Annotated in this window: 41 protein-coding genes and 1 tRNA gene (1 of these 42 running past the window's edge); 30 read left to right on the forward strand and 12 right to left on the reverse strand. The window is 65.0% G+C overall.

The annotated features are described in order from the left end of the window. Positions 1 to 317, reverse strand: partial view of a YqaA family protein gene (locus V9L21_RS14665; protein WP_157615964.1) — the 5' portion only. The gene continues 154 nt to the left of window position 1, outside the view; only the first 317 of its 471 coding nucleotides appear in the window; its start codon is at positions 315 to 317; its stop codon lies off the left edge, out of view. A gap of 180 nt (positions 318 to 497) precedes the next feature. Between V9L21_RS14665 and dusB the strand changes: the two genes are divergently transcribed. The 3 genes from dusB to purH are packed head-to-tail and all read left to right on the forward strand — an operon-like array spanning position 498 to position 3439. Further along, on the forward strand, positions 498 to 1556 hold the full coding sequence (gene dusB, locus V9L21_RS14670; protein ID WP_337313000.1) for a tRNA dihydrouridine synthase DusB: 1059 nt from the start codon (positions 498 to 500) through the stop codon (positions 1554 to 1556). 22 nt (positions 1557 to 1578) lie between these two features. Beyond that, a complete protein-coding gene (locus V9L21_RS14675) occupies positions 1579 to 1815 on the forward strand; it encodes a Fis family transcriptional regulator (protein WP_007838304.1) in 237 nt (78 codons plus the stop codon). A gap of 16 nt (positions 1816 to 1831) precedes the next feature. Further along, a complete protein-coding gene (gene purH / locus V9L21_RS14680; protein WP_337313002.1) occupies positions 1832 to 3439 on the forward strand; it encodes a bifunctional phosphoribosylaminoimidazolecarboxamide formyltransferase/IMP cyclohydrolase in 1608 nt (535 codons plus the stop codon). A gap of 92 nt (positions 3440 to 3531) precedes the next feature. On the opposite strand, the gene hemL is transcribed toward purH, so the two are convergent. Both hemL and thiD read right to left on the reverse strand, forming a co-directional pair. Continuing rightward, positions 3532 to 4827 carry a glutamate-1-semialdehyde 2,1-aminomutase gene (gene hemL / locus V9L21_RS14685; protein WP_337313004.1) on the reverse strand — a complete coding sequence of 432 codons (1296 nt, stop codon included), beginning with the start codon at positions 4825 to 4827 and terminating at the stop codon, positions 3532 to 3534. Further along, positions 4827 to 5792 carry a bifunctional hydroxymethylpyrimidine kinase/phosphomethylpyrimidine kinase gene (thiD, locus tag V9L21_RS14690; RefSeq protein ID WP_157615956.1) on the reverse strand — a complete coding sequence of 322 codons (966 nt, stop codon included), beginning with the start codon at positions 5790 to 5792 and terminating at the stop codon, positions 4827 to 4829. Before thiD ends, hemL begins: the two co-directional genes overlap by 1 nt. Before the next feature lie 111 nt (positions 5793 to 5903). On the opposite strand from thiD, the gene V9L21_RS14695 reads away from it, so the two are divergent. From V9L21_RS14695 to V9L21_RS14720, 6 genes are all read left to right on the forward strand, one after another. After that, a complete protein-coding gene (locus tag V9L21_RS14695; protein WP_007838397.1) occupies positions 5904 to 6074 on the forward strand; it encodes a rubredoxin in 171 nt (56 codons plus the stop codon). Positions 6075 to 6157: 83 nt separating this feature from the next. Further along, positions 6158 to 6556, forward strand: coding sequence for a response regulator (locus V9L21_RS14700; protein ID WP_126749384.1), 399 nt, complete (start codon positions 6158 to 6160; stop codon positions 6554 to 6556). Further along, a complete protein-coding gene (locus V9L21_RS14705) occupies positions 6556 to 6921 on the forward strand; it encodes a response regulator (RefSeq protein WP_126749383.1) in 366 nt (121 codons plus the stop codon). Before V9L21_RS14700 ends, V9L21_RS14705 begins: the two co-directional genes overlap by 1 nt. Positions 6922 to 6940: 19 nt before the next feature. Then, a complete protein-coding gene (locus tag V9L21_RS14710; protein WP_258502392.1) occupies positions 6941 to 7474 on the forward strand; it encodes a chemotaxis protein CheW in 534 nt (177 codons plus the stop codon). 43 nt (positions 7475 to 7517) lie between these two features. After that, positions 7518 to 9839: a methyl-accepting chemotaxis protein gene (locus V9L21_RS14715; RefSeq protein ID WP_337313006.1), complete on the forward strand. Its 2322-nt coding sequence runs from the start codon at positions 7518 to 7520 to the stop codon at positions 9837 to 9839. Positions 9840 to 9867: 28 nt separating this feature from the next. Then, positions 9868 to 15933 (forward strand): hybrid sensor histidine kinase/response regulator, encoded by a 6066-nt coding sequence (locus V9L21_RS14720; protein WP_337313008.1) that lies wholly within the window; start codon positions 9868 to 9870, stop codon positions 15931 to 15933. Positions 15934 to 15976: 43 nt separating this feature from the next. Here V9L21_RS14720 and V9L21_RS14725 read toward each other — a convergent pair whose 3' ends face one another. Further along, on the reverse strand, positions 15977 to 17476 hold the full coding sequence (locus V9L21_RS14725) for a cryptochrome/photolyase family protein (RefSeq protein ID WP_337313009.1): 1500 nt from the start codon (positions 17474 to 17476) through the stop codon (positions 15977 to 15979). On the opposite strand from V9L21_RS14725, the gene V9L21_RS14730 reads away from it, so the two are divergent. The 6 genes from V9L21_RS14730 to V9L21_RS14755 all read left to right on the forward strand — a co-directional run bounded on the left by V9L21_RS14730 (position 17477) and on the right by V9L21_RS14755 (position 22262). Next, entirely contained in the window at positions 17477 to 18076 is a 600-nt protein-coding gene (locus V9L21_RS14730; RefSeq protein WP_126749378.1) for a YqgE/AlgH family protein, read from the forward strand. It abuts the gene before it with no gap. Next, the gene (ruvX, locus tag V9L21_RS14735) at positions 18076 to 18525 is read left to right on the forward strand and encodes a Holliday junction resolvase RuvX (protein WP_157615946.1); all 450 of its coding nucleotides are present in this window, start codon (positions 18076 to 18078) and stop codon (positions 18523 to 18525) included. The genes V9L21_RS14730 and ruvX overlap by 1 nt, the downstream gene beginning before the upstream one ends. Then, positions 18522 to 19019: a bifunctional pyr operon transcriptional regulator/uracil phosphoribosyltransferase PyrR gene (gene pyrR, locus V9L21_RS14740; RefSeq protein WP_337313011.1), complete on the forward strand. Its 498-nt coding sequence runs from the start codon at positions 18522 to 18524 to the stop codon at positions 19017 to 19019. The genes ruvX and pyrR overlap by 4 nt, the downstream gene beginning before the upstream one ends. A gap of 85 nt (positions 19020 to 19104) precedes the next feature. Further along, positions 19105 to 20067: an aspartate carbamoyltransferase catalytic subunit gene (locus tag V9L21_RS14745; RefSeq protein ID WP_013543579.1), complete on the forward strand. Its 963-nt coding sequence runs from the start codon at positions 19105 to 19107 to the stop codon at positions 20065 to 20067. 139 nt (positions 20068 to 20206) lie between these two features. Then, positions 20207 to 21490 carry a dihydroorotase gene (locus V9L21_RS14750; RefSeq protein ID WP_337313013.1) on the forward strand — a complete coding sequence of 428 codons (1284 nt, stop codon included), beginning with the start codon at positions 20207 to 20209 and terminating at the stop codon, positions 21488 to 21490. 25 nt (positions 21491 to 21515) lie between these two features. Continuing rightward, positions 21516 to 22262, forward strand: a complete 747-nt coding sequence (locus V9L21_RS14755) for a lysophospholipid acyltransferase family protein (RefSeq protein WP_337313015.1) — start codon at positions 21516 to 21518, stop codon at positions 22260 to 22262. A 239-nt stretch (positions 22263 to 22501) separates the two neighbouring features. Here V9L21_RS14755 and V9L21_RS14760 read toward each other — a convergent pair whose 3' ends face one another. Continuing rightward, on the reverse strand, positions 22502 to 24769 hold the full coding sequence (locus tag V9L21_RS14760) for an EAL domain-containing protein (protein ID WP_337313017.1): 2268 nt from the start codon (positions 24767 to 24769) through the stop codon (positions 22502 to 22504). A 372-nt stretch (positions 24770 to 25141) separates the two neighbouring features. Here V9L21_RS14760 and V9L21_RS14765 point away from each other — a divergent pair, with 372 nt between their 5' ends. Then, positions 25142 to 25471: a hypothetical protein gene (locus tag V9L21_RS14765; protein ID WP_337313019.1), complete on the forward strand. Its 330-nt coding sequence runs from the start codon at positions 25142 to 25144 to the stop codon at positions 25469 to 25471. 404 nt (positions 25472 to 25875) lie between these two features. Here the strand turns inward: V9L21_RS14765 and V9L21_RS14770 are convergent, their stop codons facing one another. Together V9L21_RS14770 and V9L21_RS14775 are read right to left on the reverse strand one after the other, a co-directional pair. Beyond that, entirely contained in the window at positions 25876 to 27222 is a 1347-nt protein-coding gene (locus V9L21_RS14770) for a pectate lyase family protein (RefSeq protein WP_337313021.1), read from the reverse strand. 158 nt (positions 27223 to 27380) lie between these two features. Then, positions 27381 to 28307, reverse strand: a complete 927-nt coding sequence (locus V9L21_RS14775; protein WP_337313023.1) for a LysR family transcriptional regulator — start codon at positions 28305 to 28307, stop codon at positions 27381 to 27383. Between the two features lie 71 nt (positions 28308 to 28378). On the opposite strand from V9L21_RS14775, the gene V9L21_RS14780 reads away from it, so the two are divergent. Then, positions 28379 to 29308, forward strand: coding sequence for an NmrA family NAD(P)-binding protein (locus V9L21_RS14780; RefSeq protein ID WP_337313025.1), 930 nt, complete (start codon positions 28379 to 28381; stop codon positions 29306 to 29308). Position 29309: 1 nt separating this feature from the next. On the opposite strand, the gene V9L21_RS14785 is transcribed toward V9L21_RS14780, so the two are convergent. Continuing rightward, on the reverse strand, positions 29310 to 30275 hold the full coding sequence (locus V9L21_RS14785; protein WP_337313027.1) for a poly(ethylene terephthalate) hydrolase family protein: 966 nt from the start codon (positions 30273 to 30275) through the stop codon (positions 29310 to 29312). Between the two features lie 62 nt (positions 30276 to 30337). Next, entirely contained in the window at positions 30338 to 30655 is a 318-nt protein-coding gene (locus V9L21_RS14790; protein WP_337313029.1) for a hypothetical protein, read from the reverse strand. A 241-nt stretch (positions 30656 to 30896) separates the two neighbouring features. Between V9L21_RS14790 and V9L21_RS14795 the strand changes: the two genes are divergently transcribed. Genes V9L21_RS14795 through V9L21_RS14805 form a run of 3 tightly spaced genes read left to right on the forward strand, consistent with a single transcriptional unit; the run spans position 30897 to position 33657 of the window. After that, positions 30897 to 31610 (forward strand): phosphatase PAP2 family protein, encoded by a 714-nt coding sequence (locus V9L21_RS14795; protein WP_337313031.1) that lies wholly within the window; start codon positions 30897 to 30899, stop codon positions 31608 to 31610. Beyond that, the gene (locus tag V9L21_RS14800) at positions 31607 to 32281 is read left to right on the forward strand and encodes a response regulator transcription factor (protein WP_337313033.1); all 675 of its coding nucleotides are present in this window, start codon (positions 31607 to 31609) and stop codon (positions 32279 to 32281) included. Before V9L21_RS14795 ends, V9L21_RS14800 begins: the two co-directional genes overlap by 4 nt. Further along, positions 32278 to 33657 carry a sensor histidine kinase gene (locus V9L21_RS14805; RefSeq protein WP_337313035.1) on the forward strand — a complete coding sequence of 460 codons (1380 nt, stop codon included), beginning with the start codon at positions 32278 to 32280 and terminating at the stop codon, positions 33655 to 33657. The genes V9L21_RS14800 and V9L21_RS14805 overlap by 4 nt, the downstream gene beginning before the upstream one ends. On the opposite strand, the gene V9L21_RS14810 is transcribed toward V9L21_RS14805, so the two are convergent. Together V9L21_RS14810 and V9L21_RS14815 are read right to left on the reverse strand one after the other, a co-directional pair. Continuing rightward, a tRNA-Arg gene (locus tag V9L21_RS14810) sits at positions 33624 to 33698 on the reverse strand. The genes V9L21_RS14805 and V9L21_RS14810 overlap by 34 nt on opposite strands. Before the next feature lie 70 nt (positions 33699 to 33768). Continuing rightward, a complete protein-coding gene (locus V9L21_RS14815) occupies positions 33769 to 34008 on the reverse strand; it encodes a hypothetical protein (protein ID WP_126749368.1) in 240 nt (79 codons plus the stop codon). A gap of 294 nt (positions 34009 to 34302) precedes the next feature. On the opposite strand from V9L21_RS14815, the gene V9L21_RS14820 reads away from it, so the two are divergent. The 4 genes from V9L21_RS14820 (at position 34303) to V9L21_RS14835 (ending at position 38373) form a co-directional block, all read left to right on the forward strand. Continuing rightward, complete coding sequence (locus tag V9L21_RS14820; RefSeq protein ID WP_431769317.1) at positions 34303 to 35325, forward strand: Bug family tripartite tricarboxylate transporter substrate binding protein; 1023 nt, start codon at positions 34303 to 34305, stop codon at positions 35323 to 35325. A gap of 122 nt (positions 35326 to 35447) precedes the next feature. Then, a complete protein-coding gene (locus V9L21_RS14825; protein ID WP_258502376.1) occupies positions 35448 to 35969 on the forward strand; it encodes a tripartite tricarboxylate transporter TctB family protein in 522 nt (173 codons plus the stop codon). A 21-nt stretch (positions 35970 to 35990) separates the two neighbouring features. Further along, positions 35991 to 37520, forward strand: a complete 1530-nt coding sequence (locus V9L21_RS14830) for a tripartite tricarboxylate transporter permease (protein WP_337313038.1) — start codon at positions 35991 to 35993, stop codon at positions 37518 to 37520. Between the two features lie 16 nt (positions 37521 to 37536). Continuing rightward, positions 37537 to 38373 carry a cytidylate kinase family protein gene (locus V9L21_RS14835; RefSeq protein ID WP_258502373.1) on the forward strand — a complete coding sequence of 279 codons (837 nt, stop codon included), beginning with the start codon at positions 37537 to 37539 and terminating at the stop codon, positions 38371 to 38373. A gap of 33 nt (positions 38374 to 38406) precedes the next feature. Here V9L21_RS14835 and V9L21_RS14840 read toward each other — a convergent pair whose 3' ends face one another. Continuing rightward, positions 38407 to 39015: a Crp/Fnr family transcriptional regulator gene (locus V9L21_RS14840; RefSeq protein WP_157615924.1), complete on the reverse strand. Its 609-nt coding sequence runs from the start codon at positions 39013 to 39015 to the stop codon at positions 38407 to 38409. Between the two features lie 156 nt (positions 39016 to 39171). Between V9L21_RS14840 and oxc the strand changes: the two genes are divergently transcribed. From oxc to sucC, 6 genes are all read left to right on the forward strand, one after another. After that, entirely contained in the window at positions 39172 to 40992 is a 1821-nt protein-coding gene (gene oxc, locus V9L21_RS14845) for an oxalyl-CoA decarboxylase (protein WP_337313042.1), read from the forward strand. Between the two features lie 29 nt (positions 40993 to 41021). Beyond that, on the forward strand, positions 41022 to 42299 hold the full coding sequence (gene frc / locus V9L21_RS14850; RefSeq protein ID WP_337313044.1) for a formyl-CoA transferase: 1278 nt from the start codon (positions 41022 to 41024) through the stop codon (positions 42297 to 42299). A gap of 71 nt (positions 42300 to 42370) precedes the next feature. Continuing rightward, entirely contained in the window at positions 42371 to 42808 is a 438-nt protein-coding gene (locus V9L21_RS14855; RefSeq protein WP_337313045.1) for a PAS domain-containing protein, read from the forward strand. After that, a complete protein-coding gene (frc, locus tag V9L21_RS14860) occupies positions 42808 to 44055 on the forward strand; it encodes a formyl-CoA transferase (protein WP_281148267.1) in 1248 nt (415 codons plus the stop codon). Before V9L21_RS14855 ends, frc (V9L21_RS14860) begins: the two co-directional genes overlap by 1 nt. Positions 44056 to 44215: 160 nt before the next feature. Then, positions 44216 to 44599 carry a hypothetical protein gene (locus V9L21_RS14865; protein ID WP_337313048.1) on the forward strand — a complete coding sequence of 128 codons (384 nt, stop codon included), beginning with the start codon at positions 44216 to 44218 and terminating at the stop codon, positions 44597 to 44599. Between the two features lie 7 nt (positions 44600 to 44606). Beyond that, complete coding sequence (gene sucC / locus V9L21_RS14870) at positions 44607 to 45779, forward strand: ADP-forming succinate--CoA ligase subunit beta (RefSeq protein WP_337313050.1); 1173 nt, start codon at positions 44607 to 44609, stop codon at positions 45777 to 45779. Positions 45780 to 45900: the final 121 nt, after the last annotated feature.

Consider the following 45900-nt stretch of genomic DNA (forward strand, 5'->3'; position numbering starts at 1 on the left):
AGGCAGGCCTTGGGGCCGAGCCGCTCCAGCCAACTCAATACGCGCACATGATGTTTCGAGTGCGAGTATTTGTCTGCGACCTTGTGCGCGCCGTAGCCTATCCACCAGTCGACCGCACCGCCCAGCGTGTTGCCCGCCGTTGCCACCAGAACCGCCGGCCAGAACAGTTCGGGGTTGAGCTTGAGCAAGCCGAAAAGAATGGGCTCGGAACCCACCGGCAGCAGCGTGGCCGAGACGAAGGCCGCGATGAACAGCGTGGAGAGTCCGTATTGCGGAAGCGCGAGTAGCGCCAGAAGAGCGTCGAGCCAGGCTTGCATAAGGTGAAATGAGTCGACGCAGTATAGGTAGACCGCCTGCCTATACGGGTCGGAGAAAGCGCCGAAGCCGCCGGTTTTATGCCCCTACCCCAGGCGCAAATCGTTTCAGTCGCCGAAATCGCGCGTGGCTACAATCGTGCCTCATTTTTCAGCAGCCGAACTCGCGACGCTTCCTCCTCCATGACCTTGCAGATCGGCACCCACACGCTGGAAAACCGCCTGTTCGCCGCGCCGATGGCCGGCGTGACGGACCGGCCTTTCCGCATGCTGTGCCGCCAGCTTGGCGCGGGCTATGCGGTCAGCGAGATGGTGACCTCGCGCAAAGAGCTGTGGAACACGCTCAAGACATCGCGCCGCGCCAACCATGACGGCGAGCCCGGCCCCATCGCGGTGCAGATTGCCGGCACCGATGCGGCCATGATGGCCGAGGCCACGGTCTACAACATCGAGCGTGGCGCGCAGATCATCGACATCAACATGGGCTGCCCGGCCAAGAAGGTCTGCAACAAGTGGGCCGGCTCGGCGTTGATGCGCGACGAGCCGCTGGCGCGCGAGATCGTGCAGGCGGTGGTGAATGCGGCGCAACCTTTCAACGTGCCGGTCACGCTCAAGATGCGCACCGGCTGGAGCCAGGAGCACCGCAATGCGGTGAGGCTTGCGCGCGATTTCGAATCGGCCGGCGTGCAGATGCTCACCGTGCATGGCCGCACCCGCGAGCAAGGCTACAAGGGCAACGCCGAGTACGACACCATTGCCGCCGTGAAGGCCGCGGTGCGCATTCCCGTGGTGGCCAACGGCGACATCAATTCACCGGAGAAGGCGCGCGACGTGCTCGCGGCCACCGGCGCCGATGCGGTGATGATCGGCCGCGCGGCGCAAGGCCGGCCGTGGATCTTTCGTGAGATTTCTCACTTTCTCGCAACGGGTACGCATCTTGCGCCGCCGCTCGTCATAGAGGTTCGCCGCTTGCTGCTCGATCATCTGGTGGAGCACTATGCGCTGTACGGCGAGTTCAGCGGAGTGCGCACTGCGCGCAAGCACATCGGCTGGTATGTGCGTACGCTTGCGGACGGCGAAGCCTTCCGGGCGCAGATGAACACCATCGAAGATTCCGCCGCGCAGCTGCGTGCGGTCGGCGATTATTTCGACGGGTTGGCGGACCGCATGGACCGCATGCCCGTGCACCAGGCGGCCGAAGAGTTGTCCGGTGAAGAGGAGGCGGCTTGCGCCGCTGATTGAGAGAGAAGAAGAGAAGAAAAGCATGAGCAAGAAACACATCGAGGACTGCGTTCGCACCAGTCTGGACAGCTACTTTCGCGATTTGCGCGGCACCGAACCCGACGGCATGTACGAGATGCTCGTGCGCGTGGTCGAGAAACCCTTGCTCGATGTCGTGATGACGCGCGCCGAGGGCAACCAGTCGAAGGCTGCGCAATGGTTGGGCCTGAATCGCAACACGCTTCGCAAGAAGCTGGTTGAACACAAACTTTTGAAATAACTACACGGCATATTCCATGGCCCAGACCGCACTCATCTCCGTCTCCGACAAAACCGGCATCCTTGAATTCGCGCAAGCGCTGCATGGCCTTGGCATCAAGCTGCTGTCCACCGGCGGCACCGCCAAGCTGCTGGCCGATGCCGGCCTGCCGGTCACCGAAGTGGCCGACCACACCGGTTTTCCTGAAATGCTCGACGGCCGCGTGAAGACGCTGCACCCCAAGATTCATGGCGGCCTGCTGGCGCGCCGCGACCTGCCCGCGCACGTGGCGGCCATCAAGGAACACGGCATCGACACCATCGACCTGCTGGTGGTCAATCTCTATCCGTTCGAAGCTACGGTGGCCAAGGCCGGCTGCACGCTCGAAGACGCGATCGAGAACATCGACATCGGCGGCCCGGCCATGGTGCGCAGCGCGGCCAAGAACTGGAAGGACGTGGGCGTGCTGACCGACGCCTCGCAGTACCCCGTGGCGCTGGCCGAGCTGCAGGCCGGCGGCAAGCTCAGCGACAAGACCAAGTTCGCTTTCTCGGTGGCCGCGTTCAACCGCATTGCCGACTACGACGGCGCCATCAGCGACTACCTCTCGGCCATCGACTTCGAGGCCAGCATCGGCCAGCCGTCGCCCACGCGCTCGCTGTTCCCGGCGCAAAGCAACGGCCGTTTCGTGAAGGTGCAGGACCTGCGCTATGGCGAAAACCCGCACCAGCAGGCCGCGTTCTACCGCGATCTGCACCCGGCGCCAGGCTCGCTCGTGTCGGCAAAACAATTGCAGGGCAAGGAGCTCAGCTACAACAACATCGCTGATGCCGACGCCGCATGGGAGTGCGTGAAGAGCTTCGACGTGCCGGCCTGCGTGATCGTGAAGCACGCCAATCCTTGCGGCGTTGCAGTCGGCAAAGATGCGGCCGAAGCCTATGGCAAGGCCTTCAAGACCGATCCGACCTCGGCCTTTGGCGGCATCATCGCCTTCAACCGGCCGGTCGACGGCGAGACGGCGCAGGCCATTGCCAAGCAGTTCGTCGAAGTGCTGATGGCGCCGGGCTACACGCCCGAGGCGCTCGAAGTGTTCCAGGCGACCAAGGCCAAGCTCAACGTGCGTGTGCTCGAAATCACACTGCCCAAGGGCGGCGCCACCGACTGGGACAACGGCCGCAACGCGATGGACGTCAAGCGCGTCGGCTCGGGCCTCCTGATCCAGACCGCCGACAACCACGAACTCGCGGCGACCGACCTCAAGGTGGTCACCAAGAAGCAACCCACGCCAGAGCAGCTTCAAGACCTGCTGTTCGCATGGAAGGTCGCCAAGTATGTGAAGAGCAACGCCATCGTGTTCTGCGCCGGTGGCATGACCATGGGCGTGGGCGCGGGCCAGATGAGCCGCCTCGATTCGGCACGCATCGCGAGCATCAAGGCCGAGCATGCGGGCCTGTCGCTCAAAGATACGGCGGTGGCGAGCGATGCGTTCTTCCCGTTCCGCGACGGCCTCGACGTGGTGGTCGATGCCGGTGCGAGCTGCGTCATTCAGCCGGGCGGTTCGATGCGCGACCAGGAAGTGATCGATGCCGCCGACGAGCGCGGCGTGGTCATGGTGCTTTCGGGCGTGCGCCACTTCCGCCACTGAGCACCACCCGCCCCTCGGGCAAGGCCGGGCTGTGCCGCCAGCGTTTTGCTGGCGTGCGCAGCCCGGCTTTTTTCTTGGCCGGTGCTTCGGCCTTAACGGGGCCCGGAGGCCTTGAAGATCTGCCTTGCGGCCTCGATCGTGGCGGCAATGTCGTCGTCGCTGTGCGCGGCGCTCACAAAGCCCGCTTCGTAAAGCGCCGGTGCGATGTACACGCCGCGGTCGAGCAGGCCGTGGAACAGCGCGTTGAACTTTGCGTTGTCGGTGGTCATCACCGTGGCGTAGTTCTGCGGCAGCTCGTTCATCAGGAAGAAGCCGAACATGCCGCCTTCGCTGTCGGCGTTGAAGGGCTGGCCTTCGGACGTGGCGGCGGCCTTGAGGCCCGCGACGAGCGACTGCGTTTTCTTCGACAGCGCTTCGTAGAAGCCGGGCTTGGCGATTTCTTTCAGCGTTGCCAGGCCGCAGGCGGTGGCCACGGGGTTGCCCGAGAGCGTGCCGGCCTGGTAGACCGGGCCTAGCGGCGCAAGCTGCTCCATGATGGCGCGCGGGCCGCCGAAGGCCGCCAGCGGCATGCCGCCGCCGATGACCTTGCCGAGCACCGTGAGGTCGGGAGTGATGCCCAGCACGCCCTGGGCGCCGTGCAGGCCCACGCGAAAGCCGGTCATCACTTCGTCGAACACCAGCAGCGCGCCGTGCTGTGTGCACAGGTCGCGGCAGCGCTTGGCAAATTCGGCCGTGGCGCGCACGAAGTTCATGTTGCCGGCAATCGCCTCGATCATCAGGCAGGCGATGTCGTTGCCGTGCAGCGCAAAGGCTTCTTCGAGCTGCGCGATGTTGTTGTACTCGAGCACCAGCGTGTGCTGCGTGACCTCGGGCGGTACGCCGGCCGAAGTGGGGTGGCCGAAAGTGGCCAGGCCCGAGCCCGCCTTGACCAGCAGCGCATCGGCGTGGCCGTGGTAGCAGCCTTCGAACTTGATGATGTGCTTGCGGCCGGTGGCGCCGCGCGCCAGGCGCAACGCGCTCATGGCGGCTTCGGTGCCCGAGCTCACCAGCCGCACCATCTCCATCGACGGCACCAGCGCGAGGATGGCTTCGGCCAGTTCGATTTCGCGCTCGGTGGGCGCGCCGTACGAGAAGCCCTCGAGCACGGCCTTCTGCACCGCCTCGACGACGGCCGGGTGGCCGTGGCCCAGGATCATCGGGCCCCACGATCCGATGTAGTCGATGTAGCGCTTGTTGTTGGCGTCCCAGAAGTAGGCGCCTTCGGCACGGCGGATGAAGCGCGGCGTGCCGCCCACGGCCTTGAAGGCGCGCACGGGCGAATTGACGCCGCCGGGAATGACGGCGCGGGCGCGGTCGAAAAGAATGTCGTTTTGGTCAGCGTTTGGCATCAATGTCTGGTGTCGTGAGGGGGCAGGGCAAAGTCTGGGGATGCGTCGGGGTCTTCACCGTCGTCTTCGTCGTCTTCGGGCTCGGCCCAGAACAGGCGGTCGGGCAGCACATGGCCCATGCCGGGCCGAAAGCCCGCGTCGAGGCAGCGGTCCATGTAGGCCAGGGCTTCGCTGGTGGCGGCCACCAGGTCGGTCCCGCTTGCGAGCAGGGCGGCCAGCGCGGCCGACAGGGTGTCGCCGGCACCAGCAAAAACGGCTTCGAGCCGCTCGTATTTCTCGCTGGCGAGCACCGACTGCGGCGAGGCCAGCACGTTGTCGATGAACTGGTCGGGCAGCACCATGCCGGTTACCAGGGTGTAGGGCACGCCGAACTCCCCCGCGGCCTTGGCAATGTCGCGCGCGCCGGGCGGACGGTCGCCGCTCCAGTCGGGAAGCAGCCACCGCCACAGCGTACTGTGGTTTCCAACCAACACTGTGGCCTGCGGCAAAAGTAACTCCCGAAAAGCGTCCAGATAGGGCTCGATCAGGTTCTCGTCCCACCACGAGAGGTTGGGCATATAGGCCACCAGCGGCACTTCCGGGTAGTCGGAGGCGGTCTCGGCAATGGTGCTCAGGGTGTCGGGGCTGCCCACGAAGCCCACCTTGATGAGTTGGACTTCCACGTCCTCGAGGATGGCGCGCGCCTGCTCGGCCACCGCCTCCTCGTCGAAGGCGAAATGGTCGAATATCTCGGCGGTGTCGCGGGCGTAGGCGCCTGTGACCACGGGAAGCATGTGGGCGCCCACCGACGCCATGGCCAGGGCGTCGGCGCCCAGGCCTCCTGCACCGCTCGGATCGCTGGCGTTGAAGACCAGCACGCAGGGCGGATTCAGGTCGCGCTCGGCCACCTCTTCGGCGTCCGCCGAGGGGTCGTTAAGATCGCCCGGGTTGCGGGCGTTGTCTGCTGGATGTAAGTAAATGGTCATACGCCGGGCAAAATCCCCTGGATGGTGGCATAGGCGCGACGTTTACCGTCCGCCAGTGAGATACGCATAGATACACTCGTTGCATTTAATGAACAAGGACTTTAAGCTCCGATGAATACGAAAACTTGGATGTGCCTGATTTGTGGGTGGATCTATGACGAAGCGGTTGGTGTGCCGGAGGACGGCATCGCGGCAGGCACGGCCTGGGCTGATGTTCCGATGAACTGGACCTGTCCTGAGTGCGGTGCGCGCAAGGAAGACTTCGAAATGGTTGAAATCTGAAGAGCATGGCATAGGGCTACGCGATTTGCGTCGATGTACGGCGCGGCGGGCATCCAAGTCTCATCTCAGCAGGAGTGTGTGCAATGGGGCCGAATGGATCAGGTTACAAGGTGCTTGTCATCGATGACAGCAATACGATCCGGCGCAGTGCCGAAATATTTCTGAAGCAGGGCGGGCACGAGGTTCTTCTTGCGGAAGACGGCTTTGACGCGCTCTCGAAAATCAACGATCACAAGCCGCATCTGATTTTCTGCGACATCCTGATGCCCCGCCTGGACGGTTATCAGACCTGCGCCATCATCAAGCGCAACGCTCAATTCTCCAATGTTCCGGTCGTGATGCTCTCTTCGAAAGACGGCGTCTTCGACAAGGCTCGCGGCCGCATGGTCGGGTCGCAGGACTACCTGACCAAACCTTTCACCAAAGACCAGCTGCTGCAGGCCGTGCAGCAGTTTGGCATTGTTCAACAGGAAGTGCAGTAATGCCCATTCGAAAAATCCTCGTCGTCGACGACTCCAAGACGGAACTGGTGTTCCTGTCAGACCTGCTCCGCAAGAACGGCTTTGCCGTCAAGACGGCTGAAAACGCCGACGACGCCATGCGCCGTCTCGAGGAAGAGCAGCCCGACCTGATCCTCATGGACGTGGTCATGCCCGGCCAGAACGGCTTCCAGCTGACACGCGCGATTGCCCGCGACCCGAAGTACGGCACCATCCCGATCATCCTGTGCACCAGCAAGAACCAGGAAACCGATCGCGTCTGGGGCATGCGCCAGGGCGCTCGCGACTACATCGTGAAGCCGGTCAACGAGGCCGACCTGATGTCGAAGATCACCGCGCTCGCCTGAGCAGGAGCCGACTCAGTCCATGGCGAATCGCGACGCTCTCCGAGCCTTCCAGTCCCGGCTAGCAAGCCGCCTGCAGGCCGCACGCACGACTGGCGTCGCCGCCACGTGGCTCGCGGTCGAGGCGGGAGAGGGCAAGTACCTCTTTCCTCTCGGCCACGCGGGCGAAATTTTCCCCTGGACGCCCCCCCAGCCGGTGCCCTACACGGAGCCCTGGTTCCTTGGCGTTGCCAACCTGCGCGGCGGCCTCTTCGGCGTGGTGCAGCTGTCGGCATTCGCCTCGGGCGTTCCGAGCGGACCGGCCGCCACCGAGGCGGCCCGCATGCAATCGCGGCTCGTTGCCCTCAACGAGCTGCTCGAAGTCAACTGCGCATTGCTGGTCGACCGACTGGCGGGGTTGCGCGGCGCCGAGGCCTTCACGGCCGCGGAGCCGCCAAGCGCAGAAGCACCCGCGTGGCTGGGGCATCTGTACACCGATGCGGCGGGTGAGCGCTGGCAGGAAATCAACCTGCAGGCGCTTTCGCAGCAACCCGAGTTTTTGAGTATTGGCGCCTAGTGCTTTCGCACAGCCCAAAGACAACCACCCTGAAGGACCGACCGTGAGCTCGATCGCCGACAAGTTCAAGAAATTACTGCCCGCGAACAGCGGCAACGAAAAGGCCCGCGTCGACGGCTCAGGTTCCACCTTGTCGCTCGACGATGTCGATACGGTGCAGGCGCTGGACGAGAAGACCGTCCGCCTGGCCCGAAAACAAGGCCGCTCCGCCGCCGATCCCGCGCCCACCGGCTTTGCCGACGGCGGCGCGCTGCCTCCCAGCGAAGCAGCCAACGAGGCCGGCGCAGGCCCGCTCGACGAAGCGCAGGCCGCAGCCGCCAAAGCCGGCTCCAGGCCGGCACGCCAGCAGCGGATCCTGGCGATCATGCTGGCCGTGGTGGTGCTGCTGCTGTTGCTGGTGGCCGGTTCCGCCATTCTTCGCGCCGAGCGCCTCGCGCAGCAGGTGGCCGCCACCGGCCAGTCGCTGATGCAGTCGCAGCGTCTCGCCAAATCGATTTCGCAGGCTCTCGTGGGCAGCGCGCCCGCGTTCGTCGAAGTGAAGGACAGCGCCGACGACCTCACGCGCCGCGTGCAGGGCCTGACCAACGGCGACGATGCCCTGCGCCTCGAGCGCGTGGGCAACCAGTACGACGAGGACATGGCCAAGATCAACCCGCTGGTCGCCCGTGCCGACGCCAGCGCCAAGGTCGTGCTGTCGCAGCGCCAGATCCTGACCCAGGTGGGTGCCGCCTTGCGCGACATCAACCAGCAATCGTCCGCGCTGCTCGAAATGACGGAAACCGTCGCGTCGCTGAAGATGCAGCAGAACGCCACGCTGCCTGAAATCTCGGCCGCCGGCCAGCTCGTGATGCTGACCCAGCGCATCGGCAAGTCGACCAACGAGTTCTTCACGGTCGAGGGCGTGAACCCGGACGCCGTGTTCCTGCTCGGCAAGGACCTGAACACCTTCCAGGAAACCACCCGCGGCCTGCTCGACGGCAATGCGCAGCAGCGCTTCCCCGGCTCGAAAGACCCGCAGACCCGCCAGCAGCTCGAAGCCATCCTGAAGACCTACGAGCAGATGCGCACGCAGGCCTCGGCCATTCTGGGCAACCTGCAGGGCCTGGTGGCTGCGCGCGAAGCGCAGGCTTCCATCCTGACCGACAGCGAACCGCTGCGCAAATCGCTGGGCGAGCTGCAGGACAAGCTCTCCGCACGCACCGGCCTGGGCGCCGGAACCATCGTGCTGCTGTTCGTGCTGTCGCTGGCCGCCCTGGCTCTTGCCGGCGCCATCGGTTTCGTGCAGGTGCGCGAAGGCCGCGAACGCGCCGCCGTCGCCGAACGCGAACGTCTTGCGGCCGAACAGGCCAGCGACGAGGCCGGCCGCATCAACAACGCCAACCAGGCCGCCATTCTTCGGCTGATGAACGAACTGCAGACAGTGGCCGAAGGTGACTTGACGCAGGAAGCGACCGTGACCGAGGACATCACCGGCGCCATTGCCGACTCGGTGAACTACACGGTGGAAGAACTGCGACTGCTGGTGGGCAACGTGCAGAACACGGCAACCCGCGTGGCGCAGACGACGTCGCAGGTGGAAAGCACCTCGACCGAACTGCTCGCCGCCTCGACCGAACAGCTGCGCGAAATTCGCGAAACCGGCCAGTCGGTGCTGACCATGGCCGAGCGAATCAACGGCGTGTCCTCGCAAGCGCAAGAGTCCGCCACGGTGGCGCGCCAGTCGCTGCAAGCTGCATCGTCGGGCCTGCAGGCCGTGCAGAACGCCATCGGCGGTATGAACTCCATCCGCGACCAGATCCAGGAAACCTCCAAGCGGATCAAGCGCCTGGGCGAATCGTCGCAGGAGATTGGTGAAATCACCGAGCTGATCTCGGACATTACCGAACAGACGAACGTGCTGGCACTGAACGCCGCCATTCAGGCCGCATCGGCCGGTGAAGCCGGTCGCGGCTTCTCGGTGGTGGCGGAAGAAGTGCAGCGGCTGGCTGAACGCTCCGCGGACGCCACGCGCCAGATTTCGGCGCTGGTGAAGGCCATTCAGACCGACACGCAAGACGCGGTGGGCGCCATGGAGCGTTCCACGCAGGGTGTGGTCGAAGGGGCCAAGCTGTCGGACAATGCCGGTACCGCACTGACGGAGATTGACCGCGTGTCGCGCCGCCTTGCAGAACTGATTGAGCAGATTTCGCAATCCGCCTCCCGCGAAGCCGATTCGGCCAACGTGGTGGCTGCCAACATCCAGCACATTTTTGCGGTGACCGAGCAGACCGGAGAAGGTACCCGTACCACCGCCCAGCAGGTGCGCGAGCTTTCGCAGATGGCCGAAGAACTGCGTCGTTCCGTCGCCCGTTTCAAAATTGCCTGACAAGAGATAAGAACGGCGAGCATCCAACGTGTCGATTCAAACCCCTGCCACGGCCCCCCTCGCTGGCAACGTGCCGGCCACCGAAGACCTTGGGCCGCTGGCCTGGGTTCTGGGAGAAATCCAGAAATCCCTCGACAGCGTTGCCAAGTCGCTGCGTCGCTTTGTGCGCGACGTGGGCAATACCTCGGAACTCGAGAGTGGCCCGCTGCAAATGGCTCGCCAGCAACTGCACCAGTCTGTCGGTGCCTTGCAGATGGTGGGCAACACCGCTCCGGCGCTGGTGCTCGGCTCCATCGAATTCGCGGTCCAGGGCTTCATTGCCGAACCGCAGCGCTGCACCGAGAGCGCGGTCGTAAAGATCGAGCGCGCCGGCTTTGCCGTCGTCGATTTCCTCAACGCGCTGCTGGCCGGCAAGCCCGTGTCGTCGGTGGCGCTGTTTCCGCAGTACCGCGATGTGCTTGAACTGGTCGGCAACGAGCGCGTTCACCCGGCGGACCTGTGGAGCATTGCCTGGCGTTGGGTCGAAGTCCGTCCCGCGCTGACCCAGGCCGCATTGGCCTATGACCCGGCGGTGCGTTCGCGGCTCGACCGCGAAGTGCTGCAGCTGGTCAAGACCGGCGATGCGCAGGCCGCGCGCCGGCTGCACGCCCTGTGCCTGGGGCTCGGGCGCGGCGCGCTGCTGCCCCGCGTCGCGAGTTTCTGGACCTTGGCCGCGGGCTTCTTCGAGGCTCTGGCGCTCGAGCTGATCCCCGCCGATTCATACGTCAAGCGCGCCGCTTCGCGCGTGCTGCTGCAATACGCCACGCTGGCACGCGGCGACAACACCGTGTCCGACCGGCTCGGCCAGGACCTGCTGTTCTTCTGCGCGCAGGCCGTGCCTACCGGCCGCGACGACGCCGCCACGCTGCGCACCGTGCGCAGCGCCTGGGGCGTCGCAAGCGAGCCGTACATCAATTACAGCGTCGAGCAATTCGGCCGCTTCGATCCGCTGGTGCTCACGCAGGCCCGCAAGCGCATCGAAACCGCCAAGGAAATGTGGTCGGCGCTTTCGGGCGGCGACGTCACCCGTACGCGCCAGGTGGCCGACACCTTCGCCCAACTGGGCGAATCGCTGCAGAAGCTGCATCCGCCGAGCCTGCCGATGGTGGAAGCGCTGACGCATGCGGTCGAAGCGTCAGTGCGCACCGGCCAGGCACCGGACACCGAGCTCGCGATGGAAGTCGCCACCTCGGTGCTCTACCTGGAAGCCGCGCTCGAAGACCTCGACCCGAGCGATCCGCAGCTCACCTCCCGCACGCTGCAGCTGGCCGGCCGCATCGAGCGTGTGCGCGCGGGCGGCCATTCGGAGCCGCTCGAGCCCTGGATGGAAGACCTGTATCGCCGCGTGAGCGATCGCCAGACCATGGGCACCGTGGTCGACGAGCTGCGCAGCCACCTGAGCGAGCTTGAAAAGTCGCTCGACCAGTACTTCCGCCGCCCCGCCGAAAAGGCGCTGCTGCGCACCGTGCCGAGCCAGCTGCTGCAAATGCGCGGCGTGTTCTCGGTGCTGGGCCTCGAGCAGGCCGCGCACACCGTGCAGCGCATGCGCGACGACGTCGAGCAGATGCTCGTGGGCAACGCATCGCCCGTCGAGGAAATGCACAGCTTCGATGCGCTGGGCAACAACCTGGGCGCGCTCGGCTTCCTGATCGACATGCTGGGCTACCAGCCCGCACTGGCCAAGCGCCTGTTCGTGTTCGACGCCGAAGCCGGCGAGCTCAAGCCGCTCATGGGCCGCCAGGCCGCCGACAGCGACGCCGCCGATACCGCGGTGGCGGACGGCAAGCCCGCGGGCGCCGAAGCCGTGCTCAGCATCGAGGAAGTCGACGCACAGATCGCCTCGAAGCTGGCCGCGCTGGCCACGCCCAACCGCAAAGCGAAGGTGTCGCCCATCGAGGAGTTCAGCCGCAAGGCCGACAGCTGGACCAACAAGATCACCGGTCCCGCGGCGCTGCCCGACACCGAGGTGACCGAGCTCGAAGAAGACGACCTGCAGAACATCTTCCTCGACGAGGCCCGCGAGGTGGTGCAGAACGGCCTGGCCGCCATCGACGAGCTTGGCGGCCACCCCGACGACACCGAAGAACTCACCATCCTGCGCCGTGCGTTCCACACGCTCAAGGGCAGCTCGCGCATGGTCGGGCTCACCGATTTCGGCGACGCCGCCTGGTCCTTCGAGCAGGTGCTCAACACCTGGCTGGCCGACCAGCGCGACGCCACGCCCGAGCTGCTTTCCGCCACCCGCAATGCGCTCGGCGAATTCAGCGAATGGGTGGAAGCCATTGCTTCGGGCGCCCAGCACAGCTGGCAGTCGTCGCATTTCAGCCGCGTGGCCAATGCCCTGCTGGCCGGCGAACCCGTGCCAACGGCGCCGCCGCGCATCGATGCGGACGCACTTGCGGTGGCCGCGCGCCATATTGCCGCGGAGCCGCCGGTGGCTGCTCCCCTGCCGATGCCGGAGCTGCCCGAGCTTGCGGAACTGCGCGGCCTGCCCGACTTGGAGCTGCCGCCCGTCGCGCCGCCAGCCGTCGCCCCCGCGCCCGTCGCCGATTTCGAATTGCCGCCGCAGGTGCTGGAGCAAACTGCAAAGCACGAAACCGACGACGACTTCGCTTCGACCGACTTCCTCGACTTCGAAACCAAGCCGAGCCCGGAAGAATCTTTCGAAGTGCTGAACGGCAGCGGAGATTTCGATTTCCTGGCGGCCGAAAAGGTAGAGCCCGCACCGTCTATCGCCCAGTTCGCAGCCGAACCGGCCGAGGAACCGTCGCCGGTCGCCGCGCCCGAACTGCTGCAAACTCCGGTGGCGCTGCCCGATCTGGACTGGACTCCCGAGCCCTTGGCGGCCAAGCAGAGCGAGCCCGAGCCTGCGGCCGTTGCCGCGGCCGAGCCGGTCGAAGAAGAGCCCGCGGTCACCGAACCGGCCTTCCTGCTGGCGCCGGAAGAACCCGTTGCCGCTGTGGACGAAACGCCTGCAGTGGCAGAGCCAGTCGAGCCGCCGGCGGCGGTTGCAGACACGGTTGCAGTTGCCGATGAAGCGCCGCAGCCCGAACCTGAGCCCGAACCCGAAGTGCAGGAAACCGCCGAGGCGGCGGCCCCCTCCGGCGCCGACGACCAGGTCAAGGTCATCGGACCGCTGCGCATCGGTATTGCGCTCTACAACGTCTACCTCAACGAGGCCGACGAGTGGTCCAGGCAACTGGCCACCGAAGTCGGCGAGTGGGCGCTCGAATCGCACGAGCGCCTGTCCGACTCGACCGTCGCGCTTGCGCATTCGCTGGCCGGCAGCTCGGCCACCGTCGGCTTCCATAGCCTTTCGGGCATGGCCCGCCTGCTCGAAGCCGCGCTGCAGCATCTGCAAATGCAGGGCAGCGGCACGCGCGAGCAGGGCGTGGTGCTGGTTGCCGCGGCCGACGAACTGCGCCGCCTGCTGCACCAGTTTGCCGTGGGCTTCCTGCGCGAGCCGTCCGAAGGAACGCTGCAGGCGCTGCGCGACATTGCCGCCGCGCCTATGCCGCTCGAAGCTGCTGCGCGCACCGACGTGCGGCCGCTCCAGCACATGGTGGCCACCGACAGCGTTGCCGACGTGGCGCTGGACGACTCCGAAGACGCGATCGACGTGGCCGATGCGGTCGACGTCGACCTGTTCCCGATCTTCGAGGAAGAGGCCGCGGAACTGCTGCCGCAGCTCGGCCAGGCGCTGCGCCAATGGGCGCACCACCCTGACGACAACGCGCCCCGCGCCTCGGTGCTGCGCACGCTGCACACGCTCAAGGGCAGTGCCCGGCTGGCCGGCGCCATGCGCCTTGGCGAGCGGGCGCACCGCATGGAGTCCGAGATCGAAGTCCTGGGAACCCAGGGCGGTGCCGACCGGGCCGAAATCGAAAAGCTGCTCACGCGTCTTGACGCACTGCAGTCCACCTTCGACGCGCTACGCGCGGCGGACGATGCCACCCAGGCCGAAGTGGCCCAGCTCGTGGTGGCGGCAACCGCTGCCCAGCCGGGCGTTCAACTGGTGCAGGTTGCCGCCGAATCCGGCGTGCCCGCCAACGACGAGATTGCCGCTGGCGGCGACCAGAACGCGGATGCCGTGGAAACGGCCGCCGTGCCGTCGCTCCTGCCGCGTCCGGCTCCGGCGCTGCTCGCTCCTTTGCGCACTGCGTCTACCCAGGCCGTTCGCATTCGCACCCAGTTGCTCGACCGCCTGGTGGCGCAGACCGGCGAGGTCATCATCACGCGCTCGCGCCTCGAGGCCGAACTGGGCCAGTTGCGCGGTTCGCTCTCCGACCTGACGGGCAACCTCGACCGCCTGCGCCAGCAATTGCGCGACATCGAAGTGCAGGCCGAAAGCCAGATGCAGTCCCGCCTGGCGCAAGCCAAGGATTCGCAGCAGAGCTTCGACCCGCTCGAGTTCGACCGCTTCACCCGCGTGCAGGAACTCACGCGCATGATGGCCGAGTCGGTGAACGACGTGGCCACCGTGCAGCGCACGCTGCAAAAGACGGTGCAGGCCACGGAAGACGACCTGAGCGTGCAGGCACGCCAGACGCGTGAACTGCAGCGCGGCCTGCTGCGCACGCGCATGGTGGAGTTCGAGGGCATTTCCGACCGCCTCTATCGCGTGGTGCGCCAGGCGTCGAAAGACACCGGCAAGCAGGTGCGCCTGGACATCGTCGGCGGCTCCATCGAAATGGACCGCGGCGTGCTCGACCGCATGACGCCCGCCTTCGAGCACTTGCTGCGCAATTGCGTGGCGCACGGCATCGAAGCCCCGGCCGCACGCGAAGAGGCCGGCAAGGACGCCAACGGCCTGATCGTGATCGACCTGCACCACGAAGGCAACGACGTCTCGGTGAGCTTCCGCGACGACGGCGCCGGCCTGGACCACAAGCGCATTGCCGAGCGTGCCCGCACCCTCGGCCTGCTCGAGCCCGGCCAGGAACTGTCGCCCGAAGAAGCCACCGAGCTGATCTTCAAGCCCGGGTTCTCCACGGCGGGGCAAGTGTCCGAACTGGCCGGCCGCGGCATCGGCATGGACGTGGTGCGCGCGCAGATCGCGGCGCTCGGCGGCCGTATCGAAACGCATAGCACGGCCGGGCAGGGCACCACCTTCAAGCTGGTGCTGCCGCTCACCACCGCGGTGACGCACGTGGTGATGCTGCGCGCCGGCGAGGTGTCGATCGGCGTGCCGTCCAACCTGGTGGAGCTGGTGCAGCGCGTGAGCAGCACCGAGCTCGAAGCCGCCTACCTGCACAACAGCCATCCGTTCGGCAGCGAGCAGGTGCCCTTCTACTGGGCCGGCGCTTTGCTGCAGGCCTCGGCGCGCAGCGAGCATCCCACCAGCAAGAACAACACCGTCGTGATCGTGCGAAGCGCGGCACAGCGCGTGGGCCTGCACGTGGACGAAGTGCTGGGCAACCAGGAAGTCGTGGTCAAGAACCTCGGGCCGCAACTCGCGCGCCTGCCGGGCTTGGCGGGCATCTCGGTGCTGGCTTCGGGCGCTGTGGCGCTGATCTACAACCCGGTGGCGCTGGCCGCGGTGCACGGCGAACAGGCGCGCATGCGCCAAGCCGCCGCGCTGGCCGTGTCCGCGCAGGGCGGATCGGCCGAAGCCGACCACGGCGCCCCGCAAGAGCCGTTGCCGATGCTGGCTCCGCCGGTGCCGCAGGTTCCGCTGGTGCTGGTGGTCGACGACTCGATCACCGTGCGCCGCGTGACGCAGCGCCTGCTGCAGCGCGAAGGCTACCGCGTGTCGCTCGCGGCCGACGGCCTGCAGGCGCTTGAGCGGCTGCAGCAGGAGCGGCCGGCGGTGGTGCTGTCCGACATCGAGATGCCGCGCATGGACGGCTTCGACTTGGCCCGCAACATCCGTGCGGACGAGTCGATGGCCGGCCTGCCGATCATCATGATCACCTCGCGCATTGCCGAGAAGCACCGCGACTACGCACGCACGCTGGGCGTGAACCACTACCTGGGCAAGCCGTACTCGGAAGACGAGCTGCTGCGCCTGGTGCGTGCGTACACGAGCGAACCGGCATTGGCCGCGGCGGCTTGAAGCTCTCCGGAGCTCGACCAGTAAAGGGGCCCGCCGGGCCCCTTTACTTTTGCAGCGCCTTCGCCCGCGCTACGCCGTACCGCTGCAGCGTTTTCTCGCGCGCCTCGGCATGGTCGACCACCGGCCTGGGGTAGGTCTCCCCGAGCTTGATGCCCGCCGCTTCCAGCTCTACGGGCGAGGCCGTCCAGGGCGAGTGGATCGCGGCATTCGACAGCCCCGCCAACTGCGGCAGGTAGCGGCGGATGAACTTGCCCTCGGGGTCGAAGCGCTCGCTCTGCGTGACGGGGTTGAAGATGCGGAAGTAGGGCTGCGCATCGCAGCCGCTGGAGCTTGCCCATTGCCAACCGCCGTTGTTCGAGGCCAGCTCGAAGTCGTTCAGGTGCAGCGCAAAATAGCGCTCGCCGCGGCGCCAGTCCAGCCCCAGGTCCTTGCAGAGAAAGCTTGCCGTCACCATGCGCAGGCGGTTGTGCATGTAGCCGCTCTGGTTGATCTGCAGCATGGCCGCGTCCACCAGCGGGTAGCCGGTGCGGCCCTGGCACCACGCCTCGAACAGCTGGTCGGCATGCTTGCCGTGATGCCACTGGATCTTGTCGTACTCGGGGCGAAAGCTCTTCGATTCGCCGCCCGAATGCACGTGCGGGAAGTGCGCCAGGATCTGGAAGTAGAACTCCCGCCAGATCAGCTCGCTGAGCCAGGTGGCCGCGCCCGCATCGCCCTGCAGCGAAAGCTGGTGCGCCACCCCCGCCACCTGGCGGATCGACACCGTGCCGAAGCGCAGGTGAACGCCCAGGTAGCTCGGCCCCCGCACCGCCGGAAAATTGCGCGCCGCGTCGTAGCGGTCGATGCGCTGGAAAAAGTCTTCGAACAGCGCCGCCGCCCCTTGGGTGCCCGTGGGAATCTCGAGTTCGGAAAGGTTGGTTTGCTGAAAGCCGATTTCCTCGAGCGAGGGCACCGGCGCGCGCCACGGCTCGGGCGGGGCGGCCAGCGCGTCGGCGTATGCCCGAACCGGGTACGACTTGAGAAAGAACGAATCCACCTTGGCCAGCCAGGCCCGCTTGTAGGGCGTGAACACCGTGTAGGGCTGGCCGGTCTTGGTCATCACCTCGTCGCGGTCGAAGACGGTCGAGTCCTTGTAGGTGTGAAAAGCCACGCCCGCATTGGCCAGCGCGCCGAGCACCTGGGCATCGCGCGCCAGCGCGTCGGGCTCGTCGTCCCGGTTGGCAAACACGGCCTGCACGTCCAGCGCGTGCGCCAGCGCCGGAAGCTCGTCGACCGCGGCGGCATGGCGCACGATGAGCCCGCCGCTCAGGTCGCGCAGCTCGGCATCGAGCTCCACGAGCGACTCGCGGATGAACTCCACCCGCCGGTCGGCCGGGGGCAGGGGGTCCAGAATGGCCCGGTCGAACACGAAAACGCACACCACCTGGCGGCAGGCCCGCAGGGCGTGGTAGAGCGCCGCGTTGTCGTCCACGCGCAGGTCGCGGCGAAACCACATGAGCCCTTTGGGATAGGTCTTGTCGACGGCCAGTAAAATCGGCGGCATATGGCTTCCGATTCTGCCCCGATGAACCTCACGCATCACTTTTTGATAGCGATGCCGGGGATGGAAGATAAAACTTTCAACCGCAGCGTCGTCTACCTCTGCGAGCACAGCGAGCGCGGTGCGCTCGGCCTTGTGATCAACAAACCCAGCGACATCAACCTGAAGGTGCTGTTCGAGAAGATCGAGCTCCACCTGGCGCGCCCCGAACTCGGCGACGCGCCGGTTTTCCAGGGCGGCCCGGTGCAAACCGAGCGCGGCTTCGTGCTGCACGAGCCCGTGTTCTCCCACGCCGAAAAGCCCGAGGAGTCGGTCTACGCCTCGACCATGACCATTCCCGGCGGCCTGGAAATGACCACATCCAAGGACGTGCTGGAGGCCCTGGCCACCGGCGCCGGGCCGCGCAAGGTGCTGGTTTCGCTGGGCTATTCGGCCTGGGGCGAGGGCCAGCTCGAATCGGAACTGGCCGAAAACAGCTGGCTCACGGTGAGCGCCGATCCGGCCGTGATCTTCGACACCCCCATCGAGCAGCGCTACGACAAGGCGCTGATGCTGCTGGGCCTGGAAGCCTGGAAACTGTCGCCGGAAGCGGGACACGCGTGATGGCCGCTGCCATGCCAGACGCTCCCGTTCCCTCCGCTTCTCCTGTTTCCGTTGCCGTTCCTTCTCATTTCCAGAGCTTCCTGGCCTTCGACTTCGGCCTGAAGCGAACCGGCGTCGCGAGCGGAAACCGCCTGCTGGGCGCTGCCACGCCGCAGGCCACCATCAAGGCCGAGGGCGATGCCCGCTTTGCGCAGGTCGAGGCACGCATCAAGGAATGGCAGCCCGACGCATTGGTTGTGGGTGTGCCGTATCACCCCGACGGTGCCCCCCACGAGAACACCCGCCGCGCGCAGAAGTTTGCGCGCCAGCTGCGCGGCCGTTTCAATCTCCAGGTGTTCGAGGTCGACGAGCGCTACAGCACCACTGAGGCGCTGGCCTCGGGCGCCCGCGATGCCGATGCCGCATCGGCCTGCATCATCCTGGAGCAATTTTTGAGGAGTCTCCCGTGAGTTCAATACCCGATGCCGAAGCGCTCTACAAGGAGCTGCTGAACGGCGTGAAAGCGCTGATGCGCACAGAGACAAAGCTGGTGGGCATTACCTCCGGCGGCGCCTGGCTTGTCGAGCGGCTGCAAAAAGACCTGGGCCTTGCCGGCGCGCCCGGCGTCATTTCTTCGGCCATGCACCGCGACGACTTCGCACGCCGCGGCCTTTCGGCCAGCGCGCAGACCGCGCTGCCCTTCGATGTGAACGGCGCCGACGTGCTGCTGCTGGACGACGTGCTCTACACCGGCCGCACCATTCGCGCGGTGCTCAACGAGCTGTTCGACTTCGGCCGCCCGGCCTGCGTGCGGCTTGCGGTGCTGGTTGATCGCGGCGGACGCGAGCTGCCGGTGGCAACCGATTTCGCGGCCGCGAAGCTCACGCTGCCGGATACGCAGCTGCTCGCGCTCGCACGTGCGGACGACGGCGCCTTCAGCCTCAAGGTGGAGGAAAACTCGTGAGCCCCCACACTCATCACTTCGTGTATTCGTTGCCCCCCGAGGGGGCGCAGGCCTCCCTTGGGGCGGCCCGGCGGGAGGCCTGGTAATGCTCTACAAGCGAAATCCCCAACTCAACAAGAACGGCGAACTGATCCACCTGCTGTCGATCGAGGGCCTGCCCAAGGACATCGTCACGCACATTCTCGACACGGCCGCCAACTTCACCAGCGTGAGCGACCGCGAGGTGAAGAAGGTGCCGCTCCTGCGCGGCAAGAGCGTGTTCAACCTGTTCTTCGAGAACAGCACCCGCACCCGCACCACCTTCGAGATCGCTGCCAAGCGCCTGTCGGCCGACGTCATCAACCTCGACATCGCGCGCTCTTCGGCCACCAAGGGCGAGTCGCTGCTCGACACCATTGCCAACCTGAGCGCCATGGCGGCGGACCTGTTCGTGGTGCGCCACAGCGAGTCGGGCGCGCCGTACCTCATTGCGCAGCATGTGGCGCCGCACGTGCACGTGGTGAACGCCGGCGACGGGCGCCATGCGCACCCCACGCAGGGGCTGCTCGACATGTACACGATCCGCCACTACAAGAAGGACTTTGCGAACCTCACGGTCGCCATCGTCGGCGACGTGCTGCATTCGCGCGTCGCGCGCTCCGACATCCATGCGCTCACCACGCTCGGCTGCGCCGAAGTGCGCGTGGTCGGCCCGAAGACCCTTGTGCCCGGCGACATGGCCGGCATGGGCGTGCGCGTGTGCCACACGCTCGAAGAGGGCATCAAGGACTGCGACGTCATCATCATGCTGCGCCTGCAAAACGAGCGCATGAGCGGCGCGCTGCTGCCCTCGTCGCAGGAGTTCTTCAAGACCTATGGCCTTACGCCGGAGAAGCTGCAGCTGGCCAAGCCGGATGCAATCGTGATGCACCCGGGTCCCATCAACCGCGGTGTCGAAATCGACTCCGCCGTGGTGGACGGCAAACAAAGCGTGATCCTTCCGCAGGTCACCTTCGGCATCGCGGTTCGAATGGCCGTCATGAGCATCGTGGCAGGTAACGAAGCATAGACATGTTGCTCGCCCCCAGTCTTCGCGCACTTCGTGTCGCTTCGCCAACCCCCTACCGGGGGCAACACCAGTGGCCCGGCAAAGCCGGTTCCACGGTGTTTCCCGAAAAGGCCCTGACTGCCACCGGAAGTACAGACGCATGAACATCCTCATCACCAACGGTCGCGTGGTCGACCCCGCTTCGGGCACCGACAAGAAGGCCGACATCGCCATCGCCGACGGCAAGATCGCCAGCATCGGCAGCGTGCCGGCCGGCTTCAAGGCCGCGCGCACCATCGATGCCGCGGGCTGCATCGTCGCCCCCGGCCTCGTCGACCTGGCCGCACGCCTGCGCGAGCCCGGCTACGAGCACGAGGGCATGCTCGAAAGCGAAATGGCCGCCGCCATTGCGGGTGGCGTCACCAGCCTCGTGTGCCCGCCCGACACCGACCCCGTGCTCGACGAGCCCGGCTTGGTCGAAATGCTCAAGTTCCGCGCCGAGAAGCTGCAGGGCGCGCGCCTGTTCCCGCTGGGTGCGCTCACGCGCAGCCTGGCCGGCGGTGTGCTCACCGAGATGGCCGAACTCACCGAAGCCGGCTGCATCGGCTTCAGCCAGGCCGACGTGCCGCTGGCCGACACCCAGGTGCTGCAGCGCGCACTGCTCTACGCAAGCACCTTCGGCTACACCGTGTGGCTGCGGCCGCAAGACCGCGACCTGGGCAAGGGCGTGGCCGCGAGCGGCCCGCTGGCCACGCGGCTCGGCCTCTCGGGCGTGCCCGTGTCGGCGGAAACCATCGCCATCTTCACCATCATCGAGCTCATGAAGAGCACCGGTGCGCGCGTGCACCTGTGCCGCATCTCCAGCGCCCGAGGCGTGGCGCTGGTGCGCGAAGCCAAGGCGCAAGGCCTGCCGCTCACCTGCGACGTGAGCATCAATTCGCTGCACCTGGCCGACACGGACATCGGCTTTTTCGACAGCCGCGCGCGCCTGAACCCGCCGCTGCGCCAGCAGGGCGACCGCGATGCGCTCTCGGCCGCGCTGGCCGACGGCACCATCGACGCGCTGGTGTCCGACCACACGCCGGTCGAGGCCGATGCCAAGACGCTGCCTTTCGCCGAAGCCGAACCCGGCGCGACCGGCCTCGAACTGCTGCTGCCGCTGGCGCTGCAATGGGGCGAGCGCAGCGGCGCCGGCATTGCGCGCGCGCTGGAGGTGGTTAGCTCCGCGCCTGCGCGGCTGCTGGCCGCCGCCGATGCGGGCACCGGCATCGGCCGCCTGTCCGAGGGCGGCGTGGCCGACCTGTGCGTATTCGATCCTGCCCTTGAATGGCAGGTGCAGCCCGATGCGCTCAAGAGCCAGGGCAAGCACACGCCTTTCGCCGGCTACCCGTTGCAGGGCCGCGCGCGCCATACCCTGGTTGCGGGCCGCGTGGTCCACGGCTGAAGAGAAGAAGAGGGCGCACGTCTCGATGGTTCATTCGCTGAAGGCCTGCTGGCGCCTGCTGCATGCGGTAGGGCACGCGCTGGGCGGGTGGTGGACGATCCGCTTCACCTTTCCGGGGATGTCGCAAGAGGAGCGCAACCTGCGGGTGCAGCAGTGGTCGCGGCGCCTGCTCGAGATCATGGGCGTCACGCTCAAGGTGCAGGGCACGCCGCCCGCCAAGGGGCCGGTGCTGCTCATCTGCAACCATCTCTCGTGGCTCGACATCACCGCCATTCATGCCGCCTGCCACGTGCGCTTTGTTTCCAAGGCGGGCGTGAAGCACTGGCCGCTGATCGGCACGCTGTCCACGGGTGCCGGTTCGCTCTACATCGAGCGCGAACGCCGGCGCGATGCACTGCGGGTGGTGCACCACATGACCGAGGCCTTGCAAGACGGCGACCGCATTGGCGTGTTCCCCGAAGGCACCACCAGCGACGGCCGCGGGCTGCTGCCCTTTCACGCCAACCTGCTGCAGGCCGCCATCTCGTCGGGCGCGCCGGTGCTGCCCGCCGCACTGCGCTTTGCAGACGCGGCCACCGGCGAAACCAGCCAGGCGCCGCGCTACATCGACGACGACAACCTGCTGACTTCGCTCTGGAACACATTGCGCGCACCGCCCCTGCTGGCCATCGTGCGCTTCGGTGAGCCGCAGTCTTCGCTGGGCCGCGAGCGCCGCGCCTGGGCGCAGTCGTTGCATGAAGACGTGCAGCAATTGCGCCGCGAAACTCACTGAAAGAAACACACCGCGCAAAAAAAGCGCTCCCGAAGGAGCGCTTAACGACGCACGAATGCGCCGTGAGGAGGAACCGCAATGAGAAGCCGCACAAAGGGCGCGGAGCCTTTGCGAGCCTGACTGCAGGTTGAACGCTGCGGCGGCGGCGGCTTGCGGGAGAAATCAGTTCATGCGCGTGGGCGAGTGCCTACACACGTAGGCCGGACGTCCGCGGCGCCGGCGCAGGGCCGTGCCCGCATTCAGCCGGCCGGCTCCTGGCCTTCGCCCTTGCTGCGCTCGCTCTGCTCCATGGTGCCCGTGCGCAGGAGGTCGCCCGCCTCGTCGGCGACCACGGCCTCGCTGAAGTAGTAACCCTGTGCAAGGGTGGTGGACCCCGTCGAGTGCAGAAAGGCGCGCTGCGCTTCCGTCTCCAGCCCCTCGACGATGATGCCGATGCGGGCCTCGCGCGCCAGGTTCATGATGGCGCGAACGGTGGCTGCGCTGTCGGGGTCGTCGATGGCTCGCTTGAGCATCGATTGCGCGATCTTCAGGTGGTTGACTCGGTAGGTCCGCAGGTATTCGAACGACGAATACTCGGTGCCGAAGTCGTCGATGGCAATCCGCACGCCGAGCGCCCGCAACTGCGGCAGCACGTCGTTGTGGCTCCATGTCATCTGGGCCAGTGTCGACTCCGTCACGTCGAACTCCAGGTCGGAAGGGTTGAGCTGCCACTTCGCAAGGCAATCGACCACGTCGCGAACCAGTTCGGCGCCTTTTCTGAGCTGGCCGAGCGACAGGTTGATGGCCAGCACGGGCGGCGCCACGCCCTGTTCGCGCCACTGGCTCATTTGCCCGCACGCCTGGTTCAGCACCCAGCGGCCCAGCATGACGATGCTCCCGGTGCGCTCGGCAATGGGTACGAATGCGCTTGCGTCGAGCAGGCCCCGTTCGGGGTGGTTCCAGCGCAGCAGCGCTTCCACGCCCACGATCTTTCCGGAAGACAGCTCGACCTGCGGCTGGTAATAAAGCTCCAACTCCTCGCGCTCGATTGCCTTCTTCAGGTCTTCGCCCAGCGCCACGCGGTCGCGCACTTCGTTGTCGATCTCCTCTGAGTGGAAGTGGAACTGGTTGCGCCCCTCTTCCTTCGACCGGTAGAGCGCCAGGTCGGCCTGCACGAGCATTTCGTCCGGCCCTGCACTGCCCGCGATGTAGGGGCAGATGCCGATGCTGACGGACACATGCACCTCGTTGCCGCCCAGCATGTAGGGGCGCGCCAGTTCCGCCTGGATCTTCGCGGCCAGGGCGCCCGCGGCCGCGGGTTCGCCCATTTCGCTTTGCAGCACCGCAAACTCGTCGCCGCCCAGGCGGGCCACCACGTCGGTTTCGCGCGTGCAGTTCTTCAGGCGCTGCGCCACTTCGCGCAGCAGCAGGTCACCGGTCGGGTGGCCGTACATGTCGTTGACCGGCTTGAAGTGGTCCAGGTCGAGGTAGTGCAGCGCAAAGGGCATGGAGCCCCGCCGTGCAGCCGCATGGGCCTGGTGCAGGCGTTCGGTGAGAGTGGCGCGGTTGGCGAGCCCGGTCAGCCCGTCGGTGCGCGCCAGCCGCGCGAGTTGCTCTTCCGCCGCCTTGCGCTCCGTGACGTCGATGACGATTCCCTCGACCTCGATGAGCCGGCCTTCCTTGTCGCGGACCGGCACGTAGCGGTTCTCCACCCAGCGCCGCCCGCCGTCGCCGGTGCACAGGCGGTATTCGATCGAGGCGCCTTCCGCGTCCTTCTCCAGCACGCGGGCCATCGCGTCGGCAACCCCGGCCTGGTCGGCGGGATCGATCAGCACGTCCGCCCAATTCGGGTTCGCCATCAGGCTGGCCGGGTCGTGGCCGAACTTGGTGATGTTGTGCGAGATGTAGATCAGCGGGAACGCAGGCTCGCCGCGCAGGCGGTAGAGGATGGTCGGGCTGTTCTGCACGATGATGTTGGCGTCCGACAGCTCCCGGGTGCGCTCTTCGACGGCCTGTTCGAGCAGGTTCATCTTGAAGGCCGCGTCTTCCGTCATTTGCCACTTCATCGTGAGCGCGCTGGCCAGTTGGCGCACCTCGATCGGATCGAACGGCTTCTTGAGCACCAGCAGGCGGTCGCGCGCGTCCAGCCGCTCGAACACCTCGACCCACGACTGGTCCGCATAGGCCGTGCAGATCACGATCTGCAGGCGCGCGTCGACCCGCCACAGCTGCTCGATCGTCTCCACGCCGTCCCAGCCCGGGGGCATGCGCATGTCGATGAAAGCCATGGCGTAGGGCTTGCCCGCCTCCAGTGCCTCACGCACCTTGGCAAGCGCTTCCTGGCCCTGGTAGGCGCTGTCCAGCACGAAGTCGACCGTGGCCTGCCTGGCCGAGGTGCCGAACAGCGCGGCCTCCATGTCGTCCAGGTCCGAGGCCGCGGTTTCGGTCAGGAGGATTTTCCGGAAGTCTTCGTGAATGGCGGGCGTGTCGTCCGCCAGCAGGATGCGCCGGTTTTGCTGTTTGCTCATAGGGCTTCTTCTGCCTTCCTGATCGCAAGTCCCAGCGTGAATGCTGCGCATATGCGAACCAAATGCCTCATGTTGCGGCTCCTTACATGATCAATGCATTAGACACTTCGACGCGCCGTTGCGCTCGGGTTCAATGCCTATTAGGGCCCACACAGTGGCTGCGAAGAAACATGCGTGTGCATGTGTCTCAGGGGAGCGAATCCCGCCGTCCGAAGCCTCGGTAGGCCAATAGCAGTAGCATGCGCAACTTCAAGCCGGCGGATCGCCCGCCGATGCTGCTCACCGACCAGCGCAATGAACTCCCTTTCGGAATCGAATGCCGTGGACAAGAAAATGCATGAGCGAAGCACGGAGAGGCGCCCGAGACCGCCTGTGCGCATCACCCTCAAGGACGCAATGATGAAGCGCGACAGCGATGTCGATACAGCGACATCCGCGCTGAGAGCCGCTGCCGACGACGTGACCGCCTGCGTCGCCGAGCTGATGCACCTCGTCGCCCCGAAAGGCGCTTCGTCGCCCGTGGACTGGCGCGGCGCCGCTGCCGATCGCATCGATGCATGCAAGCAGTTCGGCCTCGTCGGCGAAATTCACGATGTGACCTTTCAGCTGCGTGCGCTGCAACGGGCCACCGAGCTGGCCACGCGGCGTGCGCGCCGCCGCGCCGCTGAAGAGACCGCCCGGCGGGAAGGCTCCGGCAACTGACACGCACAGCAGCAACACTACTGCCCGCGTGGCTGTAGTGGCGCGCCGGCACAAGGCGCCCATAATCCGCCTCCTGCGGCCACGCCAGAGGCCGCTGAAACCTGAAGCTGCGCTCCGATCACTGCGAGCCAGCCCATTCTTTTCTGGCCTCACGGGATGACATCATGAGCGTATTGCAGATGTTTCTACCGGTGTCGGAACCAGCCCGCAGCGAGGCGCTGGAGCAGTTGAGAAGAACACACCACCTACCGCGCCACCTCGTACGAGGCATCGGGCGCAGGACGCAAGGCGGGCCCGGACCGGTCGCGTTCGTCGGCCCGATGCAAAGCCAGCAACAGGCATCGTCGCCGGCCTTGCGTACGCCGGCCGCGCCGGAATAGCGCTCCGGCATCGCCCAACCCTCGTCAGTTGCAGGTGAGGCTTGCGAGAGCCTTGCCGGCGCCAGCCACTGTGGGCAGCTTCTGCTTCACGCAGGCCGGGTCCTGCGCGGTGTACGCGTAGGGAATGGCAACCGGAAAGGTACCGGTCGTGATCCAGTCGCTCGCGTCGCGCGACGGTGAAGACGAACTGGCCACCCAGGTGATCCCGAAGGTGCTGAAGTCGGCCGGCGTCTTGATGTTGTTGTTGCGCAGTTCCCAGAAGCCGATGGCCGAGCTGTCGCGCGAGGTCACGGGATTCTTCGAGTTCTCGAAGTAGTTGCCTTCGATCAGCGAGAAGCCGCCCATGCGGATGTTGGCACCCGAGGTGATCACGCCGCTGTACAGGTTGTTGTACAGGTGGGTGTAGCCGCCGCGCTGCAGCGGCAGGCGCGAGCCGACGTTCTGGTAGACGTTGTGATGGAAGGTGATGAAGCGATCGCTGGAATCGCTGTCGCTCGAGCCGATGAGGCCGACCTTGTGATGGTCGTGGATGTGGTTGTACGAATAGGTGATGTGGTGCGCGCCGGCCTTGTTGTCGAGCAGTCCGTCGAACTCCAGGTCGCCAGCGCCCGGGCACTCCTTCAGGCTGCTGAACAGCGTGTTGTGGTCGATCCAGATGTGGCCCGGAAAATTGCCCCCCTGGCCCTCGATGCCGATTGCATCGATCGAACCCGGCAGCAGGCCGATCGTCATGTTGCGGATGATGATGTTCGCGGCATCGGCCTTGATGGCCAGCCCGAAATTGGCCGACGAGTTGTCGGCACCCTCGATGGTGATGTCGCTCTTGTCCTCGATCTCGACGATGGCACCGGCCGGCAGCTGCCACTGCGTGCACGCGTCGGTGATGCTGGAGAAGTCGAACGTTCCGTTGTAGCGGATCACCAGCCCGCCCGTGCCGCTGTAGGCATCGATGGCGGCCTGCATCTGCGCCGCGGTAGAGACAGTGATGGCCGCGGCCTTGCCGCCTCCGGTGACTTCGCCGGCAAACCCGCCGCTAAGGCTGCTCGAAGTGGAAGCTGATGCAGGTTCGGAGGAACCGGGGGCAGCAGGAGCATCGGGAGTCGAAGGGCCGGAGGGAGTGGAGGGAGTGGAGGGAGTGGAGGGAGTGGAGGGAGTAGAGGGGTTGGAGGGATCGGAGGGATCGGAGGAGGTGGAAGGCGTCGAGGAGGCAGAGGGAGCGGCAGCAAGAGCGGATGCGGTCAGCGCTGCGGGCGAGCCCGATCCACCACCACTGCCGCCGCCGCCGCACGCCACCAGCACCAGCGACGTCAATAAAGCGCCCGCAGCGCGCGCCCGATGCAATTCCTGGATTGTTGGCTTCAATTTCTTCATGATATTTTTGATGAGTCGATGCCCGGCATGAAGGACGAACTGTCCATGCCGTGGCAATGTCGATATGCACGCTGCGTGCCGACATTGCATTTCTGTTTCTTCGCGCCGATGCGAGCGCGCTTTGTCAGAAGTGATCGAGATTTCCGCGAACGAGGCGGCTAGCCCGGCTCAGGAACGACATATTTGTCGCGAGATCGCACCGCTTCCTTCGCAAGGTCGATGAACGCGCGCGTCTTTGCGGGAGGGGCGATGTTGCCCGGATAGGCCGCGTAGAGAAACATGCGGCCCGACACCCAGCCAGGAAAAAGACGAACAAGGCGCCCGGCTTCCACCTCGGCGCGGACATTTGCCGTACTCGGAAAAAAAGAGATGCCCGCGCCCTGGCGCACCAGTTGCAGCACCGCGTCCGTGCTCGCCGCCGATATCGAGCCGCGCAGCTTCACACGCATCTTTCGGCCGCCGCGCTCGAGATCGATCGACCACGGAGCCGGCAGCAGCGACAGCGCAATCCACTCGTGCCCCGCGAGCTCCGCTGGCTTGCGCGGCGTGCCATGGCGGGCGAGGTAGCTGGGCGCCGCGACAGTCCAAAGCCCGAGTTCCTCGAGCACCACCGCGCGAAGGCCCGAATCGGCCATCGGCCCGACGCGGATCGTGAGGTCGAAGTGCTCGGCAATCACATCGAGCTTGCGGTCCGTGGGCACATAGTCCACGCGCATTGCAGGATAACGCTCGCTATAAGCCGCAATCCAGCTCGCGACCATGCCGGCCGATGCTTGCGGGCTGGTGAGCCGCAACGTACCCGAAGGTTGCGCATGCCCGCTGCGCGCCCGCTCCATCGCAGCCTCCGCGCCGGCCAGCAGCTCACGGCAATCGGCGAGAAACGCCGCCCCTGCTTCGGTGATCGCGAGCTTGCGCGTGGATCGCTGCAACAGCTGCGTGCCCAACTCCCGCTCGAGCAAGGCCACCGCCTGGCTGACCGCGGACTTGGTCGTGTTCAGACGCTCGGCAGCGGCTGTGAAGGTGCCGGCCTCGGCCACCGCGACGAAGGCCGCCAGGCGGCCAAAGGAGATGGCGGGAGCCTTCATGCGATTGTTCTCCATAACTGGACAATGAATTCTCTCGCAGGCGCTTTCCGGAAACAACCGCAACGCGCACCATGGCACCCATCGCAACCTCACCCATGAAGGGAATCGCCATGTATGTACTTCTCGGCTCCAACGGCAACATCAGCTCCAAAGTCGCGGCCCTGCTGCTCGCGCAAGGGGCGGCGGTACGCGTCGTCGGCCGCAATGCGGAATCGCTCGCTTCCCTGAAGGCCGCGGGTGCGGATATTGCGGCTGGGGACATCGGTGATTCGGACTTCCTGGCCCGTGCATTCGCCGGCGCCACGGACGTCTACACGATGATTCCTACCGACTATGCGGCGCACGACATGGCCGCCGAGCAAGATCGCCTGGGCGATGCCATCGCGCGGGCAGTTGCCGCCGCCGAGGTGAAACGCGTCGTGAATCTGAGCAGCGTCGGCGCGCATGTGAGCTCGGGAACCGGGCCGATTGCGGGCCTGCATCGGCAGGAGCGGCGCCTGGATGAACTCGCCGGAGTGGACGTGCTGCACGTGCGGCCCGGTTACTTCTTCGAGAACCACCTGGCTGCGATAGAGATGATCCGCAGCATCGGCGCGTATGCGGACATGACTGCGCCCGATTCACCGCTGCCGATGGTGGCGACCGCCGACATCGCGCAAGTCATCGCGCGCGAGTTGCGCACCCCTTCGGGCAAGGGCAAGCGTGTTCTCCATTTGCGCGCGCCAAGCCTTTACACAATGAAGGAAGCGACGGCGCTGCTCGGCAAGGCCGTCGGCAGGCCCGGCCTCGCGTATGTTCAATCCGATCCGGAGCAAGCCAAGGCGGTGCTGATGCAGCAGGGTTTCTCGGCGAACGCCGCCGCGCAGTTGGCGGAAATGAGCGAGGCATTCTCTTTGGGGCGCCTCGACGGCGAGTACGACAAGGGCCCTACCGAGATCACCCCGACGACGCTTGCGGATTTCGCGGCCAGGGTTTTCAGGCCTGCTTTCGAGCAAACCTGATCTATCGGTTCTTTTCAACGTCCTGCCACTTCCGATTGACAAGGAGCTCTGCCTTGTCACCGATGAAGACGGATGCTGCCTCCGGATCGGCTTGAAGCTGGTAGCGCATCCAGGCGGTCATATAGCCATCGGTGAGCATCTGGATTTGCCAGTGTTCGGCGCCGGCTACCCTTGCCCGTACCTTCAAGGCGCCGCCGGGCATCCGGTTGTAGTTGTCCGCCAGCGAAGACAGTGGTGCGACACCTCCGAACTCGCTCGAAGTGTCCTTCACGCCTGCATCTTCGGAAGTGCCGGTGCCTGCGGTCATGAAGTAGGGGATGGTGACTTTGGCGATGTTGTACCCCCAGCCCATGTTCTTCGCCAGTGCGGCATAGGCTGCGCTGCCCGTGAATATTGTTTTGAAAGCGCCGCTGTTGTCATGCTCGGTGACGGCGCGAATTGCCCCCGCGCCGCCTTGCGAGTAACCGACGACACCGATGTTGTCTGCATCGATCCGGCCGTGAAGCACGCAGTCCCTTGGTGCATTCAGCATGAAATCGAGCGCGACAGAGGTTGTTTCGCCTGTTCCGGCTTGCCCGTCTTCGGTGCCGACGACAACAAAGCCCCACGAGGCGAGACGCTCGAAGAACGGCTTGTACATACTTGCCTTTGTGTTGCTGCCGTTGACCACCACAACCATCGGATACCGTGCGCCATCGTTCTCGAGCTGTTGTGGATACCACGCGCCGATCTTGCCGATGACCGATTTTTCAACGGAGAACTCGATATACGCCACGTTCTGGCCGCCGCGCCGCGCGTACTTCTTCTCGAGAGGAGCGGGGCTGGCAAAGCTCTCGTAGTAGTCATCGTCGAGCAGGGGCTTGGATGCGTCGATCTGCTGCTTGACAACAAGAAGCACCAAGACGGCAATCAAGGCAACGGCTACCACTCCGACGGCGATGCCGGCAGTCTTCAAGATTTTCTTCATGCGCCAAGCCCCGGGAGTGTTCGAGCCGGGCTGGCGGTTCAGTTCAGGCCGGCTCAACGCGATCAACGGTAGCCGTCCGGGATATAGCGCCGCTGGCCGTAGTCGTCCTGCCAGTACCGGCGGCCTCTGTCGTTGTAGACGCGGCGTTCGCGCCCGTCGTGGGTGATGACACCCACGGCAGCGCCACCAGCCGCTCCGATCGCGGCTCCCGCGGCCACATCGCCGCCGGTCATTGCGCTGATCGCAGCGCCTCCAGCGGCGCCGATCAGAGCGCCTTTGATTGCAGCGCGTCGCTCATGGCGATCAACTGCGCAACCTGTCAGCGTGAACGTCAACGCCGCTGCAACTGCAAGCACCAGAAGATTGCCCTTCAACCTCATCTTTCAGCTCCTCATTAGGTCGCCGTGCGATTCGCGACCTGCGAATCGTTCATGGACGGATGAGAAGACTATTCATGAGGGTTGCGCGAACATTGCGTTCTTCGCGCTGCGCTCGGCTTGGGCGCAGCAGACGAGATCGCGTCGGTGATCACGCAACTCCGCCTGCTTCTGCCTGCCGATCTCCGTAATGTTCGCGCAATCCCGGTTCATAGGATGGCCCACCAACCCCTGTGGACCTCAGATGAAATACATCCAGCAGCCTGCGCCCGCCCCCTTTTCCTGGACCAGGGCCCTCTGGCTTCGCATCCGGACACTCTGGTTCCTGAAGATGATCGGGACGGTCACCGGAATCGCGGTTTTCTTCGCTGTGTACTTCTGGACCATGGAGGAGACGGGGGGCCGGGCGATCACGATGCCGGTGACGTGGATCGATCAGCGGATCGGCGTCAACGAGTTTGCATTCATACCCTACGTATCGCTTTGGGTTTACGTCTCACTCGCCCCCGCTTTCGCTTTGAACGCAGGCGCGCTGCGCGCCTACGCCACGGGAGCCTTGGCCATTGCGCTCCTGGGCATCGCATTCTTCTGGCTCTTTCCCACCGTCACACCTCCGTTCGGTGTTGATTGGTCCCAGGTTCCGATGCTCCGACTCCTCAAGGAGTCAGACGCCAGCGGAAACGCATTCCCCTCGCTGCACGTGGCGTTCGCCATGTACAGCGCGTACGTCATTTCGAGCCAGCTCAGAAGCATCCGCTCGCCGCGCTGGGCCCGAGCTTTCAACTGGCTTTGGTGCCTGGCCATCGTCTACTCGACCCTGGCGACCCGCCAGCACGTCTTCATCGACGTGGCCGGAGGCATACTCGTTGCCTGCCTGGGGCGGAGCGTGGCATGGAGCCCATTGGGGCGCGCGTTCCATCGTCGGCCCCATTTGCCCCAAAGTATGGTTCGCTCTTGAAAATCCTTGTAGTTGAAGATGACACCGATCTTGCGCAGGCGTTGGCATCCGCCCTGCATGATCATTCGATGGTGGTGGACATCGCTTCGTCGCTACGCGAAGCCATGAATCTCGCAATCGATGCGGACCACGACATCTTGATCGTGGACCGGGGTCTGCCCGACGGCGACGGTCTGGCCCTCATTGAATTTCTTCGTCGTTCGGGCCGCTCGACGCCAGCGCTTGTCCTCACGGCGATGGGCGAGGTGACCGAGCGGGTTCGCAGCCTGGACCGCGGCGCCGACGACTACCTGGCCAAGCCGTTCTCCATTGACGAGCTGATGGCCCGCATCCGCGCTCTCGCGCGCCGGCCTGTCGTTCGTGCCCAGCAGATCAGCGTTGCCGGGCGATTGCGCTTCGACCATGAAACACGCCAGTTCCAGGTCGGAAACGAACCGCTTGCCTTGACGCGGCGTGAGCTGCTGGTGCTCGAAACCCTTCTCCTGTCGACGGGGCGTACGGTGTTTCGGCAGCGGCTGCTGGAGCGCATGTATGGAGATGCGGATGACATACGCTCCAACTCGCTCGACGCCCATGTGTCCAGGGTTCGATCCAAGCTGGAGCAATCGGGCGCGGGCGTGGAAATACATGCCATCCGCGGGGTCGGCTATCTGCTGAAAATCTCCGCATGAAATCCAGGTCCCTGCGATGGCGACTGGTTGGGAGCCTTGTCCTCCTGCAAGTGGTCGCCAGCCTGCTGGCGCTTCTCGGCTTGATGGCCATCCTGGGCGCGGCGGGAAGGTTCGTGGACGAAGGCGGCGAACGCACGGTGCAGATCATTGGCAGGTCGATTCGGCACACGCCGGACGGCAAGCTTGTGCTGGAAGCGAACTCCGAAGCGAAGCGCCTGCTAAGCGCCGTACCGGACCTCTGGTTTGCGGTGCGCAATGCGCAGGGATACGAACTGCGGCAGGGCGATGTTCCGGCGCGATATGTCGAGTTGCTCCGGGTCCTGGATGGCAAGGAGCGCTCCGCCTTGGATCTCGCCGACTCGGGCGGTCGGCCTGCGGCGCGTTTCGAGCGCATCGAAATGGACGGCGGCGCTGTCAACGTCATGGTCCAGACCGGCGCGCCCCTGTCCTTGATAGACAAGTTCAAATGGCTCGGTGCGGCTTTCCTCGTGCTGGTGGCGCCCACCATGCTCATAACGGCACTGGTGGTGCTGGTGGCCACGCCTTTCGTCATCCGGCGCGGATTGGCGGGAACTGTGGCTACTGCGGCCAAGGCGGAGCACATCGATATCGATCGCCTGGAGACGCGCTTGCCCACCACGGACGTGGCCGCCGAGATCCAGCCGCTGGTGACGGCCGTCAACCGGGCCTTCGACCGCCTCGACGAAGGCTACAAGCGCCATGAGAGATTCCTAGCGGACGCCGCGCATGAGCTGCGGACGCCTATCGCAACGCTGCGCATACAGATCGAGTCATTGCCTCAAAACACCAGGGACAAGCCGCGGCTGCTTCGGGCCACGACGCGATTGGCGACACTGGCTGAGCAACTGCTCGACCTTCAAAGGCTCACGCGTGCACCCGTCTCCATGAATGCCGTAGACCTTCGATCGCTCTGCGAGCGGGTGGTCGGCGACCTGGCGCCCCTGGCAATCATGAATGGCTGTTCGGTTGCGGTCGATGCCCCCGATGCCGTGCACGTGCGCGCCGATGTGACGTCCATCGAACGCGCGGTTGCGAACCTGATTCAGAACGCCGTTGAACATGGCGGCGAAGGATGCGAGATTCGTGTCCGCGTCCACTCTCCCGCGACGATCGAGGTGTCCGACTCCGGGCCCGGCATTCCGGAGGACCAACGCGGGCGAATCATCGAGCCCTTCTATCGGCTTCGCGCCCGTGGGGAGGGGGCGGGCCTAGGCTTGCACCTCGTTTCCGAAGTGGCGCGCATCCATCAAGGGCGGCTCGAAGTGGGTTCATCCGACCTTGGAGGGGCGAGCATGCGCCTGGAGTTGGGCGCAGTGTGCGGTGGTGCCTTCGACAGGAATCGAACCTGTATCTGAGTCTTAGGAGGACCCCGTTCTATCCATTGAACTACGAAGACGCGGTGGACGGCCCGAACTTTACCAGTTCGCTTGCGTTTCGAACCGCCCCGTGCGTGAGGGCGGCAGCGCTCAGCGCAGGCCGACGCGCGAGGCGTGCCAGCGCAGAACGGCTGCGCGCGCCGGGTCGGACGCTTCGATGCGGTCGGCGCGCGTTTGCAGGGCGCGCATTTCTTCGACCTCGCTGATGATCTTGCCTGGGCTCAGCAACGCCTGAACGAGCACGCTTGCTTCTTCTGCAAGCGCCTTGAGCGCGCCAGCCAAGCCGCTGCCGAACGTGCTTGCGCTGGACGACCGGTCAAGGGTAGACATAAAGGGAACTCCTGGATCTGGTGAGTGGGATGACCCCTCTATTCTAGGGTTTACCCGAATATGCCCCGGAACAGGGAAAAAACGGCCCTGCAGGCACCCAGGAGTGGGCCCGGCGCGTCACGCTCGCGCAGCCCGTCCAACCACACGGCGCGGGCTAACCCCAAGACAAAATCTTTGAAAAGTTGACCATGGTCAAGCAAGCGACGTTCGTGCTGCGCGCACCATCTGCCCTGTTCGCATCTCGGCTCAGATTCTTTAAAAAATAGAGCGCACCCTTACACAGGAGACAACATGATGAAGAACTTCTTTTCGCGTGCCCACGCTTGCCGGGCCAAAGTCTTTACCGCTGCCATGCTGGCACTCGCGGCCACCGCACCAGCCGCAGCATGGGAACCCGCCAAGCCGGTGGAGTTCGTTATTCCCGCGGGCACCGGCGGAGGCGCCGACCAGATGGGCCGATTGCTGCAGGGCATCGTCATCAAGTACAAGCTCATGAAGGAGCCGCTGATCGTCGTCAACAAGTCGGGCGGCGCGGGCGCCGAAGGCTTTCTGGCGGTGAAGGAAGCCAAGGGCGATCCGCACAAGATCATCATCTCGCTCTCCAACCTGTTCACCACGCCCATGGCCACCGGCGTGCCGTTCAACTGGAAGGACATGACGCCTGTAGCGATGCTGGCGCTCGACCAGTTCGTGCTGTGGACCAATGCCGAGCAGCCGTACAAGAGCGCCGCGGAGTACATCGCGGCAGCCAAGGCGGCGGGCCCGAGCAAGTTCAAGATGGCCGGCACCGGCTCCAAGCAGGAAGACCAGATCATCACCGTGGCGCTCGAGAAGGCCACCGGCACCAAGTTCATCTACGTGCCGTTCAAGGGCGGCGGCGAGGTGGCGGTGCAGCTGGTGGGCGGCCATGTGCAGTCGACCGTGAACAACCCGATCGAGGCCGTGGCCCAGTGGCGCGCGGGCAAGCTGCGCGCGCTGTGCGTGTTCGACGACGAGCGCATGCCGTTCAAGGCCAAGGTCACCGAAACGCAGTCGTGGAACGATGTGCCCACCTGCAAGGAAGCCGGCGTTCCCACCAAGTACACGATGCTGCGCGGCATCTTCATGCCCCCGGGCGTCACGCCCGAGCAGCGCGCCTTCTACGTCGACCTGCTGACCAAGATCGCGGCCACGCCGGACTGGAAGGAATACATGGAGAAGGGCGCGTTCAACCCGACGTTCATGACGGGCGAGCCCTTCACCAAGTGGCTGACCGAAGCGGAAGCCACGCACCGCACGCTGATGAGCGAAGCCGGTTTCCTGGCCAGCAGCAAGTAGCAGCAATCGAGCGCCCTGCAGCGCTCCTTGCCTGAGGACGCGGCCGCCGGCTGAAGGGCGGCGGGCGGGGCGCTGCACTCTCGTTTTTTTCCCGGTACATACACACGAACGATGAGGTCTCCATGGAGCACGACGAGAATTCCGAAGGCGCGGCACGCACTGGCGTAGCGACCAACGTGGTCGAGGCGGTGGTGGCAGCGGTCCTGCTGGCAATTGGCCTTGTGGTTATCGTCGAGAGCCAGAGGCTGGGCTCCGGCTGGACCAGCGACGGCCCCGGCGCAGGCTACTTTCCGTTCTACATCGGCGCGATCATCGCGATCTCCGGCGCCGGCATCCTGTACCAGGCGCTGCTGGGCAAAGAGAAGAAGACCGAGATCTTCGTCGACTCCGTGCAGCTGAAGCGCGTGCTCTCGGTGCTGCTGCCGGCCATCGTGTACGTGCTTGCCATCTCGTTGCTCGGGCTGTACCTGGCGTCGGCGATCTACATCGCGCTCTTCATGGTGTTCCTCGGCAAGTACTCGTGGGTGAAGAGCGTCATCGCGGCACTGGTCGTCAACACGGTTTTCTTCTTCATGTTCGAGGTGTGGTTCAAGGTGCCGCTGTTCAAGGGCGCTCTCGATCCCCTCCGATTCCTCGGCTACTGAATTTCACGGAGCAAACGCGAAATGGAAGAAATCAGCGCCCTGCTGCAGGGCTTCTCGGTGATCCTCACCCCCATGAACATCGGCCTGATGTTCGTCGGCATCATCCTGGGGGTGCTGATCGGCGTGCTCCCGGGGCTCGGCGGCGCCAACGGCGTGGCCATTCTGCTGCCCCTCACGTTCACGATGTCGCCCACCTCGGCGATCATCATGCTGTCGTGCATCTACTGGGGGGCGCTGTTCGGCGGGGCCATCACCTCCATTCTGTTCAACATTCCGGGTGAACCATGGTCGGTGGCCACCACCTTCGACGGCTACCCGATGGCGCAGCAAGGCAATGCGGGGGCGGCGCTCACCACGGCGTTCACGTCGTCGTTCATTGGCGCGCTGCTGGCGGTGATCATGATCACCTTCCTCGCGCCGCTGGTGGCCAAGTTTGCGCTGAAGTTTGGTTCGCCCGAATTCTTTGCGGTGTACCTGCTCACCTTCTGCAGCTTCGTGGGCATGGGCAAGGGGTCGCCATTCAAGATTCTTGCGTCCATGGCGCTCGGCTTTGCGTTGGCGAGTGTGGGCATGGACACGGTCACGGGCCAGCTGCGGCTCACCTTCGGCCAGCCTGAGCTGATGCGAGGTTTCGACTTCCTCATTGCAGTGATCGGCCTGTTCGGCATCGGCGAAATTTTGCTGTCGATGGAAGAGGGCCTCAAGTTCTCCGGCAAGACCGCGAAGATCGATCCGAAGGTGGTGCTGCAGACCTGGAAGCAGCTGCCGCAGTACTGGGTAACGTCGCTGCGCAGTTCGCTCATCGGCATCTGGATGGGCATCACGCCCGGCGGCGCCACGCCAGCCTCTTTCATGGCCTACGGCCTGGCCAAGAAAATGTCCAAGCGCGGCTCCAAGTTCGGCACCGGGCAAATGGAAGGCGTGGTTGCGCCCGAGACCGCGGCGCACGCCGCCGGCACCAGCGCATTGCTGCCAATGCTGGCGCTGGGCATTCCGGGTTCGCCCACCGCCGCGGTGCTGCTGGGCGGCCTGCTGATCTGGGGCCTGCAACCCGGGCCGCTGCTGTTCGTCGAGCAGAAGGACTTCGTCTGGGGCCTTATCGCCAGCATGTACCTGGGCAACATCGTCGGCCTCATCGTGGTGCTGAGCACCGTGCCGCTGTTCGCCTCGATCCTGCGCATTCCGTTCTCGATCATTGCGCCGGTGATCATCGTGATCTGCGCCATTGGCGCCTACACGGTGCACAACGCGATGCTCGACATCTGGTTCATGCTCGGCTTCGGCGTGGTGGGGTATCTGTTCAAGAAGCTCGACTTTCCGCTCGCGCCGCTGGTGCTGGCGCTGGTGCTCGGCGACAAGGCCGAAGACTCGTTCCGCCAGGCCATGCTGGTCTCGCAGGGCGACGTGATGATCATGTTCTCGAACCCGCTGGTTGGTGGCATCACCACCCTGGCGCTGTTGCTGCTGTTCTGGCCGCTGATCTCCAAGGTGCTGGCCTTCATCAAGCCGAAGAAGCCGGACGAGTTTGCCGTCGAGCGCCCCGTGGACTGACCGGAGAACAACCAACATGCCAGTGATTGCACTCACCCAGGAGATGGGCTCCCTCGCCAAGGACGTGTCGCAGCGCCTTGCCGAGCAGCTCGGCCTCGAGATCATGCGCCACGAGACGATCGAGCGAGTGGCCGACCGCATGCAGGTGCCGACCAGCTTCATCGGCCGCCTGCGCGACGGAAAGGCCGGCTTTGTCGAACGGCTCACCGCCGACAAGCGCAGCCTGGCGCTCTACACGGCCGAAGAGCTCTTTGCACTGGCAGACCGCGGCAACGTGGTGCTGCGCGGCTGGGGCGCCACCTGCCTGCTGCGGCCGGTACCGCACGTGGTGTGCGTGCGCATCACGCGCTCGATGAAGAATCGCGTCGCATGGCTGATGGCGCACCTGGAAACCGACGACGCCGAGTTTGCCGAAGCCGAGATCCGGCGCAGCGACGACGCGCACGCGGCGCGCATGCATGCGCAGTTCGGCGTGACATGGGGCGACCCGGTGCTCTACGACCTGGTGCTCAACACAGATCGCATTTCGGTGGACAGCTGCGTGGCGCAGATCCGCGCACTGGTGGAGCGGCCGGAGTTTGCCGAAACACCGGCCTCGCGCGCGCTCTTGGCCAACATGACGCTTGCGGCGCGCGTGAAGTCGGCGCTGAAGGACGACGAGGCGACCAGCGACATCCGCGTGACCGTCGAGGCCGACCAGGGCAAGGTAAAGCTGAGCGGCATCGTTCTCAATGCGGAAGAACGCGCGCTGACGGAGGACGTGGCCTCCAAAGTGGGCGGCGTAAGCAGCGTGGACAACGCGCTGCGCCTGATGACCGTTCCGCGCCGCTTCGCGTCGTCCAAGCAGACCTGAATTCCGCGCGCGACTGGGCGCCTGCGCGCCTGCCTAGATCTTTCCGCGCTTTCGGAGCCGGCTAAGGGTTTCTGCGGAGAGGTTGAGATACGACGCAAGCTCCTTGCTGGGAATGCGGTCTTCCAACTCGGGGTGCTTGCGCATGAATCGGTGCACGCGCCCGGGTGCATCGAGCAGATGCAGCGTGATGGTGTGCGCCATGATTTCGCTCATGCCGCGCATCACGCAGTATTCGAACAGTTCCTTGGTCTCGGGGTGGCGGTTCAGGAATGCGATCCACTCCTTCAGCGGCAGGCTGGCCACCCGGGCCTTGGTGACGCACACGATGCCGTAGGGCGTGGGCGTGCCCAGCCGCAGGGCCGCGTAGCTGGTTTCCATGTCGTGCGCATCGGCAAAGCGCAGGATCATTTCCTTGCCCTCTGGGTTGCTCACCACCCGCTTGAGGATGCCGTCGAGGATGAAGTACTGCTCCATCTCGCGCACGCCCTGGTGCAGCAGAAAGTCGCCCTTGTTGCCGTCCACGATGACGAGATGGGTTTCCAACTCGGCGCGTTCGCTCTCGCTCAGGTCCTTGAGAAGGATGTTCTGCCGGAGCTGCGCGCGAATGATGTTTTTCTCCGGATGGTTTTCCAACAAAGTCATGGGGCCCGTCTTGCTCGAATTCGCAACAACAACTTCTGGTTCATCTGGCTGGTGCCGTTTTCCGGAAAGTTGACCGAGGTCAACGCCCGAAAGACATGCCCCGAATCATAGTCCCGGCTCGGGCCTCGGCCATTCACCCAAGCAAGAAGGAGAGACATGTCTTCAGTAAGAACGGATAAAGAGGCATCCACGACCCTCGACGACGCCCTCAAGCCAAAGAACAAGGCTGCCGAAGGCGACGCGGTCGTGCTCGCACTCAAGCAACCCCCGGAAGAGGCGCACGACACCACGATCGACGGCTTCCACCTGGTCATCGATGCGCTGAAGCTGAACGATATCGACACGATCTTCGGCTTGCCGGGCATTCCCATCACCGACCTGACGCGCATGGCCCAGGCAGAAGGGCTACGCGTCATCTCGTTCCGCCACGAGCAGCATGCGGGCAATGCCGCGGCCGCTGCCGGCTTTCTCACGCAAAAGCCGGGCATCTGCCTCACGGTGTCGGCGCCGGGCTTCCTGAACGGCCTGACTGCGCTGGCCAACGCCACCACCAACTGCTTCCCGATGATTCTCATCAGCGGCTCGAGCGAGCGCGAGATCGTCGACCTGCAGCAGGGCGACTACGAAGAGATGGACCAGCTGGCCATCGCCAAGCCGCTGTGCAAAGCCGCCTTCCGTGTGCTGCATGCCGAAGACATTGGCGTGGGCATTGCACGGGCCATCCGCTCGGCGGTGTCGGGCCGCCCCGGCGGCGTGTACCTCGATCTGCCGGCCAAGCTCTTCGCGCAGACCATGGACGCCGAAGCCGGCCGCAGGTCGCTCATCAAGGTGATCGATCCGGCGCCGCGCCAGATTCCGGCTCCCGATGCGGTGCAGCGCGCGCTCGACCTGCTCAAGGGCGCCAAGAAGCCCCTGATCCTGCTCGGCAAGGGGGCCGCCTACGCACAGGCCGACGCCGACATCCGCGCGCTGATCGAGAAGACCGGCATTCCCTACCTGCCGATGTCGATGGCCAAGGGCCTGTTGCCCGATACGCATGCGCAATCGGCCGCGGCCGCGCGCTCCTATGTGCTGCAAGAGGCCGACGTGGTGATGCTGGTGGGCGCGCGCCTCAACTGGCTGCTGTCGCACGGCAAGGGCAAGACCTGGGGGCAGGAGAAGGGCGCCAAGCAGTTCATCCAGATCGACATCGCACCGACCGAGATCGACAGCAACGTGGCCATTGCCGCGCCGGTGATCGGCGACATCGGCTCCTGCGTGGCGGCGCTTCTCGCCGGCGTCGACGCCAAGTGGGCCAAGCCGCCGGCCGAATGGACCGGCGCCATTGCCGAGCGCAAGGACAAGAACCTGTCGAAGATGGCCGTGACGCTCGCCGCGCGGCCCTCGCCGATGAACTTCCACAGTGCGCTGAGCGTGATCCGCGACCAGGTGAAGGCCCGGCCCGACGCCATTGTGGTGAACGAGGGCGCCAACACGCTCGACTTCGCGCGCAGCATCGTCGACATGTACGAGCCGCGCAAGCGCCTGGACGTGGGCACGTGGGGAATCATGGGCATCGGCATGGGCTTTGCCGTGGCCGCCGCGGTGGTCACCGACAAGCCGGTGATCGCCATCGAAGGCGACAGCGCCTTCGGCTTCAGCGGCATGGAGGTGGAAACCATCTGCCGCTACAACCTGCCGATCTGCATCGTCGTGTTCAACAACAACGGCGTCTACCGCGGCACCGACGTGAACTCCAGCGGTACGCCCGACGTGGCGCCCACCGTGTTCGTGAAGAACGCGCGCTACGACAAGCTGATGGAAGCCTTCGGCGGCGTGGGTGTCAACGCCACCACCGCGGACGAACTGCAGAAGGCGCTGGCCGAAGCCGTGGCTTCCCGCCGCCCCACGCTCATCAACGCCGTGATCGACGAGACCGCCGGCACCGAGAGCGGCCGCATCACCAGCCTCAATCCGGCCACGGCCAAGAAGAAGTAATTCGTTCATTCAATCAGGAGATCGCAGCAATGAGCAGCAACAACAAACCCCTCAACGGCATCAAGATCATCGACTTCACCCACGTGCAAGCCGGTCCGGCATGCACGCAGATGCTGGCCTGGTTCGGCGCCGACGTGATCAAGGTCGAGCGCCCGGGCGCCGGCGACGTCACGCGCAGCCAGCTGCGCGACATCCCGAACGTCGACGCGCTGTACTTCACCATGCTCAACAGCAACAAGCGCTCGATCACGCTGGACACCAAGAAGCCCGAGGGCAAGGCGGTGCTGGAAAAGCTGATCCGCGAATCCGACGTGCTGGTGGAAAACTTCGGCCCCGGCGCACTCGACCGCATGGGCTTTACCTGGGCGCGCATCCAGGAACTGAACCCCAAGATGATCGTCGCCTCGGTCAAGGGCTTCAGCGACGGCCACCACTACGAAGACCTGAAGGTGTACGAGAACGTGGCGCAGTGCGCGGGCGGCGCGGCCTCCACCACCGGCTGGTGGAAGGGCGAAAACTCGGTGCCCACCATTTCGGCGGCCGCACTGGGCGACTCCAACACCGGCATGCACCTGGCCATCGGCATCCTCACCGCCATCATCGGCCGCCAGCAAACGGGCAAGGGCCAGAAGGTGGCCTGCTCGATGCAGGACGCCGTGCTCAACCTGTGCCGCGTGAAGATGCGCGACCAGCAGCGCCTGGACAGCGTGGGCTACCTGGAGGAATACCCCCAGTACCCGCACGAGATGGATGCCTTCAAGGACAAGGTGGTGCCGCGCGGCGGCAACGCCGGCGGCGGCGGCCAGCCGGGCTGGATATTGAAGTGCAAGGGCTGGCAGACCGACCCCAACGCCTACATCTACTTCACGGTGCAGGGCCACGCCTGGGACCCGATCTGCGACGCGCTCGGCAAGCCCGAGTGGAAGACCGACCCGGACTACATGACCCCCAAGGCCCGCCAGCCGCACATCGACCAGATCTTCGCGACCATCGAGGACTTCATCAAGGACAAGACCAAGTTCGAGGCCGTGGACATCTTCCGCAAGCACGACATTCCTTGCGCCCCGGTGCTGTCGATGAAGGAACTGCTGCACGACGAGTCGCTGCGCAAGAGCGGCTCCATCGTCGAAGTGCCGCACAAGGAGCGAGGCAGCTACTGGACCATCGGCAGCCCGATCAAGTTCTCGGACCTCAAGCCCGAGGTCACCGCCTCGCCGCTCCTGGGCGAGCACACTGACGAAGTGCTGGCCGAACTGGGCTACACCAAGGAACAGATCGACAACCTGAAGGAATCCAAGGCCGTGTAGCGGCTCCCCCGGCTTCGCCCGCTCCCACGGCGGGCGAAGCCGGAAATCGACATGAAGCGCCAGAGGTAAACATGCAAGCGAACGTTGATTTCAAGCAGCTCGTCGAAGGCGCCGGCGACGCGATCATGGTGTGCGATGCGAAAGGGGCGATCACGCTCTGGAACCGCGCCGCCGAGCGCATCTTCGGCTTCACCGAAGCCGAGGCAATGGGCCAGTCGCTCGACATGATCATTCCCCAGCGGCAGCGTCAGCGCCACTGGGACGGTTACAACAAGACCATGGAAACCGGCATCACCAAGTACGGTGCCGATCTGCTGCGCGTGCCGGCGCTGCACAAGGACGGGCACACGCTGTCGATCGCCTTCACGGTGTCGATGCTGTTCTCGGAGGATCGCGAGGTCACGGGCATCGTTGCCATCGTGCGAGACGAAACCGCCCGCTTTGCCGAAGAGCGTAAATTGCGCGCTCGTCTGCAAGAAGCAGAGACCACGATCAAAGGAGACAGCTGATGAGCAAGGCACTTGAGGGCGTTCGCATTCTCGACTTCACCCATGTCCAGTCCGGTCCCACCTGCACCCAGCTGCTGGCGTGGTTCGGCGCCGACGTGATCAAGGTGGAGCGCGCCGGCGAAGGCGACGCAACGCGCGGTCAACTGCGCGACATTCCCGGTGTGGACAGCCTCTACTTCACGATGCTGAACCACAACAAGCGCTCGATCACGCTGGACACCAAGAAGCCCAAGGGCAAGCAGGTGCTCGACTCGCTGATCAAGACTTGCGACGTGCTGGTGGAGAACTTCGCACCCGGTGCGCTCGACCGCATGGGCATTACCTGGGCCCACATCCAGGAGCTCAACCCGCGCATGATCGTGGCCTCGGTCAAGGGCTTTGGCCCCGGCAAGTACGAGCACTGCAAGGTGTACGAGAACGTGGCGCAGTGCGCGGGCGGCGCGGCATCGACCACGGGCTTCGAAGACGGCCCGCCGGTGGTCACGGGCGCGCAGATCGGCGACAGCGGCACCGGCCTGCACCTGGCGCTGGGCATCGTGGCGGCGCTTTACCAGCGCAACAACACGGGCCGCGGCCAGCAGGTGCTTGCGCCCATGCAGGACGCGGTGCTGAACCTCTGCCGCGTGAAGATGCGAGACCAGCAGCGGCTGGAGCGCACCGGCACCATGCACGAATACCCGCAGTACCCTGACGGCAAGTTCGGCGACGCGGTGCCGCGTGCGGGCAATGCATCGGGCGGGGGCCAGCCGGGCTCCATTCTCAAGTGCAAGGGCTGGGAGACCGACCCCAACGCGTACATCTACTTCATTACCCAAGGGGCCGTGTGGCCGGCGGTGTGCAAGGTCATCGGCGAAGAAGGCTGGATTACCGACGAGGCCTATGCCACGCCGGCGGCGCGCCTGCTGCACCTGAAGCCGATCTTCGCGCGCATCGAGCAATGGACCATGACCAAGGACAAGTTCGAGGCCATGGACATCCTCAACCAGTACGACATTCCGTGCGGCCCGATTCTCTCGATGAAGGAGATTGCCGCCGACGAGTCGCTGCGCGAGACCGGCACCATCGTCGAGGTGGACCACCCCACCCGCGGCAAGTACCTGACGGTGGGCAACCCGATCAAGATGTCCGACAGCCCGACCGAAGTGACGCGCTCGCCGCTTCTTGGCGAGCACACCGAAGAGGTGCTGACGCAGCTCGGCTACACGGCGGGCGACGTTGCGGCGCTGCGCGCCGAAGGCGTGATTTGAGCCTGAACTGAAGAAACGCTGTTTTTGAAGGCCAGGGAAATCGCGGGTGCGAATTCATTCGCAGTGGGAATTCACGGCCACCTATGTATAACTTATCGCAAATGCATTCAATAAAATAGTTTAACTATTATTTATCGATCATCGAATCTACATTTTGATCATGCCGACACGCAAAACATTTGCCGCCCGGCGCTCAATTTCTAGGAGAAATTTCATGATCGATGATTTGCCGGTTCAATATTGGAGCAGTGAGACGGAGCGCAATGCCTACAACGCAGCGTTCTACGAGTTGGGTTTCCGCTGGCATTGGGACCGCGAAATCTATTGCCAGCTGCTGCGCCAGAGCCAGGACGGAATCGAGCGCGTCTGCAATTACCTGAATACCCACCAGCCGCATCTTCTGCGCGCCTACGACGCCAAATTTTTGGCCGAAGTGATCGAGCAGAAGAAGGAAGAGCATCAAAAGCGGGAGCTCGAAGCCGGCGCCATGAAAAAGCGCTATTTCAATTGGGCCGAAAGCCGCGGCGCCGAACTCGGCGCCTGAAATTGCCATGAATATCCACGAATACCAAGGCAAGGACGTATTGCGCAAATACGGCGTGCCCACGCCGCGTGGATATGCATGCTTTTCGCCCGACGAAGCAGCCGATGCCGCCACGCGGCTCGGCGGCAGGGCATGGGTGGTCAAGGCGCAAATTCATGCCGGCGGCCGCGGCAAGGGCGGCGGTGTCCGGCAGGCCTGGTCGCCCGCCGAAGTGCGGCGCCACGCGAACGAGCTGTTGGGCATGACCTTGAAAACGCACCAGACCGGCCCCGAAGGCCGCCTGGTCAAGCGCCTGCTGGTCGAGGAGAGCGTCGAGATCGAGAAAGAGTTCTATCTCGGCATGGTGGTCGACCGGGAGTCGCGGCGCGTTGCGCTGATGGCGTCGAGCGAAGGCGGCATGGACATCGAAGAAGTTGTGGCGCGAACCCCGGAAAAAATCCGCAAGCTGTTCATCGACCCCACCACAGGCGTGAAGGCGACCGAGGCGGACGGCATTGCGCGCGACATCGGCTTCTCCGGAAAGTCGATGCTGCAGGTGCGCACGCTGGTGCAAAGCCTCTACCAGGCCTTCGACGCTTGCGATGCATCGCTGGCCGAAATCAATCCGCTGGTGCTGACGCGCGATGGCCGGGTCATGGCGCTGGACGCCAAGTTCAACTTCGATCCGAACGCGCTCTTCCGCCAACCGGAGATCGCCGCGATGCGCGACTACGACGAGGAAGACCCGGCTGAGGTGGAGGCGTCGAAGTTCGATCTTTCCTACATTCCACTCGAAGGCGACATCGGCTGCCTGGTGAATGGCGCAGGCCTGGCAATGGCCACGATGGACGCGATCAAGCTCTACGGCGGATCGCCCGCCAATTTTCTCGATGTTGGCGGCGGCGCCACGGCCGAGAAGGTGACGGAGGCCTTCAAGCTGATGCTGCGCAACCCGACCCTGCGCGCCATTCTGGTCAACATCTTCGGCGGCATCATGAAGTGCGACGTGATTGCGCGCGGAATCATCGCCGCTGCGCGCGAGGTCGAGCTGTCGGTGCCGCTCGTGGTGCGCATGAAGGGCACCAACGAAACCCTTGGGCGGACCATCCTCGGGCAATCGGGGCTTCCGATCATTTCTGCCAGCGACATGGCGGATGCGGCTCAGACGGTTGTGGCTGCGGCTCGTCGGGGGGCTCGATGAAGGGTCGCTGCTTGATTTGTCGTGTCGTGCGTTCAGGGCGCGCACCCGCCGACGGGGTACCTTTCTCCGCGAATGTCCCCCGGCCTTCGGCCTCCTCCTTTATTTCGCTGCGCAAGGCACC

Origin of the sequence: Variovorax sp. CCNWLW235 (genome assembly GCF_037204085.1) — a bacterium.
Lineage (GTDB): Bacteria > Pseudomonadota > Gammaproteobacteria > Burkholderiales > Burkholderiaceae_C > Variovorax.

What these genes read in the sequence shown, in the direction of transcription:
- thiD (WP_157615956.1), bottom strand. Translation starts at nt 5,792, where the DNA reads ATGACCATTTACTTACATCCAGCAGACAACGCCCGCAACCCGGGCGAT.
- V9L21_RS14710 (WP_258502392.1), top strand. Translation starts at nt 6,941, where the DNA reads ATGGCGAATCGCGACGCTCTCCGAGCCTTCCAGTCCCGGCTAGCAAGC.
- V9L21_RS14805 (WP_337313035.1), top strand. Translation starts at nt 32,278, where the DNA reads ATGAAATCCAGGTCCCTGCGATGGCGACTGGTTGGGAGCCTTGTCCTC.
- frc (WP_281148267.1), top strand. Translation starts at nt 42,808, where the DNA reads ATGAGCAAGGCACTTGAGGGCGTTCGCATTCTCGACTTCACCCATGTC.
- V9L21_RS14795 (WP_337313031.1), top strand. Translation starts at nt 30,897, where the DNA reads ATGAAATACATCCAGCAGCCTGCGCCCGCCCCCTTTTCCTGGACCAGG.
- V9L21_RS14750 (WP_337313013.1), top strand. Translation starts at nt 20,207, where the DNA reads ATGAACATCCTCATCACCAACGGTCGCGTGGTCGACCCCGCTTCGGGC.
- sucC (WP_337313050.1), top strand. Translation starts at nt 44,607, where the DNA reads ATGAATATCCACGAATACCAAGGCAAGGACGTATTGCGCAAATACGGC.
- V9L21_RS14785 (WP_337313027.1), bottom strand. Translation starts at nt 30,275, where the DNA reads ATGAAGAAAATCTTGAAGACTGCCGGCATCGCCGTCGGAGTGGTAGCC.
- hemL (WP_337313004.1), bottom strand. Translation starts at nt 4,827, where the DNA reads ATGCCAAACGCTGACCAAAACGACATTCTTTTCGACCGCGCCCGCGCC.
- V9L21_RS14825 (WP_258502376.1), top strand. Translation starts at nt 35,448, where the DNA reads ATGGAGCACGACGAGAATTCCGAAGGCGCGGCACGCACTGGCGTAGCG.
- V9L21_RS14755 (WP_337313015.1), top strand. Translation starts at nt 21,516, where the DNA reads ATGGTTCATTCGCTGAAGGCCTGCTGGCGCCTGCTGCATGCGGTAGGG.
- frc (WP_337313044.1), top strand. Translation starts at nt 41,022, where the DNA reads ATGAGCAGCAACAACAAACCCCTCAACGGCATCAAGATCATCGACTTC.
- dusB (WP_337313000.1), top strand. Translation starts at nt 498, where the DNA reads ATGACCTTGCAGATCGGCACCCACACGCTGGAAAACCGCCTGTTCGCC.
- V9L21_RS14745 (WP_013543579.1), top strand. Translation starts at nt 19,105, where the DNA reads ATGCTCTACAAGCGAAATCCCCAACTCAACAAGAACGGCGAACTGATC.
- purH (WP_337313002.1), top strand. Translation starts at nt 1,832, where the DNA reads ATGGCCCAGACCGCACTCATCTCCGTCTCCGACAAAACCGGCATCCTT.
- V9L21_RS14780 (WP_337313025.1), top strand. Translation starts at nt 28,379, where the DNA reads ATGGCACCCATCGCAACCTCACCCATGAAGGGAATCGCCATGTATGTA.
- V9L21_RS14855 (WP_337313045.1), top strand. Translation starts at nt 42,371, where the DNA reads ATGCAAGCGAACGTTGATTTCAAGCAGCTCGTCGAAGGCGCCGGCGAC.
- oxc (WP_337313042.1), top strand. Translation starts at nt 39,172, where the DNA reads ATGTCTTCAGTAAGAACGGATAAAGAGGCATCCACGACCCTCGACGAC.
- V9L21_RS14705 (WP_126749383.1), top strand. Translation starts at nt 6,556, where the DNA reads ATGCCCATTCGAAAAATCCTCGTCGTCGACGACTCCAAGACGGAACTG.
- V9L21_RS14840 (WP_157615924.1), bottom strand. Translation starts at nt 39,015, where the DNA reads ATGACTTTGTTGGAAAACCATCCGGAGAAAAACATCATTCGCGCGCAG.
- V9L21_RS14760 (WP_337313017.1), bottom strand. Translation starts at nt 24,769, where the DNA reads ATGAGCAAACAGCAAAACCGGCGCATCCTGCTGGCGGACGACACGCCC.
- V9L21_RS14790 (WP_337313029.1), bottom strand. Translation starts at nt 30,655, where the DNA reads ATGAGGTTGAAGGGCAATCTTCTGGTGCTTGCAGTTGCAGCGGCGTTG.
- V9L21_RS14730 (WP_126749378.1), top strand. Translation starts at nt 17,477, where the DNA reads ATGGCTTCCGATTCTGCCCCGATGAACCTCACGCATCACTTTTTGATA.
- V9L21_RS14830 (WP_337313038.1), top strand. Translation starts at nt 35,991, where the DNA reads ATGGAAGAAATCAGCGCCCTGCTGCAGGGCTTCTCGGTGATCCTCACC.
- ruvX (WP_157615946.1), top strand. Translation starts at nt 18,076, where the DNA reads ATGGCCGCTGCCATGCCAGACGCTCCCGTTCCCTCCGCTTCTCCTGTT.
- V9L21_RS14775 (WP_337313023.1), bottom strand. Translation starts at nt 28,307, where the DNA reads ATGAAGGCTCCCGCCATCTCCTTTGGCCGCCTGGCGGCCTTCGTCGCG.
- V9L21_RS14770 (WP_337313021.1), bottom strand. Translation starts at nt 27,222, where the DNA reads ATGAAGAAATTGAAGCCAACAATCCAGGAATTGCATCGGGCGCGCGCT.
- V9L21_RS14820 (WP_431769317.1), top strand. Translation starts at nt 34,303, where the DNA reads ATGAAGAACTTCTTTTCGCGTGCCCACGCTTGCCGGGCCAAAGTCTTT.
- V9L21_RS14725 (WP_337313009.1), bottom strand. Translation starts at nt 17,476, where the DNA reads ATGCCGCCGATTTTACTGGCCGTCGACAAGACCTATCCCAAAGGGCTC.
- V9L21_RS14675 (WP_007838304.1), top strand. Translation starts at nt 1,579, where the DNA reads ATGAGCAAGAAACACATCGAGGACTGCGTTCGCACCAGTCTGGACAGC.
- V9L21_RS14865 (WP_337313048.1), top strand. Translation starts at nt 44,216, where the DNA reads ATGCCGACACGCAAAACATTTGCCGCCCGGCGCTCAATTTCTAGGAGA.
- V9L21_RS14695 (WP_007838397.1), top strand. Translation starts at nt 5,904, where the DNA reads ATGAATACGAAAACTTGGATGTGCCTGATTTGTGGGTGGATCTATGAC.
- V9L21_RS14700 (WP_126749384.1), top strand. Translation starts at nt 6,158, where the DNA reads ATGGGGCCGAATGGATCAGGTTACAAGGTGCTTGTCATCGATGACAGC.
- V9L21_RS14815 (WP_126749368.1), bottom strand. Translation starts at nt 34,008, where the DNA reads ATGTCTACCCTTGACCGGTCGTCCAGCGCAAGCACGTTCGGCAGCGGC.
- V9L21_RS14835 (WP_258502373.1), top strand. Translation starts at nt 37,537, where the DNA reads ATGCCAGTGATTGCACTCACCCAGGAGATGGGCTCCCTCGCCAAGGAC.